53 protein-coding genes (2 of these 53 running past the window's edge) are annotated in these 57407 nt (G+C 73.7%); 34 read left to right on the forward strand and 19 right to left on the reverse strand.

Annotation, left to right across the window (positions count from 1 at the left end; all coding sequences use genetic code 11):
• On the forward strand, positions 1-412 hold the 3' end of the coding sequence (fxsT, locus tag CXR44_RS29770) for an FxSxx-COOH system tetratricopeptide repeat protein (protein ID WP_101789451.1). It extends 2093 nt beyond the left edge of the window; only the last 412 of its 2505 coding nucleotides appear in the window; its start codon lies beyond the left edge, outside the window; it ends in the stop codon at positions 410-412.
• Positions 413-544: 132 nt separating this feature from the next.
• Here fxsT and CXR44_RS29775 read toward each other — a convergent pair whose 3' ends face one another.
• Positions 545-1795 carry an HEXXH motif domain-containing protein gene (locus CXR44_RS29775; RefSeq protein WP_180903768.1) on the reverse strand — a complete coding sequence of 417 codons (1251 nt, stop codon included), beginning with the start codon at positions 1793-1795 and terminating at the stop codon, positions 545-547.
• A gap of 209 nt (positions 1796-2004) precedes the next feature.
• On the opposite strand from CXR44_RS29775, the gene CXR44_RS29780 reads away from it, so the two are divergent.
• Positions 2005-2343: an avidin-fold protein gene (locus CXR44_RS29780; RefSeq protein ID WP_245899549.1), complete on the forward strand. Its 339-nt coding sequence runs from the start codon at positions 2005-2007 to the stop codon at positions 2341-2343.
• An 80-nt stretch (positions 2344-2423) separates the two neighbouring features.
• Here the strand turns inward: CXR44_RS29780 and CXR44_RS29785 are convergent, their stop codons facing one another.
• The gene (locus CXR44_RS29785; protein WP_101789453.1) at positions 2424-3062 is read right to left on the reverse strand and encodes an Lrp/AsnC family transcriptional regulator; all 639 of its coding nucleotides are present in this window, start codon (positions 3060-3062) and stop codon (positions 2424-2426) included.
• Positions 3063-3170: 108 nt separating this feature from the next.
• On the opposite strand from CXR44_RS29785, the gene CXR44_RS29790 reads away from it, so the two are divergent.
• From CXR44_RS29790 to CXR44_RS29820, 7 genes are all read left to right on the forward strand, one after another.
• Positions 3171-4745, forward strand: coding sequence for an ABC transporter substrate-binding protein (locus CXR44_RS29790; RefSeq protein ID WP_101789454.1), 1575 nt, complete (start codon positions 3171-3173; stop codon positions 4743-4745).
• Between the two features lie 12 nt (positions 4746-4757).
• Positions 4758-5855 (forward strand): ABC transporter permease, encoded by a 1098-nt coding sequence (locus CXR44_RS29795; RefSeq protein WP_245899551.1) that lies wholly within the window; start codon positions 4758-4760, stop codon positions 5853-5855.
• Entirely contained in the window at positions 5852-6727 is an 876-nt protein-coding gene (locus tag CXR44_RS29800) for an ABC transporter permease (protein ID WP_101789455.1), read from the forward strand. Before CXR44_RS29795 ends, CXR44_RS29800 begins: the two co-directional genes overlap by 4 nt.
• The gene (locus CXR44_RS29805) at positions 6724-7521 is read left to right on the forward strand and encodes an ABC transporter ATP-binding protein (RefSeq protein WP_101789456.1); all 798 of its coding nucleotides are present in this window, start codon (positions 6724-6726) and stop codon (positions 7519-7521) included. Before CXR44_RS29800 ends, CXR44_RS29805 begins: the two co-directional genes overlap by 4 nt.
• Positions 7518-8423: an ABC transporter ATP-binding protein gene (locus CXR44_RS29810; protein WP_101789457.1), complete on the forward strand. Its 906-nt coding sequence runs from the start codon at positions 7518-7520 to the stop codon at positions 8421-8423. The genes CXR44_RS29805 and CXR44_RS29810 overlap by 4 nt, the downstream gene beginning before the upstream one ends.
• Positions 8420-9397: a M24 family metallopeptidase gene (locus CXR44_RS29815; RefSeq protein WP_245899553.1), complete on the forward strand. Its 978-nt coding sequence runs from the start codon at positions 8420-8422 to the stop codon at positions 9395-9397. The genes CXR44_RS29810 and CXR44_RS29815 overlap by 4 nt, the downstream gene beginning before the upstream one ends.
• Positions 9398-9515: 118 nt before the next feature.
• Entirely contained in the window at positions 9516-9968 is a 453-nt protein-coding gene (locus tag CXR44_RS29820; protein WP_101789515.1) for a hypothetical protein, read from the forward strand.
• A 63-nt stretch (positions 9969-10031) separates the two neighbouring features.
• Here CXR44_RS29820 and CXR44_RS29825 read toward each other — a convergent pair whose 3' ends face one another.
• Both CXR44_RS29825 and CXR44_RS29830 read right to left on the reverse strand, forming a co-directional pair.
• Complete coding sequence (locus tag CXR44_RS29825; RefSeq protein ID WP_101789458.1) at positions 10032-10640, reverse strand: dihydrofolate reductase family protein; 609 nt, start codon at positions 10638-10640, stop codon at positions 10032-10034.
• Positions 10641-10763: 123 nt separating this feature from the next.
• Positions 10764-11405: a DUF998 domain-containing protein gene (locus CXR44_RS29830; protein WP_101789459.1), complete on the reverse strand. Its 642-nt coding sequence runs from the start codon at positions 11403-11405 to the stop codon at positions 10764-10766.
• A 95-nt stretch (positions 11406-11500) separates the two neighbouring features.
• On the opposite strand from CXR44_RS29830, the gene CXR44_RS29835 reads away from it, so the two are divergent.
• The 6 genes from CXR44_RS29835 (at position 11501) to CXR44_RS29855 (ending at position 16634) form a co-directional block, all read left to right on the forward strand.
• Positions 11501-12142 (forward strand): TetR/AcrR family transcriptional regulator, encoded by a 642-nt coding sequence (locus tag CXR44_RS29835; RefSeq protein ID WP_101789460.1) that lies wholly within the window; start codon positions 11501-11503, stop codon positions 12140-12142.
• Between the two features lie 179 nt (positions 12143-12321).
• On the forward strand, positions 12322-14115 hold the full coding sequence (locus tag CXR44_RS29840) for an aldehyde ferredoxin oxidoreductase C-terminal domain-containing protein (protein WP_180903769.1): 1794 nt from the start codon (positions 12322-12324) through the stop codon (positions 14113-14115).
• A 159-nt stretch (positions 14116-14274) separates the two neighbouring features.
• Positions 14275-15123: an amidohydrolase family protein gene (locus tag CXR44_RS29845; RefSeq protein ID WP_101789462.1), complete on the forward strand. Its 849-nt coding sequence runs from the start codon at positions 14275-14277 to the stop codon at positions 15121-15123.
• A 34-nt stretch (positions 15124-15157) separates the two neighbouring features.
• Complete coding sequence (locus CXR44_RS39750) at positions 15158-15301, forward strand: hypothetical protein (protein ID WP_180903770.1); 144 nt, start codon at positions 15158-15160, stop codon at positions 15299-15301.
• A complete protein-coding gene (locus tag CXR44_RS29850) occupies positions 15253-15630 on the forward strand; it encodes a Gfo/Idh/MocA family oxidoreductase (protein WP_101789463.1) in 378 nt (125 codons plus the stop codon). Before CXR44_RS39750 ends, CXR44_RS29850 begins: the two co-directional genes overlap by 49 nt.
• Positions 15627-16634 (forward strand): LacI family DNA-binding transcriptional regulator, encoded by a 1008-nt coding sequence (locus CXR44_RS29855; RefSeq protein WP_101789464.1) that lies wholly within the window; start codon positions 15627-15629, stop codon positions 16632-16634. Before CXR44_RS29850 ends, CXR44_RS29855 begins: the two co-directional genes overlap by 4 nt.
• Before the next feature lie 140 nt (positions 16635-16774).
• Here the strand turns inward: CXR44_RS29855 and argG are convergent, their stop codons facing one another.
• Both argG and CXR44_RS29865 read right to left on the reverse strand, forming a co-directional pair.
• Complete coding sequence (gene argG, locus CXR44_RS29860; protein WP_101789465.1) at positions 16775-18223, reverse strand: argininosuccinate synthase; 1449 nt, start codon at positions 18221-18223, stop codon at positions 16775-16777.
• Between the two features lie 250 nt (positions 18224-18473).
• A complete protein-coding gene (locus tag CXR44_RS29865) occupies positions 18474-18815 on the reverse strand; it encodes a DUF5713 family protein (RefSeq protein WP_101789466.1) in 342 nt (113 codons plus the stop codon).
• Between the two features lie 233 nt (positions 18816-19048).
• On the opposite strand from CXR44_RS29865, the gene CXR44_RS29870 reads away from it, so the two are divergent.
• The gene (locus CXR44_RS29870) at positions 19049-20428 is read left to right on the forward strand and encodes a cytochrome b (RefSeq protein ID WP_101789467.1); all 1380 of its coding nucleotides are present in this window, start codon (positions 19049-19051) and stop codon (positions 20426-20428) included.
• Here CXR44_RS29870 and CXR44_RS29875 read toward each other — a convergent pair.
• Together CXR44_RS29875 and CXR44_RS29880 are read right to left on the reverse strand one after the other, a co-directional pair.
• Positions 20415-21050: a response regulator gene (locus CXR44_RS29875; RefSeq protein ID WP_101789468.1), complete on the reverse strand. Its 636-nt coding sequence runs from the start codon at positions 21048-21050 to the stop codon at positions 20415-20417. The two genes, CXR44_RS29870 and CXR44_RS29875, sit on opposite strands and share 14 nt — an antisense overlap.
• On the reverse strand, positions 21047-22267 hold the full coding sequence (locus CXR44_RS29880) for a sensor histidine kinase (RefSeq protein ID WP_101789469.1): 1221 nt from the start codon (positions 22265-22267) through the stop codon (positions 21047-21049). Before CXR44_RS29880 ends, CXR44_RS29875 begins: the two co-directional genes overlap by 4 nt.
• A gap of 164 nt (positions 22268-22431) precedes the next feature.
• Here CXR44_RS29880 and CXR44_RS29885 point away from each other — a divergent pair, with 164 nt between their 5' ends.
• From CXR44_RS29885 to CXR44_RS29915, 7 genes are all read left to right on the forward strand, one after another.
• Complete coding sequence (locus tag CXR44_RS29885) at positions 22432-23520, forward strand: ABC transporter permease (RefSeq protein ID WP_101789470.1); 1089 nt, start codon at positions 22432-22434, stop codon at positions 23518-23520.
• Positions 23517-24200: an ABC transporter ATP-binding protein gene (locus CXR44_RS29890; protein WP_101789471.1), complete on the forward strand. Its 684-nt coding sequence runs from the start codon at positions 23517-23519 to the stop codon at positions 24198-24200. The genes CXR44_RS29885 and CXR44_RS29890 overlap by 4 nt, the downstream gene beginning before the upstream one ends.
• A 93-nt stretch (positions 24201-24293) precedes the next feature.
• Positions 24294-27023, forward strand: a complete 2730-nt coding sequence (locus CXR44_RS29895) for an AfsR/SARP family transcriptional regulator (RefSeq protein ID WP_101789472.1) — start codon at positions 24294-24296, stop codon at positions 27021-27023.
• Positions 27024-27161: 138 nt separating this feature from the next.
• Entirely contained in the window at positions 27162-27347 is a 186-nt protein-coding gene (locus CXR44_RS29900) for a hypothetical protein (protein ID WP_101789473.1), read from the forward strand.
• 97 nt (positions 27348-27444) lie between these two features.
• Positions 27445-28008 carry a TlpA family protein disulfide reductase gene (locus CXR44_RS29905; protein WP_180903771.1) on the forward strand — a complete coding sequence of 188 codons (564 nt, stop codon included), beginning with the start codon at positions 27445-27447 and terminating at the stop codon, positions 28006-28008.
• Positions 28005-29858 carry an ABC transporter ATP-binding protein gene (locus CXR44_RS29910; RefSeq protein WP_101789475.1) on the forward strand — a complete coding sequence of 618 codons (1854 nt, stop codon included), beginning with the start codon at positions 28005-28007 and terminating at the stop codon, positions 29856-29858. The genes CXR44_RS29905 and CXR44_RS29910 overlap by 4 nt, the downstream gene beginning before the upstream one ends.
• A complete protein-coding gene (locus CXR44_RS29915) occupies positions 29855-30346 on the forward strand; it encodes a S26 family signal peptidase (RefSeq protein WP_219602030.1) in 492 nt (163 codons plus the stop codon). The genes CXR44_RS29910 and CXR44_RS29915 overlap by 4 nt, the downstream gene beginning before the upstream one ends.
• 35 nt (positions 30347-30381) lie before the next feature.
• Here CXR44_RS29915 and CXR44_RS29920 read toward each other — a convergent pair whose 3' ends face one another.
• Positions 30382-31626, reverse strand: coding sequence for an MFS transporter (locus CXR44_RS29920; RefSeq protein WP_101789476.1), 1245 nt, complete (start codon positions 31624-31626; stop codon positions 30382-30384).
• Complete coding sequence (locus tag CXR44_RS29925) at positions 31623-32762, reverse strand: NAD(P)/FAD-dependent oxidoreductase (protein ID WP_101789517.1); 1140 nt, start codon at positions 32760-32762, stop codon at positions 31623-31625. Before CXR44_RS29925 ends, CXR44_RS29920 begins: the two co-directional genes overlap by 4 nt.
• A 92-nt stretch (positions 32763-32854) precedes the next feature.
• Here CXR44_RS29925 and CXR44_RS29930 point away from each other — a divergent pair, with 92 nt between their 5' ends.
• The gene (locus CXR44_RS29930; protein ID WP_101789477.1) at positions 32855-33454 is read left to right on the forward strand and encodes a helix-turn-helix domain-containing protein; all 600 of its coding nucleotides are present in this window, start codon (positions 32855-32857) and stop codon (positions 33452-33454) included.
• Positions 33455-33487: 33 nt separating this feature from the next.
• On the opposite strand, the gene CXR44_RS29935 is transcribed toward CXR44_RS29930, so the two are convergent.
• A complete protein-coding gene (locus CXR44_RS29935) occupies positions 33488-34609 on the reverse strand; it encodes a diaminopropionate ammonia-lyase (protein WP_219602031.1) in 1122 nt (373 codons plus the stop codon).
• A gap of 181 nt (positions 34610-34790) precedes the next feature.
• On the opposite strand from CXR44_RS29935, the gene CXR44_RS29940 reads away from it, so the two are divergent.
• Positions 34791-36521, forward strand: coding sequence for a S8 family serine peptidase (locus CXR44_RS29940; RefSeq protein WP_101789478.1), 1731 nt, complete (start codon positions 34791-34793; stop codon positions 36519-36521).
• A gap of 180 nt (positions 36522-36701) precedes the next feature.
• The gene (locus tag CXR44_RS29945) at positions 36702-38402 is read left to right on the forward strand and encodes an AMP-binding protein (RefSeq protein WP_101789479.1); all 1701 of its coding nucleotides are present in this window, start codon (positions 36702-36704) and stop codon (positions 38400-38402) included.
• A 91-nt stretch (positions 38403-38493) separates the two neighbouring features.
• Here the strand turns inward: CXR44_RS29945 and CXR44_RS29950 are convergent, their stop codons facing one another.
• Positions 38494-38706 (reverse strand): hypothetical protein, encoded by a 213-nt coding sequence (locus tag CXR44_RS29950; RefSeq protein ID WP_245899555.1) that lies wholly within the window; start codon positions 38704-38706, stop codon positions 38494-38496.
• Positions 38707-38750: 44 nt separating this feature from the next.
• Between CXR44_RS29950 and CXR44_RS29955 the strand changes: the two genes are divergently transcribed.
• Both CXR44_RS29955 and CXR44_RS29960 read left to right on the forward strand, forming a co-directional pair.
• Positions 38751-39353: a PadR family transcriptional regulator gene (locus CXR44_RS29955; protein WP_101789519.1), complete on the forward strand. Its 603-nt coding sequence runs from the start codon at positions 38751-38753 to the stop codon at positions 39351-39353.
• 164 nt (positions 39354-39517) lie between these two features.
• A complete protein-coding gene (locus CXR44_RS29960) occupies positions 39518-40354 on the forward strand; it encodes an alpha/beta fold hydrolase (protein WP_101789480.1) in 837 nt (278 codons plus the stop codon).
• 52 nt (positions 40355-40406) lie between these two features.
• Here the strand turns inward: CXR44_RS29960 and CXR44_RS29965 are convergent, their stop codons facing one another.
• Positions 40407-41447: a hypothetical protein gene (locus tag CXR44_RS29965; protein WP_144070132.1), complete on the reverse strand. Its 1041-nt coding sequence runs from the start codon at positions 41445-41447 to the stop codon at positions 40407-40409.
• 200 nt (positions 41448-41647) lie between these two features.
• On the opposite strand from CXR44_RS29965, the gene CXR44_RS29970 reads away from it, so the two are divergent.
• The gene (locus CXR44_RS29970; protein ID WP_101789482.1) at positions 41648-42169 is read left to right on the forward strand and encodes a snapalysin family zinc-dependent metalloprotease; all 522 of its coding nucleotides are present in this window, start codon (positions 41648-41650) and stop codon (positions 42167-42169) included.
• Between the two features lie 73 nt (positions 42170-42242).
• Positions 42243-43799: a VOC family protein gene (locus CXR44_RS42000; protein WP_342748610.1), complete on the forward strand. Its 1557-nt coding sequence runs from the start codon at positions 42243-42245 to the stop codon at positions 43797-43799.
• 53 nt (positions 43800-43852) lie between these two features.
• On the opposite strand, the gene CXR44_RS29980 is transcribed toward CXR44_RS42000, so the two are convergent.
• From CXR44_RS29980 to CXR44_RS29995, 4 genes are all read right to left on the reverse strand, one after another.
• Complete coding sequence (locus CXR44_RS29980; RefSeq protein ID WP_101789483.1) at positions 43853-45247, reverse strand: CoF synthetase; 1395 nt, start codon at positions 45245-45247, stop codon at positions 43853-43855.
• Positions 45244-45972, reverse strand: coding sequence for a TetR/AcrR family transcriptional regulator (locus CXR44_RS29985; protein WP_101789484.1), 729 nt, complete (start codon positions 45970-45972; stop codon positions 45244-45246). Before CXR44_RS29985 ends, CXR44_RS29980 begins: the two co-directional genes overlap by 4 nt.
• A 174-nt stretch (positions 45973-46146) precedes the next feature.
• Positions 46147-46785: a response regulator gene (locus CXR44_RS29990; protein WP_101789485.1), complete on the reverse strand. Its 639-nt coding sequence runs from the start codon at positions 46783-46785 to the stop codon at positions 46147-46149.
• Positions 46782-47840, reverse strand: coding sequence for a sensor histidine kinase (locus CXR44_RS29995; RefSeq protein ID WP_101789486.1), 1059 nt, complete (start codon positions 47838-47840; stop codon positions 46782-46784). The genes CXR44_RS29990 and CXR44_RS29995 overlap by 4 nt, the downstream gene beginning before the upstream one ends.
• Before the next feature lie 236 nt (positions 47841-48076).
• On the opposite strand from CXR44_RS29995, the gene CXR44_RS30000 reads away from it, so the two are divergent.
• Positions 48077-48820, forward strand: coding sequence for a hypothetical protein (locus CXR44_RS30000; protein ID WP_144070133.1), 744 nt, complete (start codon positions 48077-48079; stop codon positions 48818-48820).
• Positions 48821-48920: 100 nt separating this feature from the next.
• Here the strand turns inward: CXR44_RS30000 and CXR44_RS30005 are convergent, their stop codons facing one another.
• The gene (locus CXR44_RS30005; RefSeq protein WP_101789520.1) at positions 48921-49517 is read right to left on the reverse strand and encodes a DinB family protein; all 597 of its coding nucleotides are present in this window, start codon (positions 49515-49517) and stop codon (positions 48921-48923) included.
• Positions 49518-49587: 70 nt separating this feature from the next.
• Positions 49588-49857 (reverse strand): hypothetical protein, encoded by a 270-nt coding sequence (locus CXR44_RS30010; RefSeq protein WP_101789488.1) that lies wholly within the window; start codon positions 49855-49857, stop codon positions 49588-49590.
• 139 nt (positions 49858-49996) lie between these two features.
• Here CXR44_RS30010 and CXR44_RS30015 point away from each other — a divergent pair, with 139 nt between their 5' ends.
• The 3 genes from CXR44_RS30015 to CXR44_RS30030 form a co-directional block, all read left to right on the forward strand.
• Positions 49997-50476, forward strand: a complete 480-nt coding sequence (locus CXR44_RS30015; protein WP_144070134.1) for a YcxB family protein — start codon at positions 49997-49999, stop codon at positions 50474-50476.
• Positions 50477-50802: 326 nt separating this feature from the next.
• Positions 50803-51828, forward strand: a complete 1026-nt coding sequence (locus CXR44_RS30020) for a LacI family DNA-binding transcriptional regulator (protein WP_101789521.1) — start codon at positions 50803-50805, stop codon at positions 51826-51828.
• 341 nt (positions 51829-52169) lie between these two features.
• A protein-coding gene (locus CXR44_RS30030) for an ATP-binding protein (RefSeq protein ID WP_101789491.1) crosses the window boundary here: on the forward strand, positions 52170-57407 show its 5' portion. 228 nt of this gene lie beyond the right edge of the window; only the first 5238 of its 5466 coding nucleotides appear in the window; the start codon lies at positions 52170-52172; the stop codon falls past the right edge of the window.

Here is a 57407-nt window from a genome sequence, read left to right on the forward strand (position 1 = left end):
CCTGCTGATGAGGCTGCTGGGGGAGCATGAGAGGGCGCGGGAGCTGCACGAGCTCTCGGCGAGACGGCTCAGCGAGCTGCTCGGGCCGGCCCACCACTACACGCTCACGGCGATGCTCGGCCTCATCGCGGACCTGTCGGCGCTCGGCAGGTGGGACGAGGCGGTGTCGGCGGGGGAGGAGACCCTCCAGCACCTGCGGCAGCTGCTCGGCCCCGACCACCCGATGGTGCTGGGCTGCGTGGCCAACCTGGCGCTGGACCTGACCCGGCTCGGCAAGGAGGAGGCGGCGCGGCAGCTGCGGGACAAGGCGCTGGGCCGCCTGCAGCGGCGGCTCGGCGCCGGACACGCGTCGGTGCTCGCCATCACGAACGGCGAACGGCTCGACTTCGACTTCGACCCGCCGCCGATCTGAGCACCGCCGCCCATCTGAGCACCGCCGCCCACCTGGCACCGCTGCCGCCCTGAGCACCGCTGCCGCCCTGAGCACCGCCGCGCCTGACAGCGCCACCGCCCCGACCTGACACCGTGGTCGCTCTCGGTGCCGCTACGCCGGAGGGCGGGTGGCGGCGCCGTAGTCGCGCCGGTGCCGGTCGGCGGCCCGGCGGGCGAGCTCGACGGCCCGCGGCGGGACGTGTTCGTCCCTGAGGGCGAGCAGCGTGCGCGTCATGCCGTCGAGGAACCTGCGGCCGGTCGGGGTGAGGGCGGAGCTGTCGTGGATCACCTGCGCGGTGCCGGCCGCGGCCTCGCGCCACCGGGCGAACTCGGCGTGCGCGTCGTCGCCGCCGTCCACGTGCCGCTGCCGCCGCCAGAACTCCGCGACGCCGAGGTGCGCGTACGTCCCGTGCAGGAGCCCGGTGATGGGCCGTGGGTCGTGCCGCCACGGCGCGTAGTAGCGGATCCGAGGATCTCCCGCGACCAGGTCGACGAGATAGAGCAGCGTGGTCAGCTTGGCGTGCTGCACCTCGTGCGCGAGCGTCGCGGCCAGCGCGGTGGCGCCGCGCGGCCGGGCGAGCGCCACGCAGCCGAACGTGGTGCGCGAGGTGCCGCTGGCCGCCCACACCGTGCCCGACAGGGGGACGACCACCGAGATCATCGAACTGATCTCGGCGGCCGTGGCCGGGTGGTGGTCGCGCAGGATCCGCCACGCCTCCTGGAAGAGCTCCCGCCACCGTGCGACCTCGGCCTCGGACAGCCGCGGCGCCAGATGGCCGATGGCGGGGAACCGGTGCGGGTCGAGGTCGTCGAGCGTGATGCGCAGGTCGCCGTGCGGGTGCTCGGCGATGATCGTGCGCAGCCCCTGCCAGCCCGCCCCGCCGGCCTCGGCCCGTGACGCCGGAGTGACGAAGGAGGCCGCGGGCGGGACGACCCGGACCAGGCAGTCTCCGGGGCCGACCGAGGCGCGGCCGAGCGAGGGCAGCATGACGCCGCCCCCGCGCCCGGACAGCGAGACCTCGAAGCGCAGGCCCGCCCGTAACGCCGCGGCGGCGGCCAGGGCGCCCATCTGGGCCGGGTGCCCGCCGCCGGTCCGAAGGCCGCGCAGGGCGGACAGCGCCCACGCCCCCACGGCCGGATAGCGCAGCAGCGGGTCGACCCGCTCCGGCGCGGCGTCGTGCATGCGGGCCAGCGCGTCGAAGGCGTCACGGACCGCACCGGACCCCGCGCCGTCGGCCACGGCCCGCAGGAGCACCAGGTGGCGGTCACGGGCGGCGGCGGCCAGGAAGCGGCCCGCCGCGGAACCACCCCGTCCGCTCGCCAGGGCCTCGAACATGTGGTGCGGAATCACCAGACGATTCACCGGCACGCCCTCGCTTGATCGAACAAGCCATGGACGATTATGCCCCGCCCGCCCGCGATCACTCGTGGGGCCCGGACGCCGGACCGAAGGTCCGCCGCCGTGAGAGGGAGAGGGCTTCCGCTGGACGGATCGCCGGGCGGGCGGCGCTGACTGTGCCATTCGTCCAGCCGCAGGCTTCGTGTCAGAGAAGGCGCAGAATCATGGGGAGTGTGAACGTTCTGAACGACCGCAGATTCGTGATGGTGAGCTCGACGGCGAGCGAGGTGGACCCGGAGGCGCCCACCGAGTTCAGGTACTGGGAGTCCGACGGGGTGGTGTGGGGCAGCTACACCGGCGACACCGTCACGGTAGGCCAGTTCGTCGGCACCAGGGACGGCGACTCGATCTCGATCACGTACGTGCACGCGCTGAAGAGCGGGGGCCGCGCGGTGGGGCAGAGCAGCAGCCGGATCGAGACCGAGCCGGACGGGCGGCTGCGCCTGGTGGAGGAGTTCCAGTTCGACGGCGACGACACCCGCCACGTGAGCGTGTGCACCGAGGTCGCCTGACTCGCCCGACACCCTTTCCCGCCGTCCCGCTGCCCGTCGCCCTGCCTCGGCCGCCGCTCCGGAGGCGGCCGCCCGGACGTTCAGTCGTCCTTGCGCAGGGCGGCGCGGCCCTCGGCCGCCCCGACGAAACGCATCTTGCCGAGCGGCACATCCCCGCGCTGCTCCTCCTGGACGGGCCGGCGCGCAGGGCGGGTCTTGTCGCGGTCGCTGGGCAGCACGTACGGCCGCTTGAGCACCTCGTCCAGGATGAACACCGTCTCCGTCGCCTTCACGGCGGGGATGTTGGCCAGCCGGTCGGTCACCATGGTGTGCACCTCGGCCACGTCCGCCATCCGCACCTGGATCATCGCGTCGTGCTGGCCGGTGGTGATCGCGCAGTACTCGACCTCCGGCATCCGGGCCAGCTCGGCCCGGAACTGCCGCCACATCTGCTGCCGCACGGTCACGAAGATCAGCGCGGTGATGCCGAGACCGGTCCGGACGTGGTCGATCTCGGCGGTGAAACGCTTGATCACGCCGTCGGCGCGCAGCGCCTCGAACCGGGTGTAGGCGTTGGCCCGGGAGATGCCCACCCGTTCGGCGAGCGAGGAGACCGAGATCCTGCCGTTGTCCCGCAGGACCTCGAGGATCTTCAGATGGGTGGCGTCCAGGTCGAGGCCGATGCCGATCCGTCCAGACGGACCACCACCACTGCCCCCATGGCTGGAAATATCACTCATCGTTACCCCTTCGCTCGATATATACGTCTCAGTAACTACACAGCGCCTGGACGTTCTGCCGGACAATCCTCGACATCTTTCGGCTAATCGTCCATCTGGAGGACAACCATGGCGACCCGCTCCCAGACGGCGGCAGTGCTGCTCGCCGGTGCTCTCGCCCTCGCCGCCTGCGGAAGCGGCGGCGCCCAGGCCCCAGCCGCCCAGAGCGGCGCGAAGACGCTCGTCATCGACACGTCCTTCGACCTCAAGACGGCCGACCCCGGCCGGACGTACGAGCCGACCGGCCTGATCGTCGGCAAGGCCACCTACGAGACGCTGCTCACCTTCGACGGCGGCGACGTCACCAAGCCCGTGCCGGCGCTGGCGGAGTCGTACGAGCTGTCGGAGGACGGCAAGGTCGTCACCCTCAAGCTCAAGCAGGGCGCCACGTTCGCCGACGGCTCTCCGGTCACCGCCGATGACGTGGTGTTCTCCCTGACCCGGGTGCGCGACATGAAGGGTACCCCGTCGTTCCTGCTGGACGGCGTGGAGGTGGCCAAGACCGACGACTCGACCGTCACCCTGACCTCGAAGCAGGCCAACCCGGCCCTGCCGTACATCCTGCCGAACCCCGCCCTCGGCATCCTCAACAGCAAGGTCGCCAAGCAGAACGGCGCCACCGCCGACCCGCAGGACAAGGCCGAGCAGTACCTGAACTCGGCGTCCGCCGGCTCCGGCCCGTACACGATCGAGTCGTTCAACGTCAGCAGCCAGGTCGTGCTCAAGGCGAACCCGAAGTACTACGGCACCAAGCCCGCCTACGACAAGGTCGTCATCCGCAACGTCGAGGCGGCCACGCAGAAGCTGAACGTCCAGCGCGGCGACAGCCAGGTGGCGCTCAACCTCTCCGGCGACCAGGTGACCGGCATGCCGGCGAACCTCCAGGTCAAGAAGACCGCGTCGGCCAACGTCATCTTCCTGTTCGCCAACCAGAACCAGGAGATCAGCAAGACCACGCCGAACGCCAAGTTCGTCGAGGCGGTGCGCAAGGGCGTCGACTACGCGGGCCTGCTGGAGCTGGCCGGCGAGGGCGCCACGCAGGCGCCGGGCGTCATCCCGTCGCAGATCCTCGGCGCGCTCGGCGCGGACCAGGCGGCCAAGCGCGACCTGGAGGGCGCCAAGGCCGCCCTGGCCGCCAGCGGCCTGTCGAACCCGACGGTCAAGCTGGAGTACCCGAGCGAGCTGACGGTCAACGGCCTGTCCTTCCAGCCGCTGGCCGAGCGCATCCAGGCCAACCTCAAGGAGGTGGGCATCACGGTGGACCTGAACCCCGCGCCGGTCACCACGGCACTGGACAACTACCGCAACGGCAAGGAGGAGATGGGCCTGTGGTACTGGGGCCCGGACTACCCGGACCCGAGTGACTACCTGGTCTTCCTGCCGGGCAAGACGGTCGGCGAGCGGGCCGGGTGGAAGGCCGGCTCGGACAAGACGGTCGAGGAGTCGGGCGAGAAGGCGGCGGCGGCCGTGGGCGACGACCTGCGCAAGCAGGCCTACGCCGACATGCAGGCCAAGCTCAACGCCTCCGGCCCGTTCATCCCGCTCATCCAGCCCAGCCAGAACATCGTCACGGCCGCCTCGGTGACGGGCCTCGAGTACCACCCGGTGTGGACCGTGGACGTCGCCGACCTCGGCGCCAAGTAGGGCCCGCGCACCGTGTCCAACACCGCCTCGGGCAAGACCCCCCTGCCGGGACGCGGGCCGGAGCAGGCCCGCGCCCGGCGGCGGGGCGCGCACCCGCTCGCCCGGTTCCTCGTCCGCCGGCTCCTCACCGCCGTCCTGCTCGCGTGGGGCATCACGCTGGTGACGTTCGTGCTGACGAACCTGGTGCCGGGCGACCCGGTGGCCGCCAACCTCGGCCAGCGGGCCCTCGGCGACCCGGCCATCGTCGCCCAGTGGCGGGCCGAGCACGGCCTGGACAAGCCGCTGTGGGAGCAGTACGCGCTGCACCTGCAGGGCCTGCTGCAGGGCGACTTCGGCACCAGCCAGCAGAGCCACCGGCCGGTCGCCCAGGATCTGGCCGAGTTCGTGCCCGCGACCCTGGAACTGGCCGGCGCGGCCATCCTCGTGTCCCTGGTGCTGGGCGTCGGGTTCGGGGTGCTGGCGGCGCTGCGCCGCGACCGGCTGTCCGACCACCTGCTGCGGGTGCTGAGCCTCGTCGGCATCTCGGTGCCGACCTTCTGGCTGGCGCTGGTGGCGTTCTACGTCTTCTTCTACCGGCTGCAGATCACCCCGGGCAGCGGCCGGGTGGACCCGGCCCTCGGCGGCGCGCCGCCGGTGACCGGGCTGCAGACGATCGACGCGCTGCTGGCCGGCCGGTGGGACATCTTCGCCTCCGCCGCCGGCCATCTCATCACGCCCACGCTGGTGCTCGCCCTCTACACCATCGGCCTGCTGACCAGGTTCACCCGGTCGGCGGTGCTGGAGGTGCTCGGGCAGGACTACGTCCGCGCGGCCCGCGCCAAGGGGCTGCCGGGCCGGGTGATCCTGTTCCGCTACGTGCTGCGCTCCGCGCTGGTGCCGATCATCACCGTGGCCGGCCTGGCCTTCGGCAGCCTGCTGTCCGGCACCGTGCTGGTCGAGGCGATCTTCGCCTGGCCGGGCATCGGCCAGTACGCCTACAAGAGCGCCACCACCCTCGACCTGCCCGCCGTCATGGGCGTCGGCCTCGTCGTGGGCGTCGTGTACCTGGTCATCAACCTGATCGTGGACGTGCTGTACGGCGTCATCGATCCCCGAGTGAGGCTGCAGTGAAACGGGACCCCCTGAGCCGCAAGGGGCTGACGCGGCGGCTGCCCGAAGCCTGGCGGAGGCCGTTGGCCCTCGCCGGCGGCGCGGTCGCGCTCGCCTGGCTCGTCATCGCCCTGGCGGCGCCGGTGCTGGCCCCGTACGACCCGCTCGCCCAGGAGCTGCCGCGCCTGGCCGCGCCGGGTCCCGGGCACTGGTTCGGCACCGACCAGCTCGGCCGCGACATCCTGAGCAGGGTCATCCACGGCGCGCGGGTCACGATCCCGCTGACGATGCTGCTGGTGGCGCTGTCGGTGCTGCTCGGCGGCCTGCTGGGCGCCTGCGCCGGCTACTTCGGCCGGTGGGCCGACGAGACCATCATGCGGGTGGCCGACCTCGTGTTCGCCTTCCCCACGGTGATCCTGGCCATGGTGGTCGCGGCGGCGCTCGGCGCCAGCCTCACCAACGCGGTGCTGGCCGTGCTGGTGGTGGCCTGGCCCGCCTACGCCCGCGTCACCCGGGGGCTGGTGCTCGGGGTGCGGGAGCGGGAGTTCGTGCTGAGCGGGCGGCTGCTGGGCTTCTCGGCCTGGCGGTCCCTGCGCGTGGACGTGCTGCCGAACGTGACCGGCCCGGTGCTGGTGCTGGCGACGCTGGACATCGGCACGGCGCTGCTGCTGCTGTCGGGCCTGTCGTTCCTCGGCCTGGGCGCCAAGCCGCCGTCCCCCGAGTGGGGCGCGATGGTGGCAGGCGGCGTCGAGGTGTTCGACAGCTGGTGGGTGGCGACCTTCCCGGGCCTGGCGATCCTCACCGTGGTGCTGGCGTTCAACTTCCTCGGCGACACCCTGCGCGACGCCCTGGACCCCCGGACGGCCCGGGCCATCAAGGAGCGTGCGCTGTGACACTCGAGATCACCGGCCTGAAGGTGTCGCTCGGCGGCCGGGACATCCTGCGCGGCGTGGACCTGCACCTGGAGAAGGGCCGGGTGCACGGCCTGGCCGGCGAGAGCGGATCGGGCAAGACGATGACCGGGCTGGCCGTGCTCGGCCTGCTGCCGCACGGCGCGCGGGCCACCGGCCGGATCGACCTCGGCGGGCGCGACCTGCTCACGCTGCCGCCCCGGGAGCTCAACAAGGTGCGCGGCGGCCAGGTGGCCATGGTCTTCCAGGACCCGGCGACCAGCCTGCACCCGATGCTGTCGGTCGGCAGGCAGCTCACCGAGCACATGCGCCACCACCTCGGGCTGGGCAGGGCCGAGGCGCGGGCCCGCGCCGTCGAACTGCTCGGCAAGGTGCGCATCCCCGGGGCGGAGGAGGCGTACGGACGCTTCCCGCACCAGTTCTCCGGCGGGATGCGGCAGCGCATCGCGATCGCCATCGCGCTGGCCTGCTCGCCCCGGGTGCTCATCGCCGACGAGCCGACGACGGCGTTGGACGTGACCGTGCAGGCGGGCGTGCTGCGGCTGCTGCGCGGCCTGTGCGACGAGCTGGGCCTGGCCGTCCTGCTCGTCACGCACGACCTGGGCGTCATGTCGGCCATCGCCGACGAGGTGAGCGTCATGAAAGACGGCCTGGTCGTGGAGACCGGCCCGCGGGGCCAGGTGCTGCGCGAGCCCGCGCACGCCTACACCCGCTCGCTGCTGGACGCACTGCCCGGGGAGCCAGGCGGCCCCGCGGAGCCGGGAGGGAAGGCATGACGCTGCAGATCGAGGACCTGGTCGTCGAGCACCGGTCCCCGGGCCGCCCGGTCGTCAGGGCCGTGGCGGGGGCGAGCCTCACCGTCAGCCCGGGCGAGGTCGTCGGCCTGGTCGGCGAGTCGGGGTGCGGCAAGTCCACGCTGGCCCGCGCCGTCTGCGGGCTGAACCCGGTCACCGGCGGCTCCATCACCTTCGAGGGGCGGCCGGTCACCCCGCTCGGGTTGCGCCGCCGGACGCTCACCGCCGTCCAGATGGTGTTCCAGGACCCGTACGCGTCGCTGAACCCGCGCCGCCGCGTCGGCGACCAGATCGCCGACGGGCTGCGCACCGCGGGCGACCGCGCCACGACGCCCGCTGACCTGCTGGAACGGGTGGGCCTGCCGCGGGAGTTCGCGGCGCGGCACCCGCACGAGTTCTCCGGCGGGCAGCGGCAGCGGATCGCCATCGCGCGGGCGCTGGCGGCCCGGCCGCGGATGCTGATCGGTGACGAGCCGATCTCGGCGCTGGACGCCTCCGCCCAGGCGCAGGTCGCCACCCTGATGCGGGACCTGGCGGTGGACTCGGGCGCGGGCCTGCTGTTCATCAGCCACGACCTGTCGGTGGTGCGGCTGATCGCCGACCGGATCGCCGTCATGTACCTCGGCCGGATCGTCGAGGTGGGGAACACGGCCGAGGTGTGGGCCGACCCGCGCCACCCGTACACGCGGGCGCTGCTCCAGGCGATCCCCCGGCCCGACGGGATGGGGGTGCTGCCGGCCGAGCTGCCCGGCGACGTGCCGGACCCGGCGAACCCGCCGGCCGGCTGCCGCTTCCATCCGCGCTGCCCGCTCGCCATGGACGTCTGCCGGGAGAAGGAGCCCGCCCCCGGGCCCGTCGCCTGCTGGCTGCACGAGCCGGCGTGACCCTCGACAGCAGGCTGGCGGCCGTCCGGGCGGCCATGGCCGCCTCCGACATCGACGCGCTGGTGCTGCGCCCGTCGCCGGATTTCCGCTTCCTCGGCGGCACGGGCGACGCCTTCCTCGTCGTCACGGCCGACACCCTGACCGGGACGGCCGTCCCGGCGCGGGTCGTCCCGGCGCGGGCCCGGCGCGTGGGCGTGGACCCGGAGATGCGCGTCCGCGAGCTGTTCGGGCTGTCGATCGAGGCGGAGCTGGTGCCCGCCGCGGCCGTGCTGGCGCCGTTGCGGCTGCGCAAGGAGCCGGAGGAGGTCGAGGCGGTCGGGCGGGCCGCCGCGGCGGCCGAGGCGGTGCTCGGGCAGGTGCGGGAGTTCTCCTGGTTCGGCGTGACCGAGCGGGCGATGGCGGCCAGGCTGCGCGTGCTGCTGCTGGAGTCCGGCTGCGAGGCGGTGCTGTCGCTGCGGGTGGCCGCGGGCGAGCACACCGCCCGGCCCGCGCACCGGCCGGGCGAGCGCGTGATCAATCCCGGTGACGCGCTGCTGGTGTCGGTCTGCGGCCGGTGGGACGGCTACTGCGCGGAGGTGGCGCGGGTGTTCGCCGTCGCCGAGCCGCCGGAGGACTTCGAGGCCATGTACTCGGTGGTGCTGGCCGCGCACGCCGCTGCCCTGAGCTCGATGCGGGAGGGGGCCTCGGCCGCGGGCGTGGCGGCGGCGGTGCGCGGCGTGATCGACGGCAGCGGTTACGGCCGGTTCGCCGCCACCGGCGCCGGAAGGGGCGTGGGCCTCGGTCACGACGAGGGGCCGCGGTTGCGGCCGGGGGAGGACACGGTGCTGGGCGCCGGGATGACGCTCTGCGTGGAGCCGGCCATCTACGTGCCCGACCTGTTCGGCGCGCGGGTGGCCGACGTGGTCGCCTGCACCGACGCGGGCCCGGAGGTGCTGACCGGGGGCCCGCCCCCGCTGCACGTCCTGGACCGCTGACGGGACCGCCTGGCGGGCCCGGAGACGATCGGCCGCCGGTGGGGGTCCCTCCCGTGGGGGAGGCGGATCCCCCGCTCGCGGGAAGGACGCCGCGGGCGGGGCGCCTACGGTGGCGGTCATGGTTGCCTCCGATCGCCCGCGACGCTGGCCGGCGTACGCCGTGGCGGTGCTGTTCCTCGGCTACGCCGCCGGGAAGGCCGTCTTCGCCTCGCAGGCCAGGCTCGGGTTCCCGGGCGGGCCGCCCGTGTCGGCCGCCGAGACGGCGGACTACTTCCTCGACCCCGCCCTGGGGCAGTGGCTCGCGGCGGCGACCGGGGTGCTGGCCGCGTGCGTCGCCCTGGCCACCGTCACGGCGCCGGGGCGCCGGGTGCCGAGAACGCTGATGCTGGCGGTCCTCACGGTCATGCTGCTGGCGGGCGTCGGCGGCGCCGGGATCATGATCCTCGACGGGTTCGTCGGGATCGGGGTGGGATGGCAGTGGTACCACGGAGTTCTCGGGATCGTCGTCATCTGGCTGCTCGCGGCGATGACCCGGTCGTACGCGACGGCCACCAGAGGTCTCCCGCGCTGACGCGCCGGCGGCCGCCCGTCCGGGCCTCGGTCCGCGGCGAGCCGCCGGCCGCCCGCGCGGTCATCAGGCGACGGAGCCGTAGGAGGGCTTGCCCGCCCACTCGTAGGTGACGTAGAGGACACCGGCGCCGGTCGCGGTGGACCCGGTGAACCGCAGCCCGGCCGGGGCGGTGCCCTCGGCGAACAGCCTCTTGCCCTGGCCGAGGACGACGGGGAAGACGAGCAGGCGGTACTCGTCGACCAGCTCGGCCTCCTGCAGCGTCCGCAGCAGGTCGCTGCTGCCCTGGACGAGGATCTCGCCGTCGGTGTCGCGCTTGAGGTCGGCCACCGTCCGCGCGGCCTCGCCCACCAGGACGTGGGTGTTGCGCCACTCGGGGGTCATCGGCGTCCGCGTGGTGACGTACTTGGGCATGCTGTTGATCTTGGCGCCGCCCTCCTCGTCGGGCACGCCGGGCCAGTGCGCCGCGAGGATGTCGTAGGACCGGCGGCCCAGCAACATGCCCGTCGCCCGTTCCAGCTGGTCACCCATGATCTCGCCGAACTTCTCGTCCACGTGCGGGGCCAGCCAGCCGCCGTGCGGGAAGCCGTTCGCGTCGTCCTCGCCGGGCCCACCGGGGGCCTGCATGACGCCGTCCAGGGACACGAAGGTCGATACGACCAGTTTGCTTGCCATCTGTCACTCCTTCTCGTGCGGGGAGCCGCGGGACCGGGCGGCTTCGTCGTGTGCCTTCAGACTGCCGGGTCCCGCTTAAGGATTTCTTACGGGCGCCGCCCGGGGGCTCCGGCCGGCGCCGCGTCACGCGTGCCGCGGCCGTGCCACGACCACCGGAGCCGGGCGGGTGGCCAGCCGCAGCGCGGAGGCCGCGAGCCAGCTCCAGGCGACGGCGGAGCCCAGCGCGAACAGCGTGCCCATCTCGGGCGGGTAGACGTACGGGAGCACCAGGTAGACCAGGGTGACGGCGATGCCGACGGCGGCCCGCGCCCGCCGTCCCTGTGCCAGGTCGCGGCGCGCCAGCACCAGCGTGGCCCCGGCCAGCGCGATTCCGGACACCATGGCGGCCACGCCGTGACCGATCCCGTGCCAGGTCGTCTCCGCCGCGGCTCCGACGGGGAAACCCGCCGCCGGGTCGGCGACCAGCACGCCGGCGGCGATCAGCCCGGCGCCGAACACCGCGACCAGACGGTGCAACCACGTGCGTCCCGGACCATCGGTCAGCGTGCGCCGGACGCCCACCGCGGTCAGCAGGAACAGCACGCCGGTGACGGTGAAGCCGGCCACCTGGATCCAGCCGAGCTCCCCGGCGGCCAGCTGGCTGATCATGTGGGGACCCAGCTCGAAGCCGTCGGCCGCGGGGATCTGCGCGAGGGCGACCGCGAAGAACAGGGGCGTGCCCACGGCGCCGCCGGCCAGGAAAAGGCGGGTTCGCTTGTCGATCACAGGGATCACTCTCCTTATGTGTACGATGTCCACATCCGTTGGCGAGCAGAACCATACACATAGATGTGGATGCTGTCCACATAAGGGGGAAGAACATGTCCGAGCAGGTCGTACCGGCCAGACGGCGTACCTATCGGCACGGCAACCTCCGCCAGGCCCTGCTGGAGGCCGGCCTCGAACTGGCCCGTTCCGGCGGCCCCGACGCGGTGGTGCTGCGCGAGGCCACCCGTCGCGCCGGGGTGGCGCCGAACGCCGCCTACCGGCACTTCGCCGACCGCGACGCCCTCGTGCACGAGGTGTCGCTGGCCGCGATGGCCGCGCTGGCCCGCACCATGGAGGAGGAGCAGGCCGCCCTGCCTCCGGCCGACGACCCGGTCCGGGCCGCCCGCGCGCGGTTCCGCGCCATCGGCACCGGTTACCTGCGGTTCGCCCGCACCGAGCCCGGCCTGTTCCGCGCGGCGTTCTTCGTCCCGGCGGACATGGCCGAGGCGGAGGCCGGCCATTCGGCGGGAGCCGGCGGACGCACGCCGTTCCAGCTGCTCGGCGCCGCGCTGGACGATCTGGTCGGCTGCGGGGCGATGCCGGCCGGACGCCGCGCGGGCGCCGAGTTCCTCGTCTGGTCCTCCGTTCACGGGCTGGCCGTCCTGCTCATCGACGGCCCGCTCCGCGGTCTGGAGGACTCCCAGGCCGACGAGGCCGCCCGCATGCTGATCGACCTCGTCGAACGGGGGCTGTGACGCGACCGCGCGACGGGCGGGCGGGGTGACGCGCGGATCGACGATGGGGCCGCTCATGGATGGCTGAGGTGAGTTGCGGCGTTTGGGGGTTATGTGATGTCGTGCCGCTTCCGGGATGGTACGGCCGGGCGTCGCGTGCCGTCCCGTCCCCCGCACCACCCTGCCCGAGGAGAGTGTTCGTGCCGTTCATCGTCGATCTGACCAGCGGGACCGTGGAACGCGAGTTCCGCTCAGCCGAGAAGGGGCACTATGGCGGGTCGATCCTCGGCCTGCGCCTGATGGCCGAGCGCACCCCCGCCGGGCTGGACCCGTACGACGCGCGCGCGCTGCTCTACATCGCGGCCGGGGCGCTCGGCGGCACCGCCGCGCCCGGCCTGGCCAAGGCCGTGTTCCTGGCCAAGTCGCCGCTCACCGGCGTGGCCGGGGAGGCGCACGCCCTCGGGCCGTTCGCGGCGGGGATGCGCGGGGCGGGCGCCAGGGCGCTGGCCGTCGTCGGCCGGGCCGAACGGCTGTCGTACCTGCTCGTCCAGGACGGCCACGTCACCGTCCACGACGCCGAGGACCTGCGCGGCTACGGCGTCGCCGCGGCGACCGACGCGCTGCGCGCCCGTCACGGCGCGCACGCGCACGTCGCGGCGATCGGGCCGGCGGGGGAGCGGCTCGTCAGGTACGCGAGCGTGGTCACCGACCTGGCCTTCCCCGCCGCGCGCTACGGCATCGGCGCGGTCTTCGGCGCCAAGAACCTCAAGGCGGTCGTGTGCGTCGGCGACGCCCCGGCCCCGGTCGCCGACCCGGCCGCCGTCGAGGCGCTGGCCGCCCACTACCGCGGCTCGCTCGCCACCAACCCGCTCGCCGCGCTCCAGCACGGCGAGCCCGGGTTCGCCGGCTGGACCGGCGAGCCGCCCGCCCCCGGCTACGCCTCCGTGCGCAACTTCTCCGTCCCGGGCGAGCACGGCCTGCGGGTCCCCGCCGTCGCCGGCTACGACGGCCGCGCGGTCGCCACCACCGGCGGCTGTCCCGGCTGCCCGAACGACTGCCTCAAGGTGTACGCCTCGCGGGACGCCGACGAACGCCGGACCGGCGGGCTCGGACAGGAGGCGTTCCTGTCACTCGGCTGGAACCTGGGCATCGACGACCTCGACGCCGTCCTGACCGCCAACGCCCTCTGCAACGACCTCGGCCTGGACCCCGTCTCCCTCGGGGGCACGCTGGCCTTCGCCATGGAGTGCGCCGAGCGGGGGCTGCTGCCGGGCGGGCCGGCCTTCGGCGACGCCGGCTCGCTGCCGCGCCTCATCAGGTCCGTCGCCCGGCGCGGCGGCACGCTGGGCGACCTGCTCGCCGAGGGCTCCGCGCGGGCCGCCCGGTGGCTCGGGCCCGCGACGGTGCCGTACGCGATGACGGTCAAGGGCGCCGAACTGCCCTGCTTCGACCCGCGCGTCCAGCCGGGCGTCGGCCTCGGCTACGCCCTCGCCCCCGGCGGTCCCCGGTACGACGCGCTCGAGCACGACCTGGACTTCGACCCCGAGGTCGGGCTGACGTACAGCTTCCCGGAGGCGAGACGCGTCGGCGCCGAGCCCGCGCCGGCGGGCGAGCTGGACAAGGAACGCGGGGTCCGCAGCGCCCGCCTGCTGCGGCTGTGGAGCGGCCTCGACGCGCTCAACCTCTGCGTGTTCGCCTCCTCGCCGACCCGGCCGCTCACGATCGACCGCCTCACCGCGCTGGTGACCGCCGTCCTGGGCGCTGAGTTCACCCTGGACGACCTGCTGGAGGCGGGGCAGCGGCGGCTCGACGGGCTGCGCGCGTACGCCGAGCGGGAGGGCGGCGTGCGCGACACGCTGCCGGACCGCCTCCACGACGAGCCCGTCACGGCGGGGCCGCACGCGGGCGCCGTCCTCGACCGCGCGGGCTTCGCCGAGGCCCGCGCCGCCTTCTACGCCGAGCTCGGCTGGACCGGCCCCGGCGCCCTCGCCTGACCGGCGGCGGCCGGGTCGTACGGCGTCGGCGTGACGCCGCACGACCCGAGGCGCGCCCGCGCATGACCTGGGGCGAAACCCGCCGACCGGCTTTGACACCCTTCGCCGGACGGCTCTACGTTGTGCACGCTCAATCGTTTGATCACGCGAGGAGGCGGGATGTCCGTCATCGACGCCCACCAGCACTTCTGGAACCTGGAGACGGGCTCCTACCCCTGGCTGACGCCCGAGCACGGCCCCATCCACCGCACGTTCGAGCCCGATGAGCTGATCCCGCAGCTCGCGGCGGCGGGAGTCGACCGCACGGTCCTGGTGCAGTCGATGGACTCCTACGCCGACACCGACGCGATGCTGGCGCAGGCGGACACGTACGACTTCGTCGGCGCGGTGGTCGGCTGGGTGCCGCTGCACCGCCCCGGCGAGGCGGCCGAGGCGCTCGCCCGCTACCGCGCGCATCCCAGGTTCGCCGGGGTGCGGCATCTCATCCACGACGAGCCCGACCCCGACTGGCTGCTCCAGGACGCCGTGATCGAGGGGCTCGGCCTGCTCGCCGAGGCCGGCCTGCCCTTCGACGTGGTCGCCGTGCTGCCCCGGCACCTGGAGCACATCCCGGTGCTGGCCGAGCGGGTGCCCGGCCTGCGCATGGTGATCGACCACCTGGCCAAGCCGCCGATCAGGGAGAAGGGCTGGGAGCCGTGGGCGTCGCTGATCGCCAGGGCCGCCGAGTACCCGCAGGTGCACGCGAAGGTGTCGGGCCTGAACACGGCGGCCGACCCGCTCACGTGGAGCGCCGCCGACCTGCGGCCGTACGTGGAACACGCGCTGGAGCACTTCGGCGCCGACCGGCTGATGTTCGGCAGCGACTGGCCGGTCGCCCTGCTCGCCGGCGACTACGCCCAGGTGTGGCGGGAGACCGGCGCGCTGCTGTCGGGGCTGTCCCGCGCCGAGCGCGCCGCCGTGCTCGGCGGCACCGCCACCCGCTTCTACGGCCTGCCCGAGACCACGTGACCCACGCCCGCACACCCGACCCGAAGGAGGCATCGTGATCGGCCTCCTCGCACCGATCGCCGCCGCGGCCGACCTGTCCATCCCGGCCGGGCACCGGCTGCCCGTCGCCGTCGTCGGAGCGGGGCCGTCGTGGACGTGGCCCACCTGCCCGCCTACCGCGCGGCCGGACTGGAGGTGACCGGCCCGTACGTCCTCGACCCGGCCCGCGCCGCCGAGGTGGCCGCCCGCCACGGCGTGCCGAGGACGTACGGGTCGCCGGCCGAGCTGCCGGCCGACGACCGGGTCGCCGCGGTAGACATCGCGGTGTCGCCGCGGGCGCAGCCGGACATCGCCCGGCAGGCGCTGGACGGCACCCACGAGAACCGCAGCGGCGACCAGGAGGCGGCGGTCGCGGAGGGCGGCGAGCCGGAGACGTCCGGCCGCGACGACCTGGGGACGCTGCGCCTGCTGGAAGCCCTGTACGCGTCGATGGACAGCGGCGAGAGCCGCCGCCTGGGACCGGCATGAAGCGCTCCCGGGTCACCCTCGCCGACGTCGCCGCGCTGGCGCGCGTCGACCGGGCCGTCGTCTCGCGCGTCGTCAACAAGGACGCCACGCTCAACATCCGCCCCGAGACCCGCGAGCGGGTGCTGGCCGCGGTCGAGCAGCTCGGCTACCGGCCCAACGTCGCGGCGCGCAGCCTGCGCACGGCGCGCGCCCACATGTTCGGGATCTTCGTCCCCGACTTCGCCAACCCCGTGTACGCCGAGATCATCAAGGGCGCGGAGGCGGAGGCGGCGGCACAGGGCTACGTGCTGGTCACCGGCAGCGCCACGGGCGCGGGGCTGGGCGGGTACATGGACCGGCTGGGGCAGGGCCGCGTCGACGGGCTGCTGCTGGCCGGCGCGGGCGGCGAGTCGGGCCTGGTCGAGCAGCTCGACCGGGCGGGCATCCCGTGGATCATGCTGAACCACCGCAGCAGGAGCGTGCGGCGCTCCGTCGTCCTCGACGACGAGCGCGCCGCCGCGCTCGCGGTGGAGCACCTGGCCCGGCTCGGGCACCGGCGCATCGGCCACCTCGCGGGCCCCGCCGGCGCCGACACGGCGACCCGCAGGTCGGCGGGCTACTCGGCGGCCATGCGCGACGCCGGCCTGCCCGAGGGGCCGATCGTGGCCGCCGACTACACCCCGGCGGGCGGTGCGGCGGCGATGGCCACCATGCTCGCGGCGGCCGAGCCGCCCACGGCGGTGTTCGTGGCGAACGTCGCCTCGGCGATCGGCGCGATGGAGGCCGTGCGCAAGGCGGGACTGGAGATCCCCCGCGAGATCTCGATCGTCGCCGTGCACGACCTGGACCTCGCGAGCTACCTGTTCCCGGCGCTCACCACGGTCCGCATGCCGCTGGCCGAGCTCGGCCGCCGCGGTGTCACGCTGCTGGGCCGGCTGCAGCCGGACGAAGCCGTCGCGGAGGTGCTGGACGGCCCGATCGACCTCATCCAGCGCCGCTCCACCGCACCCCCGCCCACCCCGTGACAGGACAGTACCGATGGGCGTGCGCGAGCGCTCGGCATCGATCGCTCGCGCACGCTCCCCGCTCACGGCCGGGGAACGCGGGGCGGAGCGGGCCGCGCCGGCGCGGGGACTGAGCCGCACGCGCCGGTGATCACCGGTGGTCAGTCGGTGCCGAACTCCATCGCGGCGTGGTCGAGCAGCTCGTCGTCCGTGGGCGCCTCGCCGGTGGAGGCGATCGCCTCGGCGCCGCCCTCGGGCATCGCGCCGATCAGCTCGGTCGGGGCCGCCGGGGTGGCGCCGATCAGCGTCTGGTGCGAGCTGCCGACCATCCCGAGGCCGGCGTACTGCTCCAGCTTGGCGCGCGTGTCGGCGATGTCGAGGTTGCGCATGGTGAGCTGGCCGATGCGGTCGACCGGGCCGAAGGCGGAGTCCTCGGTCCGCTCCATGGAGAGCTTGTCCGGGTGGTAGCTGAACGCCGGCCCGGTGGTGTCGAGGACGGAGTAGTCCTCGCCACGCCGCAGGCGCAGCGTCACCTCGCCGGTGACCGCGGTGCCGACCCAGCGCTGCAGCGACTCGCGCACCATCAGCGCCTGCGGGTCGAGCCAGCGGCCCTCGTACAGCAGCCGGCCCAGCTTGCGGCCCTCGGTGTGGTAGCTGGCGAGGGTGTCCTCGTTGTGGATCGCGTTGACCAGGCGCTCGTACGCGGCGTGCAGCAGGGCCATGCCGGGCGCCTCGTAGATGCCGCGGCTCTTGGCCTCGATGATCCGGTTCTCGATCTGGTCGGACATGCCGATGCCGTGCCGGCCGCCGATGGCGTTGGCCTCCAGCACCAGGTCGACCGCCGAGGCGAACTCCTTGCCGTTGATGGTCACCGGACGGCCCTGCTCGAAGCCGATCGTGACGTCCTCGGGGGCGATCTCGACGGACGGGTCCCAGAACCGGACGCCCATGATCGGCTCGACGATCTCGATGCCGGTGTCGAGGTGCTCGAGGGACTTGGCCTCGTGGGTCGCGCCCCAGATGTTGGCGTCGGTGGAGTAGGCCTTCTCGGTGCTGTCCCGGTAGGGCAGGTCGCGGGCGAGCAGCCACTCCGACATCTCGCGGCGGCCGCCGAGCTCGCTGACGAAGTCGGCGTCGAGCCACGGCTTGTAGATGCGCAGGGACGGGTTGGCCAGCAGGCCGTAGCGGTAGAACCGCTCGATGTCGTTGCCCTTGAAGGTGGAGCCGTCACCCCAGATCTGCACGTCGTCCTCGAGCATGGCGCGCACCAGCAGGGTGCCCGTCACGGCGCGGCCGAGCGGGGTGGTGTTGAAGTAGGTGCGGCCACCGGAGCGGATGTGGAAGGCGCCGCAGGCCAGGGCCGCGAGGCCTTCCTCGACGAGGGCCGCCCGGCAGTCGACCAGCCGGGCGACCTCGGCGCCGTACGCGGTGGCGCGGCCGGGCACCGAGGCGATGTCGGGCTCGTCGTACTGGCCGATGTCGGCGGTGTAGGTGCACGGCACTGCACCTTTCTCGCGCATCCACGCGACCGCAACAGAGGTGTCGAGGCCGCCGGAGAAGGCGATGCCGACACGTTCGCCGACAGGCAGGGAGGTGAGTACCTTGGACACGAGTAGAAGTATATACACACCAATGCATGCCCATGCAACGTTGCCCCGGCTGCGGCGTGGGACGCGGGGGTGCCCCGCGGTGGTTTCCCGGCAGAGGAGCAGAGAGCGCCCGGTGAACGGGGGCGGCACTCCGGCCGCGCTCAGGGCCGCCCCGGCCGTCACGGGCGGGTGCCTGACCGCGCTCAGGGCCGCCCCCCGGCGTCACCACGCGCGGGGCGGTGGTCCGGCCGCGCTCAGGGCGGCCCCGGCGTCACCAGTCGCGGGTGGCGATCAGCGTCTCCGCGTCGGCCTCCGCGAACCCGTAGGCCGAGGCCACGAACCAGAATTCGTCGGCTATCGCCTCGCGGGCGACGGTCTCGATCTCGCTGCCCGCGGCCTCGAAGGCCGCCTCCAGGTCGTTGAACTCCTCCGTCGCGGCCCACGTGAGCGCGTAGAGCGCCGCCAGGTCCGACGGCCGGTCGGCCTCGATCCGCTCGCACAGCCGCACCAGGATCGCGCTGCCCCGGTCGACGACGTGATCGGGATAGTAGTCGTCGTCGTAGAGAGGCTGGAGGAACCTGTGGCCGGCCACCTGCCGGTGTGTGGGGGGCACCGCGATCTCCCGTTCGTGTCTACGGTCCGGAAGTTCGATGGTGCCCCACGGCACCGACAGTCCCGGGCACCGACAGTCCCCGGCACCGACAAGCCCCGGCACCGACAAGCCCGCCGGTCAGCCTCCGGCGGCCGGCGGATATGACGCACCTCACCCTCGCCTGGGGCCTTCCGGATGTCACACCCCCCCGGCCGACGGCGTCTAGAGGGTAAAAGCCGAAACGAGGGGGCCCCATGCGCGCGCTGGCGCCGAAACGCCGGTCGTTCCGGTCCGGTCATTGGTCGTTCATGTTCGCCGAGGTGGCGATCTGGTCTTTCGTCGTCCTGGTGGTGACCGGACTGTTCCTGATGGTCTTCTACGACCCCGACATGTCTCCGGTGCTGTACCAGGGTGTGTACACGCCCCTGCGCGGCATTCCCGTCAGCGAGGCGTTCGACTCGACGATGCGCCTGAGCCTGGAGGTGCGCGGCGGCCTGCTCGTCCGGCAGATGCACCACTGGGCGACGCTCGTGTTCGTGGCGGCGATCGCGCTGCAGCTGCTGCGCATGTTCGTCACCGGTGCGTTCCGCCGCCCGCGCACGGTGCAGTGGCTGATCTGGGTGACGCTGCTGCCGCTGGGCATGGCCGCCGGGGAGACCGGCAACATCCTGCCCGACGACATGCTCTCGGGCGGGAGCCTGTGGCTCATCCAGTCGGCTCTCCTGTCGATCCCCGTGGTGGGCACCTCCGCGGTGCAGCTGCTCTTCGGCCCGGAGTTCCCCGGCGAGAGCATCATCCCCGTCATGTACTGGGTGCACGCGCTCGTGATCCCGGCCGCGGTAGCCGTGCTCCTCGGCGCCCGCGAACGGCTGGTGCGGCGGCACGGCCATTCGCGGTTCGCCGCGTCGGCCCCGGGACGGCGGGGCGCGCGCCCCCTGATGGCGGGGGCGACGGTCGGGGTGCTCGTCATCCTCGGGATGGGCTTCCAGATCGCCCCGATCTGGTTGTACGGCCCCGCGGGCCCCGGCCAGATCTCCGCGGGATCGGTGCCCGACTGGTACATGGGCTTCCTCGACGGCGCGTTGCGGATCATGCCGGGATGGGAGCTCACCCTCGGGGACCACACGCTCAGCCTCGCGGTCCTGCTGCCCGCCCTGATCATGCCCGGCGTCTTCTTCACCGCCCTGGCCGCCTACCCCATGGCGGAGCGGCTCGCCGTCGGACGCCTCACCCGGTACGACGCGCTCGGCCGGCCCAAGACCAGGAGCCGCATGGCCGGCGAGTGGACCGGCGCCACCGTACTCGACCGGCCGCGCGAGGCGCCGGTGAGAACGGGTGTCGCCGCCGCCGGGGTCGCCTTCTACGGACTGCTGTGGGCCGCGGCGGCCAACGACCAGCTGGCGCACGAGTTCCAGCTCTCGGTGGAAGCCGTGACGATCTTCTTCAGGTTCGCCGTGGTCATCGGCCCGGTCATCGCCTTCTGGGTGACCCACCGGCTCTGCCTGGGCCTGCAACTGCGTGAACGGGACGCCGGGGAACACGGACCCGAGAGCGGAGTGATCGTCCGGACCGCGCAGGGCGCGTTCCACGACCGGTCCGAGGACCACGATCGGCCGGCCGTCACCGCCGGATGAGGCCGAGCTCGGTGGCGGCGGCGACGGCCGCGGTACGGGAGTCGACCCCGAGCTTGGCGTAGACGCGGGCCAGGTGCGACTTGACGGTCCCCTCCGTGAGGTGGAGCCGGCTGCCGATGGCCTGGTTGGACAGGCCCTCGGCGACCAGGGCGAGCACTTCGGTCTCGCGCCGGGTCAGGGCCGTGCCCGGGGCGCGCAGCCGGTTCATCAGCCGGTCCGCGACGGTGGGCGCCAGCGTGACGCGGCCCGCCGCGGCGGTGCGCACGGCGGCGGCCAGGTCCTCGGGAGGGGCGTCCTTGAGGAGGTAGCCGGTGGCGCCGGCCTCGATGGCGGGGAGGATGTCGGCGTCGGTGTCGTAGGTGGTGACGATCAGCACGCGGGGCGCGCCGGGCCGGGCGGTGATGGCGGCGGTCGCCTCGGCGCCGTTCATCCCCTTGCCGAACTGCAGGTCCATGAGGACGACGTCGATGTCGCCCTGGGCCGCGCGGGTGACGGCGTCCTCGGCGGTGGCGCTCTCGGCCACCACCTCGATGCCGTCCTCGGTCTCCAGCACGGCACGCAGCCCGGCCCGCACGACGGGGTGGTCGTCGGCCAGCAGCAGGCGAAGAGGTGTGTCGGTCATGGGCGGGCCTCGGGTGCGGGATCGGCGGGCCGGTCGAGGGGCAGGCGGGCGGACAGGGCGGTGCCGTGCCCGGGGGAGGACACGACGGTGAGGGCGCCGCCGAGCGCGTGGACGCGGGCGCGCATGGCGGCCAGCCCGAACCCGCCGGTCCGCGGGTCGGCGACGGGCAGGTGATCGGGGTCGAAGCCGCGCCCGTCGTCGACGACGTCCACGGCGACGTGGTCGCCGAGGTAGCCGAGGGTGACCTCGGCGGTGGCGGCCCCGGCGTGCCGGACGGTGTTGGCGAGAGCCGACTGGGCGACGCGCAGCAGCGCGACCTCGTGGGCGGTCGGCAGCGGTACGGGCTCGCCGGCGAGGTGGAAACGCGCGGTGAGCCGGTGGCGGGCGCTGGTGGTGGCGCACAGGCGCCGCAGGGCGTCGGTCAAGGTGCTGCCCTCCAGTGCGGGCGGGGCGAGGGCGGCGACGAGACGGCGGGCCTCGGCGAGGTTGTCGACGGCGGCCTGACGGGCCTGGCCGACGTAGCGGGCGGCGCCGTGCGCCGTGCCGGGCAGGGCGCGTTCGGCGGCGCGCAGCAGCAGCTGGATGCTCGACAGGCCCTGGGCGAGCGTGTCGTGGATCTCGCGCGCCAGGCGTTCACGTTCGGCCAGCACGCCGGCGGCGTGCTGGGCCTCGGCCAGGTCGGCGCGGGTGGCGGTGAGCTCCTCGATCAGGCGGCGGCGTCGTTCGCTCTCCCGGTACAGGGCCTGGTACCCCCACACCACCGCCACCACCACGGCGGCGCCGAGCGCCGGGCCGATCGCCGTCGCCGCACTGAAGGCGCCCTGATGCGCGGCGAAACCCGTGATGGCCGCCGCCGCGGTGGCCGTCACGGCGGCCAGGCCGGCGCGGCGGGACAGCAGGTGCAGCTGCAGGAAGTACAGCGGGAACGCCACCCACACCCCGTCGGCGGACAGGGCCAGCAGGGCCAGCCAGACGGCGCCCACGGCGGCCAGCCACAGCGCGGCGGACCGCCGCGAGCGGCTCACGCGGGGCAGCGCAGGACCGGCCGCGTAGACCAGCCCGCACGCGGCGGCGGCGGCGACGACCGCGCCGGCGTGCGGGCGGCCGTCGGTCACGGCGCGGCCGGCGGTGAGGACCAGCAGGGCGACGACCAGCAGGTGCAGGCACCAGGTCAGCGTCCGGCCGGTGGGGGTCAGGGGAGGGGCGGTGGCGTTCACAGTCCTCCCAGCCTATGGAGCCACGCCGGGTCGGGCCTCCATCGAAAGTGACAACCGGGCCGCCGCCTTTCGGCGCGCCAGGTGCTGTCGTGGGCCGGATGCCCGTACGCAGGGCGGGCTGCGACGGTGGACGCCCACCGCATCGACCGCATGAAGGGAAGGCCGTGTTCGTCGCCTGGAGGGACCTCAAGTTCGCCAAGGGACGTTTCGCCCTGATGGGAACCGTCATCGTGCTGATCACGCTGCTCGTCGGGCTGCTGTCCGGGCTGACCGCCGGGCTGGGCCTGCAGAACGTCTCCGCGATCACCACCCTGCCCGTGGACCGGATCGCCTTCGGGGCGCCCGGCGAGGGGGAGGAGCTGTCGTACGCGAACTCCACCGTCACCGAGAAGCAGTGGCAGCGGTGGGCCGGGACGCCCGGCGTCAACAGCGCCGAGCCGCTCGGCATCACCACCACCCGGGCGAGCGCCGGAACCAGGAGCACCGGGGTGTCGGCCTTCGGCGTCCGGACCGGTTCCGCCATCGCCCCCCACAGCGACCGGATCGACGACCACACGGCGGTCCTGTCCACCGCCGCCGCCGACGACCTCGGCGTGCGCGCGGGCGACACCTTCACCCTCGCCGGGCGGGAGGTGACCGTCGCCGCCGTGAGCGGGGACGCCTCCTTCAGCCACACCCCCGTCGTCTGGACCAGCCTCGGCCTGTGGCGGAAGACCGCCCCGCCCACCGGCGCGACCGACGGGCCGGCCGCCACCGTCATCGCCCTGGACACCGCCTCCGGCACCGACGTGCGCGCCGCCGACGAGGCGGCGGGCACGAGGACGGTCACCAAGGACGACTCGCTGTCCGCGATCGGCTCCTACACCTCCGAGAACGGCTCCCTGCAGCTCATGCGCGGCTTCCTGTTCGCGATCTCGGCCCTGGTCATCGGCGCCTTCTTCACCGTGTGGACCATCCAGCGCAGCGGTGACGTCGCCGTGCTCAAGGCACTGGGCGCCTCCACCGCGGCCCTGCTCAAGGACGCGCTCGGCCAGGCCGTCGTCCTGCTGGCCGGCGGCACCCTGATCGGCACCGGCATCGCCGCCGGCCTCGGCGCCCTCGTCCTCGGCACGTCCGTGCCGTTCCTCCTCACCCCCGCCACCGTCCTCCTCCCGGCCGCCGTGATGATCGCGCTCGGCGCGCTCGGGGCCGCCCTGTCCATCCGCCGCATCACCTCCGTCGACCCGCTGACCGCCCTGGGGAGCGCCCGATGAGCCTGCACCTGACCGGCATCACCCTCACCTATCCCGACGGCGACTCCCGCCTGACCGCCCTCGACCACGTCACCCTGGAGGTGCCCCGGGGCAGCCTGACCGCCGTCGTCGGCCCGTCCGGGTCCGGCAAGTCCAGCCTCCTCGCCGTCGCCGCCACCCTCATCACCCCCGACAGCGGCACCGTCACCGTCGACGGCGCCGACACCACCGGCATGACCCGCGCGCAACTGACCGACCTGCGCCGACGCAAGATCGGCATCGTGTTCCAGCAGCCCAACCTGCTGCCCTCACTCACCGCCGCCGAACAGCTCCAGGTCATGGCGCAGATCGACGGCCGCAGGCCACGCACCGCACGGGACCGGGCCATGGAGCTGCTCGACGCCGTCGGCCTCGCCGGCCAGGCCGACCGGCGCCCCCACCAGCTCTCCGGCGGCCAGCGCCAGCGCGTCAACATCGCCCGCGCCCTCATGAACGACCCCACCGTCCTGCTGGTCGACGAGCCCACCAGCGCCCTCGACCACGAACGTGGCGCCGCCGTCATCGACCTGATCACCCGCCTGACCCACCAGCAGGTCACGGCGACCGTCCTGGTCACGCACGACCGCGCCCACCTCACCGCGGCCGACCGGATCGCCGAGGTCCACGACGGGCGGCTCCGCCTCCCCGCGCGATCCCGATGACCCTCCGGCGATCGGGGAGGCTTCGCGGACGATCTCCCTGCCGCGGGCCGTAGGGGTTCGTTACGCTCGAAGATCCACACAGGGGGGACCGCCGTGCTGATTCGGTTGCTGGGGCCTGTCGAGGTGGAGCGTACGGACCGGACCGGGCCCGTCCAGCCGCCGCAGGTCGCGCTCGCGCTCGCCGCGCTCGCCTGGGAGGCCGGCCGGGTGGTGTCCGTCGAGACGCTCCTCGCCCGCGTCTGGGGCGAGGAGGTGCCGGCCGGGGCGCGGCGCACCCTGTACACGGTCGTCACCCGCATCCGCCGCGACGTGCTGGCGGGTGAGGGCGCCGTCGTCCACCGGCCCGGAGGCTACCTGCTCGACGTGGACGGGTCCGCGGTGGACGTGTCGCGGTTCCGGAGCCTCGTCTCCCGGGCGCCGGCGGCGCCCGATCCGGCTCCGCTGCTGGACGAGGCTCTCGCCCTGTGGCGCGGCGAACCCCTGACCGGCCTGCCCGGCGCCTGGGCCGAGCGTGCCCGCCACCGGCTGGCCGGCGAACGCAAGGACGCCGTGCTGCGGTGGGCACGGACGATGACCGGCCGGGACCCCGCGGCCGTGGTGACGGCGCTGTCGCCGCTGGCGGACGAACACCCGCTGGACGAACTCCTGGCGGCCGCGCTGGTCGATGCGCTGCACGCGGCGGGGCGGACCGCCGAGGCGCTGGCGCACTTCGCGCGGGCACGCCGTACGCTCGCCGACGAACTGGGGGTCGAGCCGGGAACGGCGCTGCGACGTGCCCACCGGACGCTGCTGCGGTCCGGCGAGGCGCCCACGACCACGCACGTGGTCCCGGCCCAGTTGCCGGTCGGCCTTCGCGGCTTCGTCGGCCGGGCGGCCGAGCTCGAACGGCTGGCCGCGAGCGCGACCGGCGAACGGCCGGCCTCCGCGGCGGTCTGCGCGATCTCGGGACCGCCCGGGGTGGGAAAGTCGTCACTCGCGCTGCGCTGGGCTCACCTGAACCGCGACCGCTTCCCGGACGGGCAGCTGTACGCCGATCTCAGCACGGTGGACCCGGCCGGCGCGGCCATGGTCCTGCCCCGGTTCCTCGGGGCGCTCGGCGTCCCCGAATCCCGGGTGCCGGCGGACGTCGAGGCCCGGATCGGGCTCTACCGCAGCGTGCTGGCGCACCGCCGGGTCCTCGTCGTCCTCGACGACGCCCGCGCCGCCGACCAGGTGCGGCCCCTGCTGGCCACCGCGCCGGGGTGCCTGACCCTGATCACCAGCCGGTCCGAGCTGTCCGGCCTCGCGGTCACCGCCGGCGCCTCCCTGGTGGGTCTGGACGTCCTGCCGGACGAGGACGCCCACCGCCTCCTGGCGGCACGGCTGGGGGAGGCCCGGCTCGCGGCGGAGCCCGAAGCCGCCGCGCTGATCATCCGCCGGTGCGGCCGCCTGCCGCTGGCCCTGGCGATCGTCGCGGCGCGGCTGGCGCGGCGCACCGATCTGCCGCTGGCGGAGGTCGCGGCGGAGCTCGCGCGCAGCGACGCGGACCTGCAACCGTTCGCCGGCGGTGACCCGGCGACCGACCTGCGCAGCGTGTTCGGGCGGTCCTCCCGGGACCTGCCCGACCTCGCGCTCCGCCTCTTCCGGCGGCTCGGGCAGCACCCAGGACCGCACCTGCCGCTCGCGGCGGCGGCGAGCCTGGCCGCCCTGCCGGTGGAGCGCGCCCGGGAGCTCGCCGCGCACCTCGATCGCGGCAACCTGGTCGACCTCCGCGCGCACGACCGCCTGCATGTGCACGACCTGCTGCGCGCGTACGCGGCCGAGCAGGGACACGCCGCCGACAGCCGCGCCGCGCGGCGCGCGGCGTCGCGGCGGCTGCTGGACTACTACCTGCATTCGGCCTGCGCCGCGAGCGAGGTCTGCTACCCGCACCGCGAGAAGCCGACCCTGCGGGCGCGGGCGCGAGGCGCCGCGGTGGAGCGGTTCGCCGGGCAGGCCGAGGCACTGCGCTGGTACGCCGAGGAGTCGCCGGCGCTGCCCGCGCTGCTGGCCGAGGCGACCGCGGCCGGGCTCGACCGGCACGCGTGGCAGCTGGCGTGGGCGTTCTCGGAGTTCATGCAGCGGCGCGGCCCGTGGGAGCAGATCCTGCGCGTGCAGGAGGTGGCGCTGGCCGCGGCCGACCGGCTCGGCGACCGGCTGGCGCAGGCCCGCTGCCACAACTGCATCGCCCGCGCCCACGACAGGCTCGGCCGTGACGAGGAGGCGGTCGAGCACTTCCAGCGGGCGATCGCGTTGCACCGGGACCTCGACGAGCCGCGCCTCTTGGCGCACCTGCACCTGGGTCTGTCCGTCTCGCTGCACCGGGTCCGCCCCGACGAGGCACTCGGCCACACGCTGCGCGCGCGGAAGCTGTTCCGGCAGGCCGGCGACGCCGTCGGCGAGGCGCGGGCGTTGAACAACACGGGCTGGCTGCGTGCCCGGATCGGCGAGTACGACCAGGCGCTGGCCGACTGCCGCAGGGCACAACGCATCCTCGCCGAGCTCGGGTACGCCCAGGGCGAGGGGCACGCCTGGGACAGCATCGCCCACGTGCTGGAGGCCAAGGGCGACCTAGCGCAGGCGGTGGCGTGCTACGAGAGGGCGGTCGAGCTGCTGCGCGGCTGCGACGACCTGTACCCGGCCGCCGAGACGCTGGTCCGGCTGGGCGAGACGCACCTGCGGGCGGGTGACACCGCGGCCGCGCTGGACGCCTGGAAACGGGCGGCGGAGGGCTACGACGTCCTCGGCGACGCGCGGGCCGACCGGGTACGCGACCGCATCGCGGCCTGCGAGCAGCGGCGATAGGCCGTTCAGAATTCGTTGAGAAATCGCTCAACCCCCGGATGCAGGCTGCTCCGAGCGGTGGGACGGCGGCGTGGGCCGGCCGTATCCCGCCGCGCCGGGCGGGCGAGGGCCCGCCGGTACCGCCGACAGGGAGGTTCGATGCGCATCGTTTCCAGACTGGCCGACCGGGTGCTCGAGATGATCGCCCCGCACACCGTGGCACGGGCCGCCGACTGCGGCTACCAGTGCTGCAAGTTCCCGGCGTTCACCGCGAAGTACTGCTGCTACTACCCCGACGGCCGCGTGTCGTGCGGCGGCTGCAAGAGCAACGTCTACTGCTCCTGACCACCGGCAGGGCCACGCGCCCGCCACGATGACCGGTGCCCGGCGGCGGCCCGCCGCGGCCGGGCACACACTCATGAGCTTCCGACAGAGGTGTCCTGTGTCCTTCCTGATCGCCCTCGTGGCCCTGATCGGCGTCCTGTGCCTGGTGCTCCTGCTGTTGACCCTCGCGGTGGTCCGGCGGCTCCGGGAGCACACCAAGCTGATCGACGCGCTGTACGAGGCCGTCGGCGCCGGGTTGGCCGGAGCGGGCCACGGTGCGGCCGCCGGTCTGGCCGTCGGTGAGGCCGCCGGGGATTTCGACGCGACGACCGTGGACGGCGACCGCGTGTCGCGGGACCTCCTGCCCGAGGGCGCGGTCGTGGCGTTCCTGTCGCCTGACTGCCCGGGCTGCCACGAGCAGTTGCCGGAGCTGGTCTCGTGGGCGGCGGACCGGGACCGCTCGCGGGTGCTGGCGGTGGTGGACGGCCGGTCGGGCGATCCGGCGCAGCTGGTCACGGCGCTGTCACCGGTCGCCCGGGTGGTCGTGGACGACGCGTCCGCGCAGGTCGCCGAGGCGTTCAAGGTGCAGGCGTTCCCGACGTTCCTCCAGGTGGGCGCGGGCGGCAGGCTGCTCGCGACGGCGCCCCGCGTCTCCCGGCTGCCGGCCGGGTCCCCGGCGTGAGCGGCCGCCGGCAGGGGGCGACGCCGACGCCCCGGGTGCTGGCGGGCTGCGCGGCGAGGGCCGCCGGAACGGTGTGGCGGTCGGCGCCGCTCCACGTCCTCGGATACGCGGCGGTCACCCTGGTGGGCGCCGCCGTCCCGGTGGCCGTGGCCTGGCTGACGAAGGCCGTGCTGGACGGCCTGGCGCAGCACCGGACCAGCGCGTTGCTGGGCCTCGCGGTGACGATCGCCGTGGTGACGACGGCCGCCGCCGCGGCGGCGCAGGCCGCGCAGTACCTGCGCGCGGAGGTCGACCGGCGGGCGGCGGTGCACGCCAAGGACGAGCTGTTCGCGGCGGTGACCCGCTTCACGGGACTGGCGCCGTTCGAGAGCCCCGCCTTTCTCGACCGGATGCGCCTGGCACAGCAGAGCGCGGCCAACCCGGGCAGGCTGGTGGACACCGCGACCTCCGCCGTGCGCAGCGCGGTGACCGTCGCCGGGTTCCTCGGCTCGCTGGTGGTGATCAGCCCGGTGTTCACCGTCCTGGTGCTCGTGTCGGCCGTGCCGGCCCTGCTCGTCGAGCTGCGGCTGTCGCGGCAGCGGGTCGCGATGCTGTGGCGGATCGGGCCGGCCGAGCGCCGGGAGCTGTTCTACGCGCAGCTGATGTCGACCGCGGACGCCGCCAAGGAGATCCGCCTGTTCGACCTCGGCGCCTTCCTGCGCCTTCGCATGCTGACCGAGCTGCGGGCGGCCAACGCCGAGCGCCGCCGGATGGACCGGCGGGAGTTCCTCGTCCAGACGAGCCTGTCGGGCGCGTCGGTGGGCGTGGCCGGGGCGGGGCTGGTCTGGGCGATCCTCGCGGCGGGCCGCGGGCAGCTCGGCGTGGGCGACGTGTCGATGTTCGTGGCGGCCGTCGCCGGCGTCCAGTCGGCGCTGAACGTCATGGTGTCGGCCGGCGTGATGGCCCACGAGCAGCTGCTGACCTTCCACCACCACGTCACGATCGTGACCTCCGGCCCCGGCCTGCCGGCACCGCGACACCCCAGGCCGCTCCCGCGGCTGCGCCGCGGCGTCGAACTGCGCGACGTGTGGTTCCGGTACAGCGACGATCACCCGTGGGTCCTGCGCGGCGTCGACCTGTTCATCCCGCACGGCCGCACGGTCGCTCTCGTCGGCCACAACGGCGGCGGCAAGAGCACGCTGGTGAAGCTGCTGTGCCGGTTCTACGACCCGACACGAGGGTCCATCCTGTGGGACGGCGTGGACATCCGCGACGTCGCGCCGGAGGCGCTGCGCGCCCGGGTGGGCGCGGTCTTCCAGGACTTCGTGGCCTACGAACTGACGGCGGCCGAGAACATCGCCGTGGGCGACCTCGCCGCTGCCCGGGACCGGGCGCGGGTCGAGCGCGCGGCCCGGGACGCCGGCGTCCACGACACCCTCGCGGCCCTGCCGCGCGGCTACCGCACGCTCCTGAGCCGCGAGTTCGCCGCGGACCAGGAAGGCGAGGAGACGGACGGGGTGCTGCTCTCGGGCGGGCAGTGGCAGCGGGTGGCGCTCGCGAGGGCGTTCCTGCGCAGCGACCGGGACCTGATGATCCTGGACGAGCCCAGCTCCGGCCTGGATCCGGAGGCCGAGTACGAGGTGCACGGCCGGCTCTCGACGCTGCGGGCCGGGCGTACCAGCGTCGTGGTCTCGCATCGCCTCGGCGCCGTGCGCGCCGCCGACCGGATCGTGGTCCTGGCCGGCGGCGTCGTCGCCGAACAGGGCACGCACGCCACGCTGCTGGCGGAGGGCGGCACGTACGCGCGGCTGTTCGCCCGGCAGGCCGACGGCTACCGCGACGAGCCCCGCCCGGCTGAGGCGTCGCGATGACCGGCACGGTGACCGGCGTGATGATCGGCGCGGTCGGGGTGCTGGCGGGCGTCGCGGGCGTGCTCGCCGTCGTCCGGCTCCGCCGGCGGTACGTGGTGGTGACCGTGCACGGGGAGAGCATGCTGCCGACGTACCGGCCCGGCGAGCGCCTGGTCGTCCGCCGGACAGCGGCCCGTGCGCCGCGTGCCGGGCAGGTCGTGGTGCTGGCCGAGGCCGGTCACCCGCCGCCGGGCGGTCACGGGACCCCGAGCTGGATCGTCAAGCGGGTGGCGGCCGCACCGGGTGACCCGATCCCGCGGGACACCGTGCCCGCCCTCCGGGATGAGCCGGGGACACACGTCCCCGCCGGCCGCCTGGTCGTGCTGGGGGACAACCCGGACCGTTCCCACGACTCCCGGCACTCCGGGTACGCGACGACGGACCGCTTGCTCGGCGTGGTCCGGCGCAAGGTGGAGGGCCGCCGGCCGTCCGGGCCGGGAGGGCGGTGACGGCGGTCCGGGAGCGGCCACCCATCCGTGACGGCTCAGGCCGCGTGCTCACCGGCCGCGGTGACGCTCCGGCCGGTGCCGGGCACCGGGCTCCGGCGGGACGCGAGCGCCCGGTCGAGCAGGATGGCCGGCACGGCGGCCGCCGCCAGGCCGGCGCCGATCCAGACGACCGAGGTGACGCCCGCCCCGGCGTCGAGGGCGAGCCCGGCCAGCGCCGGCACCAGGCTGATGCCGAACTGGAAAGCGGAGACCGTGGTGGCTCCCGCGAGCGTCGGCGCCTCCGCCGCGATGCTGAACACGCGCCCGTAGAGGGCGGGGTTCAGCACGAAACCGGCGACTCCGAGCAGCGCCACGAGCGGGACCACGGCGAGCGCGTACGGGGCGAGGAGCGCGAGCAGGACCGAACCGGCCAGGATCCCGATCGCCCCGATCAGGAGCGCGTGGAACGGCAGCCTGTCGGCGATCCTGCCTCCGGCGGACAGGCCGGCGAAGGCGCCGACGCCGAACAGCGTGAGGATGGGCGGCACCCAGACGGCGGGGACGCCGGTGACACCGGTCAGGAAGGCCGCGAGGTAGTTGAACGAGATCATGTAGGCGGCGGTGGTCAGGATGACGACGGCGTAGACGACCCACAGCTGCGGCCGCCTCATGGTGCGAAGCTCGCTCGCCACCCGCGCCTCCCCGCCGGAGCCGGTGGCTGGCAGCACGAGGAGGGTCAGGGCCGCGCCTGCCAGGGTGAGGGCGACCACGCCCCAGAACCCGCCCCGCCATCCCGTGAAGTGGCTGAGCAGCGCGCCCGCCGGCCCACCGGCGATCATCGCGAGGCTGAGCCCGCTGACGACCACTCCCGAGGCGCGCGCCGTGCGGTCGGGCGTGACCAGGCTGATCGCGGTGACCGCCGCGACCGCCCAGAACCCCGCGTAGGCGAGCCCGCTGACGAAACGGGTGGCCAGGAGCAGCGCGTAGCTGTCGGTGAGCAGCCCGGCCGCCACCGAGGCGGCGAAGACGGCCTGAGTGGTCACGAGCGTGGCCCGTCGCGGCCAGTGCAGGGTCAGGACGGCCAGGGGAGGCCCGCCCAGGACGACGCCGGCGGCGAACGCCGAGATCAGCGCGCCGGCCGAGGACAGCGTGATCCGGAGGTCGTCCGCCACCGCGGGGAGGACGCCGGCGAGCAGGAACTCCGCGCTGCCCATCGCGAACAGGCAGAACGCGAGCAGGTGGACGCCGAACGGCAGCCGCCCTCCGGCGGTCCGCGCCCGCTGTGCGTTCCCGGCGCTCATCGGCCGTCACCCCCGTCACGGACCGAGCCACCGGCCGCGCCGGTGACCTCGGCCGCGCCGGTGGCGTCGGCCGTGCCGGTGACCGTGGCCGCGGCGGTGAGCGTGGCTGTGGCGGTGACCGCGGCTGTGGCGCGGTGCCGCCCGACGGCGCGCTCGACGTCCTCCTCCAGCAGGTCCGTGTTGATGGCGAACGCCGCGGCCGACCCCATGCCGGCGGCGGCGACGACCTGGGCGCGCGGGTCGACGACGTTGCCGGCGGCCCAGACCCCGGAGACGCTGGTACGGCCGGCCCGGTCGGTGGTGACCCAGCCGTTGTCGTCCCGGGCGCAGCCCAGCCCGGCCAGCAGCTCGTCGTGCGGCACCATGCGGGGGAAGAGGAAGGCCGCGTCGCGGGGGACCACGCGGCCGTCGGCGAGCCCGACGCCGCGCAGCCGGTCGCCGTCGACGACGAGCCGCTCGACCTGCCCCTCCACGACGCTCAGGCCGCGCGCGGCCAGCCGTTCCCTGTCGTCCGCCGTCAGGTCCAGGGCGTGCGGGAAGAAGACGACGTCGTCGCTCCACTGGCGCAGCAGCAGCGCCTGGTGCACCGCCCCCGGATGGGTGCCGAGGACGGCGAGGGGCTGGTCGCGCACCTCGTAGGCGTGACAGTAGGGGCAGTGCAGCACGTCCCTGCCCCACCGTTCGCGCACGCCGGGGATGCCGGGGAGCTCGTCGCGCAGTCCGGTCGCGACCAGGACCCGGCGCGCCCTGAGCACGGACCCGCCCGTCAGCCGGACATGGTAGCCCGGCCCGGCCTCGGCCGTGCGGCCGCTCCCGAGGCCGTCGTCCAGAGCCCCTTCCGCGCCGTCCTCCGGCCGGGGCCGGGGATCGATCCGCTCCACGCGGTCCCGGACGAGCCGGACACCGTACCGCGCCACCTCGGCGCGGCCGAGCTCGAGCAGGGTCGCGGGGGGCAGCCCGTCACGGGACAGGAAGCCGTGCATGTGCGCGGCGGGCGCGTTACGCGGCTCGCCCGCGTCGATCACCGCCACCCGGCGGCGGGCGCGTCCCAGGACCAGGGCGGCGTTCAGGCCGGCCGCCCCCGCGCCGACCACCACCACATCGTGGATCTCGTTGTCGTCCGTCGTGTCGATCATGACGATCACCTCCGGGCCCGATGGTGCTTTCCCCGTTGGCGAGACGACAACTTCTGTTGCCATTTCTGGGACAGGCGAGGTGGAATGGGGCCATGGACGAACCATCCCCGATCGCCGCCACACTGGCTCAGGTCGGCTCCCGCCTGAAGCGCATCCGCACCCGTCGCGGCATCACCCTGTCGGCGCTGGCCGAAGCCACCGGCATCTCCAAGAGCACGCTGTCGAGGCTGGAGTCGGGCCAGCGTCGCCCGAGCCTGGAGCTCCTGCTGCCCCTCGCGCAGGCGCACCAGGTGCCGCTGGACGAGCTGGTCGGGGCGCCCGAGGTGGGCGACCCCCGGGTCCGCTGCTCGCCCCGGCTCCGCAACGGCCGGACGGTGATCCCGTTGACCACCCAGCCGGGGCCGCTGCAGGCCTGGAAATCGATCATCCCGGCGGAGCAGAACCGGCCCGAACCGTGCACGCACGAGGGCTACGAGTGGCTGTACGTCCTGTCGGGGCGGCTGCGGCTCATCGTGGCCGGCCACGACCTGGTCATGGGGCCGGGCGAGGCCGCCGAGTTCGACACCCGCCTGCCGCACTGGTTCGGCCCCACGGGCGAGACGCCTGTCGAGGTGCTCAACCTCTTCGGCCGCCAGGGCGAGCGCGTGCACGTCCGCGCCCGGCCAAGCTCCCGGGAGGAGCGGGCTTCGTGACCGGCCCGGTCGTGGCCGTCCGGACGAAGAAATCTACATTGTAAAGGCGCTGGGGTTCGCCGCCGTGCCCTCCGTGTTCAGCAACACCACCACGGCAGCCGGTATGAGACCGAGGCTCGCCCGGCGCTCGTCCGCGCCGTCTCCGCGCAGCGCCACCCGCACGCCGGCGAGCGAGGCGGCGCCGCAGGGACCGGAGGAGACGCCGAGCGCGCTGAGGTCGCCGGCGGCGCAGGCGCTGTCGGCGTCGGCGACGGACACGGCGGCGTCCAGGCCGTCCCGCAGGTACGGCCAGGCGAGCGCGGACGGGGTGCCGCAGTTCAGGCCGGCCATGGTCGTCTCGCCGGTGGCGATGGTGACCGGCTCCCCGCGTGTCAGGCTGAGCAGGACGCACGGCGCGGCGTGCGGCTCGACCGACAGCAGCGCCGGGCCTGCCCCGGCCGGGCGGCCGCGGTAGTGGGTGACCACGGCCTGGGCGAGCGAGCCGACGCCCACGGGCACCGCGACGAGGTCGGGCCCGGCCGCCCCGGCGGCGGCGAGCTGGTCGTCGATCTCGGCGAGCAGGGTCGAGTAGCCCTCGACGATCCAGCCCGGGATCTTCTCGTAGCCCGGCCAGGCGGTGTCCTGCACGAGGACCGCGTCGGGGGCGGTGGCCGCCTCGGCCGCGCGGCGCACGGCGTCGTCGTACGGTCCCGCGACGCGGGTCACCTCGGCCCCCTCCTCCGCGATGGCGGCCACGGCCCGCGGATGCACGCCGCGCGGCACGAAGACGTGCGCCCGCTGGCCCATCAGCCGGGCCATGCGGGCCACGGCGCGCCCGTGGTTGCCGTCGGTGGCCGTCACCAGGGTGAGCGGGCCGGCCGGTGCGTCCGCGTCCGTCGCGCGCTCGGCGAGGACGCGGTGCACCGCCCACGACGCCCCCAGCGCCTTGAACGCGGGCAGCCCCAGCCGGGACGACTCGTCCTTGACGAACACCCGGCCGACGCCCAGCTCGACGGCGAGCGCGGGCAGCTCGATCAGCGGCGTGGGCGCGTAGCCGGTCAGCGTGGCGTGGAAGTCACGCACCCCGGCGGGCGCGGGCGCGCACCGCCAGGCCCGGGCGGCAGGCCGCGCGAGCCACGACGGCGTGGACGGCGACGTGGACGGCGACGTGGTCAACGGTCTCTCCTTGTCTCACGGTGCTCCTCAGGTCAAGTCTCCACCCGAGCCGGAGCGGCTGATCCCGCACCGGTAAGCGCCCGGACTGGATCACGCCTTGGCCACAAATCATCGAGGCTCTAGGCCGAAGGCGTTTTCCCCTTCACAGTGACGGCGAATCTGTCATCACACGGAGGTATGCGTGAAACGCGTCGCCGTCGTCGCCGTCAGCGCCTTGGCCGCCGCCGTTCTGGTCGCCCCCGCCCAGGCCCGGCAGCCGGATCAGGTCACGGAAAGCCAGGCAGAGTACGTCGTCCTCTACAAGGAGGGCGCCAGTGGTGCCCGGCAGGCCGTCGAGGCCGCGGGCGGGAAGATCGTCAAGGAGAACACCGCCGTCGGCGTCGCCACGGTCACCACCACGAACGCCGGGTTCGCCGCCGCGGCCCGGAGCAGCTCCGCGATCGAGGGAGTGGTGCACAACCGTCCCATCGGCAGCGTGCCCGACCAGGCCCGCGCCTCCGCCGGCGTCCGCAAGGCCGTCGAGGCCAAGGCCGCCGAGAAGGCCGTCGAGAGGGCCGGCCACGGCGCCCCGGCGAGCACCGGCCGCGGCAACCCGGGCCCGGGCGCCGAGCCGCTGGCCGAGCTGCAGTGGGACATGAAGCAGATCCGCGCCACCGCGGACGGGGCCCACCGCTACCAGCAGGGCGGCAAGGACGTCCTCGTCGGCGTCCTCGACACCGGCGTGGACGGCTCGCACCCCGACATCGCGCCGAACTTCAACGCCGCCCTGAGCCGCAACTTCACCGTCGACATCCCCGTCGACGCGAACGGCGCGGACGTGGACGGCCCGTGCGAGGCCGAGCCCGACCGCTCGTGCGAGGACCCCGCCGACGTGGACGAGAACGACCACGGCACGCACGTGGCCTCGTCGATCGCCTCACCGATCAACCGGCTCGGCATTGCCGGCGTCGCACCCAAGGTCTCGATCGTGAACCTGCGCGTCGGCCAGGACTCGGGCTACTTCTTCCTCCAGCCCAGCGTGGACGCGCTGACCTACGCCGGTGACCACGGCATCGACGTGGTGAACATGAGCTACTACATCGACCCGTGGCTGTTCAACTGCACGGACAACCCGGCCGACTCCGCCGCCGACCGGGCCGAGCAGGCCACGATCATCAAGGCAGCGCAGCGTGCCCTCGACTACGCGCACCGGCGCGGGGTGACCCTGGTGGGCGCCGCCGGCAACCAGGCGGCCGACTACACCAAGGACTACACCGACACCGGCAGCCCGAACTTCGCCAGCGTCCCCGGCGAGGCCCCGCGCGAGCGGACGATCCCGCCGAGCTGCGTGTCCATGCCGGGCGAGGGCAGGCACGTGGTCAGCGTCTCGTCCGTGGGCATCAGCAAGCGCAAGTCGTACTTCTCCAGCTACGGCAACGGATACGTGGACATCTCGGCGCCGGGTGGTGACGTCTACGACACCCCGGACAACACCCGCGACGTGACGAAGGGGACCCTGTCCGCCTACCCCGAGTCGTTGGCCAGGGCGCGCGGCGAGCTGAACCCCGACGGCACCCCCAACGTCGGCTACGTGGTCCGCGACTGCGATGGCTCCGTCTGCGGCTACTACCAGTACCTGCAGGGGACCTCGATGGCCTCCCCGCGTGCCGCCGGCGTGGCCGCGCTGATCGTCAGCAGGTTCGGGCATCCCGACCGGCGGCATGGCGGCAAGACGCTCGCCCCGGGCATCGTGGAGGCGGCGCTCAAGGCGAGCGCCACCAGGACCTCCTGCCCCGACCCGCGCGCCTTCACCTACACCAGGCACCTGCCCAACGGAACCACCGCGACCGACACGCACGTCTGCGAGGGCGGCCCGCTCCGCAACGGCTTCTACGGCTCCGGAATCGTCGACGCCCTGCGCGCCGTCCGCTGATCCTCCCCTGACCGTCCCCGCCTCCCGCGGCCCGCTGTGCGAGCCGCGGGAGGCGGGGCGGTAGGTGGAGGTCGCGTCATCCACGTCACGGGGTAGACATCCACCCGGACCGCCTGTTGCAGCGGGGCCGTGGGCGCCATGGCCGCCCGTCCGGCCGCCGCCGACGGAAGGAAGTGTGTGATGCATGCCACCGACGCCTACCGGGCCGTCCGGGACCAGTTGCTCGCGCTGCGCGGCGAGCATGCCCGGGCGGTGGCCGAGTTCCGCTGGCCGGAGCTGGGGGAGCGGTTCAACTGGGCGGTGGACTGGTTCGACGCGATCGCGCGCGGCAACGACCGTCCGGCGCTGCTGCTGGTGGAGGAGGACGGGTCGGCGGTACGGCGCAGCTTCGCGGAGATGTCGCGGGCGTCGGACCGGCTGGCGGCGTGGCTGGCGGCGCGCGGGGTGCGCAGGGGCGATCCGGTGATCCTCATGCTCGGCAACCAGGTCGAGCTGTGGGAGGCCATGCTCGCGGTGATGAAGCTCGGGGCGGTGATCATGCCGACCACGACGGCGGCCGGCCCGGCCGACCTCGCCGACCGGGTGGGGCGCGGGGGAGCCCGGCACGTGATCTGCAACGCCGCGGACGCGGGGAAGTTCGACGGCGTCCCGGGGGACTACACCCGCATCAGCGTGGGCGCGGCCGACGGGTGGGCCGACCTGCGGGGCGCCGCCGAGCTGGAGCACGTGCCGGTGGAGCACCCGGGTACGGCGCCGGGCGATCCCCTGCTGCTGTACTTCACGTCCGGCACCACCTCGCGGCCGAAGCTGGTCGAGCACACCCAGGTCTCCTATCCGGTGGGCCACCTGACCACGATGTACTTCCTGGGGCTGCGGCCGGGCGACGTGCACCTGAACATCTCCTCGCCCGGCTGGGCCAAGCACGCCTGGTCGTGCTTCTTCGCCCCGTGGATCGCCGAGGCCACCGTCTTCGTCCACAACTACCGCCGTTTCGACGCCGCCGCGCTGCTGGGGCAGCTGCGTGAGCGGGGGGTCACGTCGTTCTGCGCCCCGCCGACGGTGTGGCGGATGCTGATCAACGCCGAGCTCGGCGAGCGTCCCGCCGCCCTGCGCGAGGTCGTGGCCGCCGGCGAGCCGCTCAACCCCGAGGTGATCGAGCGGGTCCGCCGAGCCTGGGGGCTGACGATCCGGGACGGTTTCGGGCAGACCGAGACCACCGCGCAGGTGGGCAACACGCCCGGTGCGCCGGTGCGGCCGGGATCGATGGGCCGTCCTCTCCCGGGTGTCCCGGTCGTCCTGGTCGATCCGGTCACCGGCCGGGCGGTCGCCGGGGTGGGGGAGGGGGAGATCTGCCTCGACCTGTCGCGTGAGCCGCTGCCGCTGATGACCGGGTACCGGGGCGACGAGGAGCGCAACGCCGAGGCCATGGCCGGCGGCTACTACCACACGGGCGACGTCGCGGCCGTGGACGCCGACGGGTACATCACCTACATCGGCCGTACCGACGACGTCTTCAAGGCCAGCGACTACAAGATCAGCCCGTTCGAGCTGGAGTCGGTCCTCATCGAGCATCCGGCGGTGGCCGAGGCCGCCGTCGTCCCCGCCCCCGATCCGGTGCGGCTGGCGGTGCCCAAGGCGTACATCGGCCTCGCCCCGGGGTACGAGCCGAGCGAGGAGACGGCGCTGTCGATCCTGCGGTACGCGCGCGAGCACCTGGCGCCGTACCAGCGGGTCCGGCGCGTCGAGTTCGCCGAGCTGCCGAAGACGATCTCGGGGAAGATCCGCCGGGTCGAGCTGCGCGCCCGGGAGCACGACCTCGCCGCGGCGGGTGGTGGCATGGAATGGCGCGACGACCAGTTCCCCGAGCTCAAACAGCCGTGATCTACACCGTAAAGGGCCCGGGTCGATAGCAAGATCAACATCTCAGAAACCCGGCCAGATCATCGACAGGGCAGCGCGCGTCGCGCCGGTGTCAGTCGTCGATGGCCTGGTAGAGCGTGATCCAGAAGCCGTTGATGGCCCGCGCCGAGTCCGAGGTGGACCTGCCGGTCTGCGTGAGCAGGATGCCGGCGAGCCGGTTGCGCGGGTCGGCGTAGACGGTGGTGCCGGCTCCGCCGTCCCGGCCGAACTGGCCGACGGGCCGACGGGCCGACGGCGGTTCGGTGGTCGGTGGTCTTGGCGGCACATACTCGCGGCCGTATACTCGTGGGCGAGTAAGGGGTGGTTCCGGTGGCCGAGCGCCGCAAGGTAGGCAATCTGCTGGCGCTGGCCGTGCTGGCCGCGCTCGTCGAGAAGTCCATGCATCCCTACGAGATGGCGACGTTCCTCAAGGCCAGGGGCAAGGACGAGGACATGCCGATCAAGTGGGGCTCGCTCTACACCGTCGTGGCCAACCTGGCCAAGCACGGCCTGGTCGAGGCCGTGGAGAGCGGACGGCAGGGCGGCAGGCCCGAGCGGACCGTCTACCGCGTCACCGAGGCGGGCCGGGCCGAGCTCGCCGACTGGACCCGCGAGCTCGTGGCCACGCCCGAACGGGAGTACCCGCGGTTCAAGGCGGGGCTGTCGGTGCTGGGCGGGCTCGGTCCTGACGAAGCCGCCGAGCTGCTGCGCCGCAGGCTCGAGGCGCTGGAGCGCGGGCTGGCCGAGCAGCGGGCGGCGCTCGACGCGCAGCGGGCGGCAGTGCCTCGGCTGTTCCTGCTGGAGTCGGAGTACGAGCTGACCATGCGTGAAGCCGAGGCCGGCTGGACCAGGCGGCTGCTGGCGGACCTGACCGGGGGGTCCTTCCCCGATCTCGACGAGTGGCGGCGCTTCCACGAGAGCGGAGGCGTCTGACCGGACCTGGTGAAAGCGGGCCCTGGACGGGTGCGGGAACACCCGTCCAGGGCCCTGACCCTCGAACCCAGACCCGCGGAAAGAGCAAGCCCGGCCACGAGGTGGCAACGGCAAGGATAGCCGGGCTGTTCTCCCGCGGGCCGCGACCACATGGGAGACAGACGATGACCCACGAGATGACCCGGGAGACGGTGACGTCGAAGGACGGCACCACGGTGGGCTACCGCAGGATCGGGCGGGGCCCCGCGGTGATCCTGCTCCACGGGGCGATGGAGACGGGCCTCGCCCACAGCGAGCTGGCCGAGGCGCTGGCCCGCGACTTCACCTGCTTCCTGCCCGACCGGCGCGGGCGCGGGACCAGCGGCCCGTGCGGCGCCCCGCACGGCGTGCGGGACGAGGTCGAGGACCTGCGGGCCGTGCTGGCCGCGACCGGGGCGGAGCGCGTGCTCGGCGTCAGCTCAGGAGCGATCATCACGCTGCTGGCCGCGCTGGAGACGCCGGCCCTCGGCAAGGCGGCGATCTTCGAGCCGCCGTTCCTGGCCGACACCGCGTGGCTGCCGCGCTTCGAGCGGGAGCTGGCGGCGGGGAAGGTCGCCGCCGCCCTGGTGACCAGCATGCTCGGCACCCGGATGGGGCCGCCGGCGCTCGACCGGGTGCCGCGGCCGATCCTGCGCGCGATGGCGGCTGCGGGTATGAACAGGGGCGGTGAACTGTCGTTCCGCTCGCTCGTGCCGACCCTGAGCGCCGATACGCGGATCGTGCTGGAGACCCGCGACGGCATCGAGCGGCTGGGCCGGCTCGACGCCGAGGTGCTGCTGCTCGGCGGTGAGACCAGCGCGCCGTACCTCAAGGCCGGGCTCGACCGGCTGGAGGAGGTGCTGCCGAAGGCGTCGAGGATCGAGTGGCCCGGCCTGGGGCACGGCGCCACGGGCAACGCGAGGATGGGCGGCAGGCCGGAGCTGGTCGCCCGTGACCTGCGGCGTTTCTTCCTCGATCAGTAGGGGCCGGGCCGCCGCCGGCTGGTCGCGGCGCGGCCCTTCGCGGCCGCGCCGGTCAGCGGAAGTCGGAGATGCGCAGCACCGCAAGCATGTCCGTCGCCCGGGAGCCGGTCGAGAAGGACGCCTCCGCGCCGACCCAGCCCCGGAAGGCTCCCGTGTCGTCGATGATCTGCATGAGGGGTTTGACGTGGGAGTTGCCGGTGTAGCAGAACTCGCCGCGTTCCATCGCCAGACAGGTGCACCAGTGCCAGAGCGTGTCGCGGCGGTCGGACTTGGAGATCATCGTGAGGTAGTACTGGATGGAGCTGATGTCGGGGCGCGTTCCGCCGCCGTAGGTGGGGCAGCCGCCCGACTTCTGGCACGCGCCGGACGAGGACGGCTGCAGGTACGTCAGGCAGGAGGTGGTGGCGGCGCAGGCGCGGAAGGAGGAGTGGGCGAACGGCTGGTTGCCGGAGGTGACGAGCCTGCCGCCCGCCCAGCTCGTCAGGTCCTGCCTGAGCGAGCCGGCGAACGCCTTCACCGAGCTCATGGCGCGCCGGGTGCCGATCGCGGCGTTGCTGCCGTAGCCGTAGCCGTGCGTGGCCAGTGTGCTGTGCTTGAGGTCCAGGCGGGCCAGCTTGCCGTCGGGCGAGGTCCGCACGTACCACTGCTCCGTCCAGGTCTGGGCGATCTTCCACCGGATGGTGAGCACGTCGCCGGCCAGGGTGTACGTCCCCGCGCGGCTCTCGTCGGGGGCGCCGGTGAAGCCTCCGGCGGTGAGCACCTCGCAGGCGCGCGGCCGTGACGCGGCACCGCCCGCCTTGGTCGTGCAGCTCGGGTCGGGGACGGTGCCGGTGCGTTGCCTGGCCTCGGGATGGCGCTGCCACCACAGGTGGAGGCCGGCGCGCACCGTGCCGTCCGCGGCGAAGCGGTAGCTGCCCAGGCGTACCCAGTTCTGCCGGGAGGCCGTCTTCAGGTGACCCTGGGAGATGACATAGGTGGTCTTGCCGCCCGGCAGCGGCGAGGTGGAAGAGGTGGACGCCGTGGCGGTGGCGGGCCGGGCGGGCAGGATGGCGATGGCGAGCACCAGGGAGAGGATCGCCGCTGCGGTACGCAAGAAGGGACTCCCGAAGGCCGACGGGCTGGGTAGATCGTCAAGGGGCCACCGTATGCGCTCAGGAGCGGCCCGTCAGGAGATCCGAGGACTTCGGAGCACTGGGGCTGATCCATACCATCGCGATAGGGGTCAGATGACTTGTCCCCGGGCGGCGTCGTGGCGCCTACCGTGACAGCACCCCCACTGTCCGAGGAGACACGATGCCCACCCCCCTCCGTTTCGCGCTGTCTCTCGTCCTCACCGGCGCGTTCCTGCTGGCCACCTCGCCCGCGCAGGCCGCGTCCCTGGTCACCGTCCTTCGGTACGACGCCGGCCGGTCGGCCGAGTTCCGGAGCGCGGTGGACCAGGGCGCGCAGATCTGGAACTCCAGCGTCACGAACGTCCGCCTGCTCGCCGGCACTCCCGCCCACTTCGTCGTCGTCGCCGACAACGGCTGGCCCCGCGCCCTGCCCACCAGCCTGGGCCGGGGCACCATCTGGATGGGCCGGCAGGCCACCTCCCAGGGCTACCACCCGGTGCGCATCGCCGCCCACGAGATCGGCCACATCCTCGGCCTGCCCGACCGGCGCACCGGCCGCTGCTCGGACCTGATGTCCGGTTCCAGCGCTCCGGTGAGCTGCGCCAACGCCAACCCGAGCGCCGCCGAGCGGGCCGAGGTGGACCGTAACTTCGCCGGCGCCACCCCGCTGGTCGAGTTCGGTGAGCTGCACGTGGACCGCTGAGCCCGGCGCGCGGCCCGCACCTTTCGTCCGGGGGTGCGGGCCGCCGCGCGTCCGCCGGGCCGCGGTCCCGGCCTTGCCCGGCTCCTGGGTGCCGACCGTCGAGGAGGTCCGGGCCCGCCAGATGCCGCCCACTCTGCTGTTCGTCCGGGTGCCTGAGGGCAAGACCGTGAAGAACCGGCTGCACCTCGACGTCAGCCCGATCGACGGCAGCACTGACGCGGAGGTGGCCAGGCTGCTCGGCCTCGGCGCGGTGAAGGTGGACGTGGGCCAGGGCCCCGGCCGGAGCTGGGTGGTCATGGCCGATCCCGAGGGCGACGAGTTCTGCGTCCTGCGCACCCTGGCGCCGTCCGGCTGGAGGATCGGCCGGGAGCGCCGTACGCGCTGCCGGGTTCTGACGGTGGAGATCTCTACGCTGCCCCGTATGTATCGTGAGCGGATTCTCCTGACCCATCCCGGCACCTCGAAGCCCAAATATCTGGAGCTCCGGGCCGACGGGGTCGACCTGCACCGGAGCTGGTGGACCGGGGCCGGGAAGCCTCAGGAGCGCCTGAAGTCGTTCGGCAGCGGGCGCGCGGCACGCGAGGCCCTGGAGAAGATCGTCACCGAGAAGATGGGTGACGGGTACGCCCTGCTGCGTGACGTCGCCGCGGCCGAGCCGGGCGACGTCGTCGTCCAGTGCGCGACGCCGGCGGCCAACGGGACCGTTGCGTTCGCCCTGCACCCGGACGGCGGCACCCTTGCGGTCGCCCGCGGCATTCCTGACCGGGTCAGGCTGCGGCTCGGCTCCGAGGTGCAGACCGTCGACTTACGGACCGGCGCCCGCCGGGTGGTGTACGCCGACGCGTCGCGGAGCTCGGCGGTCCATGACATGGCGTTCGAACCCGACGGAACGCACCTTTCCTTCACCGTGCGCAACCTGCGCGACGGGGTGGACACGAGCCACACGGTGGAACTCGCCACCGGTCATGTTCGGCGCCTGCCCCGCGCCTGCTCGGGGCGGGACGCCGTCGCCGGCCGGATGCTGGTGTCCGACGATCACACGGTGCGCGTGCTGGGCCCGGATGGCCGTTCGTGCCTCGATCTTCCGGCGGGCGAGCCCTCGCGGGCCGGCGCCGTCGCCCTGTCTCCGTCGGGCCGGCTCGTCGGCCTCATCCGCCACCCGGACGGCCGCGATACGGAGTACGACCTCGAGATCTGGGATGTCGACACCGGCCGGCGCGTGCTCGGTGTCCCGTACCCCTTCCCGACCGTGGCCCGTGGGGTCGGCAAGCTGATGTTCGACCGGACCGAGCAGCTCCTTGTCGTGAGCGGTGCGACGTGGGGATGCGGCGGCGTCTCGGTGGAATCGGGTGTCTTCTGCTGGACGATCGAAGGTGGGTTGGCTGACGTCGCGCTGTCACCCGACGGCACCCGGCTCGCCGCCGCCCGCGTCCGAGGTCCGGTCGTCGTTCATGACGCCGCGACCGGACAGCCGCTGGAGCCGCGCTTCGTCGTACCCGGCGAGCCGTCGCTCACCTACGACACGGTCGAGTTCTCCGCCGATGGGCGGCTGCTGGCGGTCGGCGACAGCCCCGGCCGCGTCACGGTGTTCCGGTTCGACGGCCTGGAGTTCACCGCACCCGGCGGCTGACCGGGGCGGGCGTTCCTGTTCCAGGAGCGCGGGCGGGACGGCCGCCGGTGCGTTCAGCGGGCCGGATCGCCTGCCGCAGGCGCGGCCAGGGGGATGATTCTCCTGATCTTGCCGCCGGCCGACTGCTCGGGCGGTTCCTGACCGCGTTCGAGCGTGACGTGGCCTGCCTGGTGCCGAGCCAGCAGGTGGGTGATCTCGTCGCGCACCGCCTGCCACACGTGGTCGGGGTCGGCGCCGTCGGCGGGTTTCAGGCGCACGCGCAGCGTGGTGGGGGAGGTCTGGACGAGCTGGAACCGCTCGACGCCGGGAACGCGGTCCAGCAGGGTGCCGAAGGCCATGGGGGAGATGCCGACCGGCTCGCCGCCGCCGGTGGGGAAGGTCAGCAGCTCCGCCGCGCGGCCCTGCACCTGGACGGCGGGCAGGGGGCTGCCGCACGGGCAGGCGTCGGGGCGCAGCAGGACGTTGTCGCCCAGGTCGTAGCGCAGGATCGGCTGGACCCGGTTGGCGAGGTTGCTCAGCAGGACCGTGTGCGACGGCCGGCCCGCAGGGACGGGCCGGCCGTCGGCGTCGACCGGTTCCAGCACGGCCCAGTCGCTGTTGACGTGCAGCCAGTCGTGCGCGCAGCCGAACGCGAGGAAGCCGCACTCGGTGGCGGCGTAGGCGGAGCGGACCGGCGCGTGGAACGCGGCGGCGATCCTGGCGCGGTTCGCCGCCGTCAGCGTCTCACCGCCGGCGATGATCATTCCCGGGCGGATGCGCAGCCGGCCGGCCTCCTGCTCGGCGGCCAGCAGCCCGAGCATGCCGGAGAAGCCGGTGAGGGAGCTCGGGGCGTACCGGTTGAGCTGGGCGGCCAGTTCGGGCAGTGGCTGGTGGATCGAGAACTCCCGCAGCATCCAGCCGAGCCGGGGATGGTCCAGGCGGAACCGTGCGGCGCCGGCGACGGTGGCGAAGTGGCCGCCGGGCGCGGTGACGATCGCGGTGCGGCCCGCGCCGCGCAGGAGGCGCAGGAGGTCGCCGATCCGCAGCCCGGCGCGGGCGCGGCGGCCGACGGCGTTGCCCACGGCGAGGCTCAGCTCGTCCTGCAGGAAGATGCCGCGCAGGCCGCTGGTGCCGGACGTGGTGGCCACGAGGTAGCGGCCCTGGAACGGCTCGCCGACGACAGCGGGATCGGCCACGAACGCCTGTGCCTTCGCCAGCGTCACGTCCGGGTCGGTGACCCAGTCGTCGAAGTGGGCCATGAGGGTCTTCTTGTCGGTGACGGGCAGCAGCGCCGGGTCGTCGACCTCGTCCGGCAGGTGCCGGTACAGCTCGCGGAAGTACGGTGAGCGGGCGCGGGCGTGGGCCACGATCTCGGCCAGCCGGGCGCGTTGCCGCCGCGTGATCGCGGCGGGTCCTTCCCGCAGGGCGCGTCGGGCGTCGCGGGCGAGGTGTCGCAGGGTCTCGGTCATGAACGGCTGTCCCCTTCTTCCGGTGTGCGGGCGGCGGAGGTGCCGGGCCGGGTCACGTCCCCGTGCACCGGTGTGTCCGGTGCGGTGTCGGGTGTGGTGTCGGGTGTGGTGTCGGGCTGGATCGAGAGCAGGCCGTGCATGGCGATGTCGAGGCCGTGCCGGGCGGCCTCCCACAGCTCCTCCTGCGACCGGCCGAGCTCGGCACTCGCCAGGCTGGCCTGCTGGATGGCGCCGATCAGGGCTCCGGTCATCGCCGCGGCGGTGACCGGATCGAGCCGGCCGGGGAAGGCCTTCGTCAGCTCGGTGGAGATCCGCCGCTGCGCGTCCATCAGCAGGTACAGGCCCTTGGCCTGCAGGGCCGGGGTCGTCAGCACCAGGCGGGACACCGCCGACAACTCCTCGGGCTCCTTGTGGGGCACGACGGGTCTGCGCCGGGCGGCGTACTCCTGGACCATCCGCGCCAGCAACGCGCCCGGACCCTCCTGCGGCCGTCGCTCCGCGAACGCGCCGAGCAGCAGGTCGAAGACGTGCTCCGCGTCGGCGAACACGACCTCGTCCTTGCTGCGGAAGTAGTTGAAGAACGTCTTGGGATCGACGTCCGCCGCCACGGCGATCTGGGCCACCGTCGTCTGCTCGTATCCCTGCTCGTCGAACAGCTTCACGGCCGCGGTGACGATCCGCTGCCTGGTCAGCCGTTTCTTGCGCTCACGACGCGACTCCTGCATGAGGAAGATTACATCACATGGAACATTGGTAGTCACTGGAAATTTTCGCCGATCGCACCAAACTCGGCCGGGCGAGGGTTCAGGAGGTGGCTGGCGTAGAGGACCGCTGACCGGCGGGATCACGGCCCAGGTCGTACGGCAGGGCCGGGCGGGCGTGCGGGCGCTCGGGAGCCTTCAGCCGGGGAACGGCGCATCACGGAGCAGCAGGGCCGCCTGCACCCGGTTCGCGCAGTCGAGTTTGGCGAGGATGCGGCTGACATAGGTCTTGACGCTGGCCTCGGTCAGGTGAGCGCGCCGAGCGATCTGCGCGTTGGACAGGCCCTGCGCCACCAGGGCGAGGATGTCGGCTTCGCGCGCGGTGAGGGTGGCCAGCCGGCGGGCGGCGTCACGTCCGCCCGCGCCGGCGCGCGGCGCCGCCATGTCGAGCACCTGGCGGGTCACCGCGGGCGACAGGTACGCGTGCCCGGCGTGAGCGGCGTGGACTGCGCGGATCAGTTCGTCGGGGGTGCACGTCTTCAGGACGAACCCGGACACGCCTTGCCGGACCGCTCGCCGTACGTTGTCCTCATCGCCGAAGGCGGTGAGCAGCACCACGCGCGTCCCGGTCAGTTCGGCGGCGGCGGCCAGGCCGTCCATCACGGGCATCGAGATGTCCAGGAGGGCGACGTCGACGCGGTGCCGACGGGCGGCCCGCACCGCCTCGCGCCCGTCGCGCGCGGTGGCCACCACCTCGATGTCCCCGGCCGACTCCAGGACGGTGCGGATGCCGGTGGTGATGAGGCACTCGTCATCGGCGATCAACGTCCTGATCACGTGGCCGCCCCGGCGAGGGCCGGCGCCAGCGGAAGCATCGCGACGACGTGGAACTCGCGCGGTCCCGGGTGGACCCTCAGCAGGCCCCCGGCGGCGGCGACGCGTTCGGTCAGCCCGCGCAGGCCGCTCCCGCCGCCGGCGGAGGAGGGGGGCCGGCGGGACACCGGATTCGTCACCGAGACCAGCAGAGCGTCGGGCTGCCAGTCGAGCGACACGGTGATCGGCGCGCCGGGCGCGTGCTTGACCGCGTTGGTCAGCCCTTCCTGGACGACCCGGTAGGCGGCGTGGGACGCCTTCGGGTCGGTCAGGGGGACGGCCTCGCCGGACGTCCCGATCGTCACTGTGGCACCCGCCGCCCGGGTCCGTGCGACGAGTTCGTCGATGTCGTCCACGCGGGGGGCGTCATGGTCGCGAAGCGCGTTGACCACCTCGTGCAGTTCGGCCGCGGCGGCACGGGCGGTGTCCGCCAGGTCGCCCACCGCGCGCCGCCGGCCGGGGGGCAGCGGGCCCACCTGCAGCGCGGCGGCCTGCACCGACACCAGGCTGAGCAGGTGGCCGAGCGAGTCGTGCATGTCGTGGGCGATGCGCAGCCGCTCACGCAGCCGTTCCTGCTCGGCGATCAGGGCTCTCTCCCGGCGCATGTGCTCGCGCTGCTGGGCGACGTACCGACCGGCGAGCAGGGGCAGCACGGTCAGGACGACGACGCGGGCCAGGCTGATCCACGGTTCCTCGGCGCCGGGGGATCGCTGCACGGCCAGCAGCAGGGCGCACACGTACGCGCAGAGGGCGCATGCCGTCACCACGACATCCCTGCGTGCGGAGATGCGGTGCCCGGCGTTGCAGCCGGTGCAGACCAGCAGTGCCAGCGAGGCACCGGTGAGCAACGCCAGCACCAGTGACACGAAGAAGGCCGCGAACGGCACGCGCCCCATCAGCGCCGTGGTCAGCACCACCGCCCCGGCGTACGCGGCGAGCGTCCAACCCCCCGTCCCGTCCGCCCACAACAGCGCCGTGTCCGCGATGACGACCGCGGCGATGAGCGCACACCTGGACATGTGCCTCACCTTAGTCACTGCGCCTCGGCGCGCTCATCGTCAACTTTGGTGAACAGCGTCGCCCTCCTCAGGGGGCAGACCTCGCCTGCCGTGACCCCTAACGTGCTGCGCATGCCCAAGACACCCCGGGGAGCGGCCATCCTCTCGACGCCGGTCAGCGCCCCGACCCCACAGCCGTCCCCGCGGTGGAGCGCCGGCCCTCACGCGGCCACGCCCGGACTCCAGTGGGGCGCCGCATGCCCGTGATCCGGCGGAAGGGACGCCGCCGCTGGAGACGCCGGCGGATCGCGGGCGCCGTCACCGCGGTCATCCTGGCCGCCGCCGTGGCCCTGACGGCGGTCTTCTTCCCGTCTGTGGCGGCCACCACCTGCCCCGGCTGCTACGGCCTGGTGCGTCTCCAGCCGGGCGTGTACGTCGAACCCGGCCTGCCGCCGGACCGGCGCCGGCACGTGACCGAGGTCGTCGAGCAGGCCAACAGGCGGGTACACGACTTCTTCGGCGGACGGAAGAGCTCCCCGGACATCCTCGTGTGCCTGTCCGACGACTGCTACCGCGGCATCGGCGGCGGTCGCGAACGCGGCATCGCCGTGCTCAACCGGTCGGTGATGCTGTCCCCGCGCGGCGTCGATCCCGTGATCGCCTCGCACGAACTGACGCATGTGGAGCTGCACGCCCGGCTCGACGGCGCCGACGTCCCGCAGTGGTTCGACGAGGGTCTGGCCGTCCTGGTCAGTGACGATCCCCGCTACCTCGCCCCGACCGGCGATCGCTGCCTGCTCGACTCCCGCCGGCCCCTGCCTGCCACGCTCGGCGACTGGCTGCGCGCCGCCTCGGCGGATCCCCGGGTGTATGCCGAAGCCGCCTGTCAAGTGAGTCGTCGGGCAGGGGCGAACGGCGGGAAGGAAGGCGTACGAACCCTTGTCGAACAGCTGGCGGCAGGGCAGCCCTTTGCCGACATCCGGCTGCCGGCCGCGACCTGACCGGCGGCACCCCCAACCGGTCTCCCGGTGCTGAGGCAGGCGGGTCGAGGCAGACGAGTCCTCTGTGGACGGCGACCGGCGCCGGCCGGTGCGGGCGGCGTCACCCCGGCGTGTCGCCGGCTTCGCGTGCCACTCTCTCCAGCCGGTTGCGGTGGTCCTCCCACCACGCCTGGTCGACCGGCGGCATGTTGGAGTTGTCGGCCCGCACCCCGACGGCTCCGTCGATCAGCTCCCTGACGATGTCGGCGTGCCCGGTGTGCCGTTGGGTCTCGGAGATCATGTGCACCATGATCTGGTGGAGTGTCACCTGGCTGCGCTCGTCCGGCCACCAGGGGACTCGGCCGACCGCGTCGAGCGTCAACGCGTCGATCGTCGCGTCCGCGTGCGCCCACGCCCGGTGGTACAGCCCGGTGATCTGCTCGCGCGACTCGTCGGCGGTCGCCCACATGTCCGCGTTGGGTTCCGCGTCGTCCGCGAACCATGGCAGCGCCTCGCCGGACGGCCGGTCGAAGACGCCGCCGAAGTACTCCAGCTCGACGCTGGCCACGTGCTTGACCAGGCCCAGCAGGTTGGTCCCGGTCGGCGTAAGCGGCCGGCGGATGTCGTACTCCGACAGCCCGTCGAGCTTCCACAGCAGGGCCTCGCGGGCGGTGCGCAGGTAGTGGTGGAGGTGCGCTTTCGGGTCTGATTCGAGCATGCCGGACATTGTGTCACCGCGTTGAACGCGCGGCACGCCCGCCGCATGGCGGCAGGCGTGCCGGGAGATCTCATTTGCGGCAGCCGGACCAGTTGTGGTGGTGCAGCGGGTCGCTCGGCACGGGCGGCTGCCCGCCCCAGGTGATCTTGTACCAGTAGGTGCCGTTGTCGATGTGGGAGAAGGTGGCCATCGTGTGGGAGCCGGTGTCGAAGTACCACGGATCACCGCACCGGCCGTTGAAGGGGAAGTTGTAGGCGCCCGCCGCCCCGGCGGTCGCGACCACGAGAGCGGCGCTCGTGGCCAGGGCGGCCGCCGCCGCGAGAATCGGCTTCCTGAACATGGGTTCCTTCCCTGTCGAAGAGACGCGAACATGACGCACTGTAACGCAATCATGACTGTGTGTTGCCTTGGAGGGTGCGCGTTGCGGGGTCCCGCGCCGGCCGGGCATGATGATCGCCACATCGGACAAAGGCGGCACAGTGGACTTCACGGTCAGGTACGAGCCCTCTCCCGACGAGGTGGCGCGTGCGCTCGATCAAGGACTGGCCCGGCAACTCAGGACCCTCTACGTGGCCCTGCCGGTGGCTCTCGCCGGGGCGGGCGTCGCCTGCCTGCTGGCCGGCGCCGTCGGTCTCGGCGTCGGCCTGATGGTCGGGGCGGTGGCGTTCCCGCCGGCGCTCAAGTGGACGGCGCGCCGGATGGCCAGGCGGCAGCTCGCCTACATCTGCGTGCCCACGACGCTCCGGGTGGCCGACGACGGGTACGCCTGCGTGACGGACCAGTCCACCACCACGGTGCAGTGGTCCATGTTCACCCGGATCGACGGCACCCCGGAGTTCTGGCTGTTCTTCATCGGCAACCAGTGGTCGGGGTTCCTCCCCAGGCGCGCCTTCGACGGCGAGCAGCAGGCCGCCCTCGACGGCTTGTTCGCCGCCCACGAACCGGCCGGCCGCGGATAGGGGCGCGGGTCCGGGCGGGCGGCGAGATCGCGGGCCGCTCCTCGGCCGGGGCGCCGGGTGGAGTGAGGCGGGCGGAGAACGAGCCCTCGCCCGCGATCATCGCGCCGCGTCGCGTCCGCCGGGCGTGCGGAGGGGGCGAGGCGGGCCAGGGCGGCACGTGTCGTCCAAGGGTCTCCTACCATGGGGCAAGATCGGCGGAGGCGAGCCACGAGAGGACCGTACGACGCCACCCGCGAGAGCCGTCCTGACCGGAGGCGCGCCGGACGCCCGCACGGCAGGAAACGCCTGAACCGACCACCACGGCCACCCACCCGACATGAGGAATGATGCCGAGCATCAAAGAGGTCGCCCGGCTCGCCGGCGTCTCCGTTGGCACCGTGAGCAACGTGCTGAACCGGCCCGACACTGTCGCCCCCGACACCCGGCGTCGCGTCCAGGCGGCCGTCGCGCAGCTCGGCTACGTGCGCAACGCCTCGGCCCGGCAGCTGCGGGCCGGGCGCAGCCAGGCCATCGCGGTGGTCGCGCTCGACCTGTCCAACCCGTTCTTCATCGACGTGCTGCGCGGCATCGAGGCCACCGCGCACGAGGCCGGCCTCACCGTGATGGTGTTCAACAGCGACAAGAAACCTGCCCACGAGGCCCGGCTGCTCCAGATGATCGAGGAGCAGCGGCCGCTGGGCGTGCTCATCACCCCGGTCAGCGACGCGGGCTGGCGCGAACGGCTGGACCGGCTCACCTCGCGCGGCATCCCCGCGGTCCTGTTCGACAGCTCCTCCCACCACACCCACGGCTGCTCGGTGACGAGCGACGACGTCGTCGGCGGACGCCTGGCCGGCCGGCATCTGCGCGAGCGCGGTCACCGGCACATCGCCTTCGCCGGCGGCCCCTTCACCGTGCGCCAGGTGGAGGACCGGCGCGCCGGCCTGGCAGCCTCTCTCGCGGAGGACGACAGGCTGACGGTGCTGCCGCTGCCCGACCTGACCGTCGCCACCGGGCGGATCGCGGGCGAGGAACTGGCCCGGCTGCCCGCCGCCGACCGGCCCACCGCGGTCTTCTGCGCCAACGACCTGGTCGCCATGGGCGTCCTGCAGGAACTGACCCGGCACGGTCTGCGGGTTCCCGGCGACGTGGCCATCCTGGGGTACGACGACATCGACTTCGCGGCCGCGGCCGCGGTGCCGCTGTCGTCCATCCGCCAGCCGCGCAGAGAGCTCGGCCGCACCGCCGCCGAGCTGCTCATCGAGGAGTCCGACCAGCCCGACCGCCACGACCACCGGCAGATCATCTTCCAGCCCGATCTGGTGGAGCGTTCCTCCACGGACGGGCCTGGCCCGGCCCGCACGACCTGGTGAACCCGTACAACCCGGTGAACCTCGCCGGCCACGGCCACGGCGGCCGCTCAGTCGTGCGGCCGAACCGCGGCCAGAGGGCCGCCGACCTGCGCCGGACCTTCCACGGCCGCGGGCGGCCGGTGCCGACCGCCGGCGCCGACGAGCGGTGCCGGTGGCCCGTTCGCGGGTGCCCGCCCGGCGCGGAGGCCGGCGGTTTTTGATCGGTTCCCACAACTGGAGCCCCGTAGCGTGCGCGGTCTACGACATGGCGCGGCCGCGTCGAAGACGGAAAGGTAGAACTCTGCCGGAAGGGCGCCGTGTCGCGGCGCGCACATCGTTGGTCTACAGGAGGGCTCGGTCGGGTGTTCAGTCGTGTCGCCATCGTCAACCGTGGTGAGGCCGCGATGCGGCTCATCCACGCCGTACGGGACATCGCCGCGGAGACCGGGACCCGGATCGAGACCGTCGCCCTGCACACCGACGTCGACCGCGCCGCCGCCTTCGTCCGCGAGGCGGACCTGTCCTACGATCTCGGTCCCGCCGCCGCCCGCCCGTACCTCGACCTGAAGGCGCTGGAGCGCGCGCTGGTGGAGACGGGGGCCGACGCCGCGTGGGTCGGCTGGGGCTTCGTCGCGGAGGACCCGGCGTTCGCGGAGCTGTGCGAGGAGATCGGGGTCACCTTCGTCGGGCCGAGTCCGGAGGCCATGCGCAAGCTCGGCGACAAGATCGGCGCGAAGCTGATCGCCGAGGAGGTCGGCGTGCCGGTCGCGCCGTGGAGCCGCGGCGCGGTCGAGACGCTGGACGCCGCCCTGGCGGCGGCGGCCGAGATCGGCTACCCGCTCATGCTGAAGGCGACCGCGGGCGGCGGCGGGCGCGGCATCCGCGTGATCACGAACGACGCCGAGCTGGCCGACGCCTACGAGCGCACCAGCCAGGAGGCCGCGCGGGCGTTCGGCAGCGGCGTCGTGTTCCTGGAGCGCCTGGTCACCGGTGCCCGCCACGTCGAGGTCCAGGTGATCGCCGACGGACAGGGCACCGCGTGGGCGCTGGGCGTCCGTGACTGCTCGGTGCAGCGGCGCAACCAGAAGGTCATCGAGGAGTCGGCGTCGCCGGTGCTCGGCCCCGAGCAGACGGCCGAGCTGAAGGCGTCGGCCGAGCGGCTGGCCGTCGCGGTCGGCTACCGCGGCGCGGCGACCGTCGAGTTCCTCTACCACCCCGGCACGAAGCTGTTCGCGTTCCTCGAGGTCAACACCCGCCTGCAGGTCGAGCATCCGATCACCGAGGTCACCACGGGCTACGACCTGGTCAAGGCGCAGCTGTGGGTGGCGTCCGGCGGCAGGCTCGAAGGGGAGCCGCCGGTGGAGCGCGGGCACGCCGTGGAGGCGCGGCTCAACGCCGAGGACCCCGACCGTGACTTCGCGCCCGCCCCGGGCCGCATCGCGCGGCTCGACCTGCCCTCCGGGCCGGGCATCCGCGTGGACACCGGCGTCAGCGAGGGCGACACCATCCCGGCCGACTTCGACTCGATGATCGCCAAGATCATCGCCTACGGTCGTGACCGTGACGAGGCGCTGGGCAGGCTGCGCCGGGCGATGGCGCAGACCACGGTGATTATCGAGGGCGGCGCGACGAACAAGAGCTTCGTGCTCGACCTGCTCGACCAGCCCGAGGTGATCGACGCCAGCGCCGACACCGGCTGGATCGACCGCGTCCGCGGGGAGGGCCGGCTCGTCTCGCACCGGCACTCCGCCGTCGCGCTGGCGGCGGCCGCCATCGAGGCGTACGAGGAGGAGGAACGCGTCGAGCGGCAGCGGCTGCTGTCGACGGCGTTCGGCGGGCGCCCGCAGGTGCAGCACAAGAGCGGCCGGCCGCTGGACCTCAAGCTGCGCGGCGTCGGCTACCGTGTGCGGGTCGCGCGGATCGGCGCCCATCGGTTCCGGGTCGGTGTCGAGGTGGGTGACGACGTCCGCACCGCCGACGTCGAGCTCGACCGCTTCGACCGGCACACCGGCCAGATCATCGTCAACGGCGCCCGATACCGCCTGCTCACCGGCACGCACGGGCCGATCCACCTGGTCGAGGTGGACGGTGTGGCGCACCGGGTGAGCCGCGACGAGGGTGGTGTCGTCCGCTCGCCCGCGCCCGCGCTGGTGGTCGCCACGCCGCTGGAGATCGGCGCGGAGGTCGAGGCGGGCGCGCCGGTGCTGGTGCTGGAGAGCATGAAGATGGAGACGGTGCTGCGGACGCCGTTCAGGGCGCGGCTGCGCGAATGCGTCGTGTCGGTGGGCAGCCAGGTGGAGACCGGCGCGCCGCTGCTGCGGCTGGAGCCGCTCGCCGACGGCGACGCCGAGGCCGAGACCGCCTCCGGCGCCGGGGCCGTCGAGCTGGACCTGCCCGCCGCGCCCGACCGGCTGCCGGCGCGGGAGCGCACCAGGCGCGGTCAGGAGGATCTGCGCAGCCTGCTGCTGGGCTTCGACGTCGACCCGCACGACGAACGCCGGGTGCTCGACGACTATCTCGTCGCGCGGCGGGCGGCCGCCGACGACGGCTACCGGCCGCTGGCCGAGGAGCTCGGCCTCGTCGACGTGTTCGCCGATCTCGCCGAGCTGAGCCGCAACCGGCCGGCGGGCGAGGACGGCGGCGGTGACGGCCACGTGCCGAGCGCCCGCGAGTACTTCCACGCCTACCTGCAGAGCCTCGACGTCGAGCGGGCCGGTCTGCCGGAGTCGTTCCAGGCCAAGCTGGCCAGGGCGCTCAGGCACTACGGCGTCACCGACCTGGAGCCCTCACCCGAGCTCGAAGCCGCGGTGTTCCGGATCTTCCTCGCCCAGCAACGCGCCTCCGCCGACGTCGCGGTCATCACGACGTTGCTGCGCGCGTGGCTGCGGGAGCCGCCGCCGGACGAGACGCTGCGCGAGCCTGCCGGCCTCGCGCTGGAGCGGCTGGTCGCGGCGACGCAGGTGCGGTTCCCCGTGGTGTCCGACCTCGCGCGTGGCGTGGTGTTCGCCTGGTTCGCCCAGCCCCTGCTGCGCCGCAACCGCGCCCGCGTCTACGCCGCCGTCCGCAGGCATCTGCGTCACCTGGACGCGCACCCGGACGCGCCGGACCGCGCCGAGCGGATCGCCGAGATGGTGCGCAGTACCGAGCCGCTGGTGCGGCTGCTCGGGCAGCGGCTGGTCCGCGGCGACCTGGACAACGCGGTCATGCTGGAGGTGCTGACCCGGCGCTACTACGGCAACAAGGCTCTGACCGGCGTCCGCACCAGGGTGGTCGCGGGCTGCACGTTCGTGGTCGCCGAGCGGGCGGGCTCGTGCGTGGTCTCGGCGGCGGTGGGTTTCGAGGCGCTGGGCAGCGCGCTGCGCGGCCTGGCCGAACTGGCGGGCGGTGACGACGCCGTCGACGCCGACATCTATCTCGCCTGGGAGAACCAGCCCGCCGACTCCGACGCGATGGCCGCCGCGCTGCACGAGGTCGTCGCCGCGCATCCGCTGCCGGAGCAGGTCCGCAGGCTCACCACCACCGTCGCGGGCAGCGGCGGCGCGGTGATGCACCACCACTTCACCTTCCGCCCGTCGCCCTCCGGGATGGCCGAGGAGCGGCTGATCCGCGGGCTGCACCCGTACATCGCGGAGCGGATGCAGCTGGAGCGGCTGAGCAAGTTCGACCTCACCCGGCTGCCGTCGTCGGACGAGGAGGTCTACCTCTTCCAGTGCGTGGCGCGGGAGAACCCGTCCGACGACCGCCTCGTCGCGTTCGCGCAGGTGCGCGACCTGACCGCGCTGCGCGAGCACGACGGCAGGCTGGTCGCCCTGCCGACGGCCGAGGACACCGTGGCCGCGTGCCTCGACTCGATCCGGCGCGCGCAGGCGCGGCGGCCGTCCAACAAGCGCTTCAACACCAACCGGATCGTGATCTACGTCTGGCCGCCGAGCGACCTCACCCGCGCGGAGATCGAGATGATCGCCGGGCGGGTGCGGCCGACGACCGCGGGCGCCGGGCTGGAGGAGATCCTGTTCATCGCGCGGCAGCGCGACAAGGCGACCGGCGAGCTGACCAAGATGGCCGTGCGCATCTCCTTCGACGCCACCGGCGGAGCCGAGCTGACCATCGGCGAACCGTCGGACGAGCCGGTCGAGCCGGTCGACGACTACCGGCTGAAGGTGCTGCGCGCGAGCAGCCGCAACACGGTCTACCCGTACGAGCTGACCGGCCTGCTCGGCGACTTCGTCGAGCACGACCTCGACGCCGGCCACGCGCTGGTCCCGGTCGACCGGCCCAAGGGGCGCAACACCGCGGCGATCGTCGCCGGGGTGGTCACCACGCCGACCCCGCGGCACCCGCAGGGCGTCACCAGGGTCGTGCTGCTCGGCGACCCCACGAAGTCGCTCGGCGCGCTGTCGGAGCCGGAGTGCCGCCGTGTCATCGCCGCGCTGGATCTGGCCGAGCGGATGCGGGTGCCGTTGGAGTGGTACGCGTTGTCCGCGGGCGCCCGGATCTCCATGGAGTCGGGCACCGAGAACATGGACTGGGTGGCCGCGGCGCTCAAGCGGATCGTCGAGTTCACCCAGGACGGCGGCGAGATCAACATCGTGGTCGCGGGCATCAACGTCGGAGCGCAGCCGTACTGGAACGCCGAGGCGACGATGCTCATGCACACCAAGGGCGTCCTGGTGATGACTCCCGACTCGGCGATGGTGCTCACCGGCAAGCAGTCGCTCGACTTCTCCGGCGGCGTGTCGGCCGAGGACAACTTCGGCATCGGCGGCTATGACCGGGTGATGGGCCCGAACGGGCAGGCCCAGTACTGGGCGCCGAACCTGGCCGCCGCGCGGGACGTGCTGATGTCCCACTACGACCACACCTACGTCGCGCCGGGTGAGGAGTCGCCGCGGCGGGCGCGGACGGCCGACCCTGTCGACCGTGACGTCTCCGGGTTCCCGCATGCCGTGGCGGGCAGCGACTTCACCACCGTCGGGGAGATCTTCTCCGCCGAGGCCAACCCGGACCGCAAGAAGCCGTTCGACATCCGGACCGTGATGCGGGCGCTGTCCGACCAGGACCACCCGGTGCTGGAGCGGTGGGCCGGCATGGCCGACGCGGAGACCGCGGTCGTGCAGGACGTCCATCTCGGCGGCATCCCGGTGTGCCTGCTGGGCATCGAGTCGCGGTCGGTGCCGCGGCGTGGCTTCCCGCCCACCGACGGCCCGGACACCTACACGGCGGGGACGCTGTTCCCGCGCTCGTCGAAGAAGGCCGCGCGGGCGATCAACGCGGCCAGCGGCAACCGGCCGCTGGTGGTGCTGGCCAACCTGTCGGGTTTCGACGGCTCGCCCGAGTCGATGCGGAAGCTGCAGCTGGAGTACGGCGCCGAGATCGGCCGCGCGATCGTGAACTTCCGCGGGCCCATCGTGTTCTGCGTGATCTCGCGGTACCACGGTGGCGCGTTCGTGGTGTTCTCGAAGGCGCTGAACCCGAACATGACGGTGCTGGCGGTGGAGGGGTCGTTCGCCTCCGTGCTGGGCGGCGCCCCCGCCGCGGCGGTGGTGTTCTCCGGCGAGGTCAACGCCCGCACCGCGGCCGACCCGCGCGTACGGGATCTG

The sequence above is a fragment of the Nonomuraea indica genome (genome assembly GCF_002850745.1).
In the GTDB taxonomy this organism is placed as follows: Bacteria; Actinomycetota; Actinomycetes; order Streptosporangiales; family Streptosporangiaceae; genus Nonomuraea; species Nonomuraea indica.

Coding starts and splice junctions, on each gene's coding strand:
- CXR44_RS29855 (WP_101789464.1), top strand. CDS start 15,627: ATGAAGCGCTCCCGGGTCACCCTCGCCGACGTCGCCGCGCTGGCGCGC.
- CXR44_RS29915 (WP_219602030.1), top strand. CDS start 29,855: ATGACCGGCACGGTGACCGGCGTGATGATCGGCGCGGTCGGGGTGCTG.
- CXR44_RS29870 (WP_101789467.1), top strand. CDS start 19,049: ATGCGCGCGCTGGCGCCGAAACGCCGGTCGTTCCGGTCCGGTCATTGG.
- CXR44_RS30010 (WP_101789488.1), bottom strand. CDS start 49,857: ATGTTCAGGAAGCCGATTCTCGCGGCGGCGGCCGCCCTGGCCACGAGC.
- CXR44_RS29985 (WP_101789484.1), bottom strand. CDS start 45,972: ATGCAGGAGTCGCGTCGTGAGCGCAAGAAACGGCTGACCAGGCAGCGG.
- CXR44_RS29925 (WP_101789517.1), bottom strand. CDS start 32,762: ATGATCGACACGACGGACGACAACGAGATCCACGATGTGGTGGTGGTC.
- CXR44_RS29875 (WP_101789468.1), bottom strand. CDS start 21,050: ATGACCGACACACCTCTTCGCCTGCTGCTGGCCGACGACCACCCCGTC.
- CXR44_RS30005 (WP_101789520.1), bottom strand. CDS start 49,517: ATGCTCGAATCAGACCCGAAAGCGCACCTCCACCACTACCTGCGCACC.
- CXR44_RS29845 (WP_101789462.1), top strand. CDS start 14,275: ATGTCCGTCATCGACGCCCACCAGCACTTCTGGAACCTGGAGACGGGC.
- CXR44_RS30020 (WP_101789521.1), top strand. CDS start 50,803: ATGCCGAGCATCAAAGAGGTCGCCCGGCTCGCCGGCGTCTCCGTTGGC.
- CXR44_RS29810 (WP_101789457.1), top strand. CDS start 7,518: ATGACGCTGCAGATCGAGGACCTGGTCGTCGAGCACCGGTCCCCGGGC.
- CXR44_RS29920 (WP_101789476.1), bottom strand. CDS start 31,626: ATGAGCGCCGGGAACGCACAGCGGGCGCGGACCGCCGGAGGGCGGCTG.
- CXR44_RS29825 (WP_101789458.1), bottom strand. CDS start 10,640: ATGGCAAGCAAACTGGTCGTATCGACCTTCGTGTCCCTGGACGGCGTC.
- CXR44_RS29890 (WP_101789471.1), top strand. CDS start 23,517: ATGAGCCTGCACCTGACCGGCATCACCCTCACCTATCCCGACGGCGAC.
- CXR44_RS29785 (WP_101789453.1), bottom strand. CDS start 3,062: ATGAGTGATATTTCCAGCCATGGGGGCAGTGGTGGTGGTCCGTCTGGA.
- CXR44_RS29930 (WP_101789477.1), top strand. CDS start 32,855: ATGGACGAACCATCCCCGATCGCCGCCACACTGGCTCAGGTCGGCTCC.
- CXR44_RS29790 (WP_101789454.1), top strand. CDS start 3,171: ATGGCGACCCGCTCCCAGACGGCGGCAGTGCTGCTCGCCGGTGCTCTC.
- CXR44_RS29995 (WP_101789486.1), bottom strand. CDS start 47,840: ATGTCCAGGTGTGCGCTCATCGCCGCGGTCGTCATCGCGGACACGGCG.
- CXR44_RS29980 (WP_101789483.1), bottom strand. CDS start 45,247: ATGACCGAGACCCTGCGACACCTCGCCCGCGACGCCCGACGCGCCCTG.
- CXR44_RS29835 (WP_101789460.1), top strand. CDS start 11,501: ATGTCCGAGCAGGTCGTACCGGCCAGACGGCGTACCTATCGGCACGGC.
- CXR44_RS29945 (WP_101789479.1), top strand. CDS start 36,702: ATGCATGCCACCGACGCCTACCGGGCCGTCCGGGACCAGTTGCTCGCG.
- CXR44_RS29900 (WP_101789473.1), top strand. CDS start 27,162: ATGCGCATCGTTTCCAGACTGGCCGACCGGGTGCTCGAGATGATCGCC.
- CXR44_RS29960 (WP_101789480.1), top strand. CDS start 39,518: ATGACCCACGAGATGACCCGGGAGACGGTGACGTCGAAGGACGGCACC.
- CXR44_RS29820 (WP_101789515.1), top strand. CDS start 9,516: ATGGTTGCCTCCGATCGCCCGCGACGCTGGCCGGCGTACGCCGTGGCG.
- CXR44_RS29970 (WP_101789482.1), top strand. CDS start 41,648: ATGCCCACCCCCCTCCGTTTCGCGCTGTCTCTCGTCCTCACCGGCGCG.
- CXR44_RS30000 (WP_144070133.1), top strand. CDS start 48,077: ATGCCCGTGATCCGGCGGAAGGGACGCCGCCGCTGGAGACGCCGGCGG.